Genomic DNA, 57,671 nt, shown 5'->3' with positions numbered 1-57,671 from the left:
GCACGCAGCGGCTTGCGTCCGTTGCGGCGCATGAGTGCAGTCGCCCGTGGGATTTCCGCACAATCGTTGAATGCCCGATTGCCGGAAGCGCAAATGCCGCCAGAACTTGCGGAAATGGCCCACAGCTTCAACGCCATGCTCGCACGCCTCGACGACTCGTTTCAGCGGCTCTCGGCGTTTTCCGCCGACATCGCCCACGAACTGCGTACCCCGCTGTCGAACCTGCTGACCCACACCCAAGTCACCCTCACCCGCCCTCGGCCGATCGAGGATTACCGCGAAGCGCTGCACAGCAACCTCGAAGAGCTGCAATGGATGGCGCAACTGGTCAACGACATGTTGTATCTGGCCAAGGCTGACCACGGCTTGCTGATGCCCAAGCGCGAACCCTTGGAATTGGCGGATGAGACCGATCTGCTGCTGGAGTTTTTTGCGCCGCTGGCGGAGGACGCCGGGGTCAAGCTGACGCGCGAGGGTTATGCGCGGATCGATGGTGATCGCAGCATGTTGCGCCGGGCCTTGTCGAATTTGCTCGACAACGCGCTGCGATTTACCCCGGCTGAGGGCTATGTGAGTTTGCGGATCGTTGATCAACAGAGCGCTGTGCGCGTTTCAGTCGAGAACAGTGGCGAGGGGATTTCTGCGGAGTTGTTGCCACGGCTGTTTGACCGTTTTTACCGAGCGGATCCGGCGCGGCAGGAAGGTAGCAGTGAGCATGCGGGGTTGGGATTGGCGATTACTCAATCCATCATCCGCGCCCATGGTGGGCAGATTCGTTGCGAATCTGAAGCGGGATGGACGCGGTTTGTGATTGAGCTGCCCAAGGGAGATTGAGGCCAGCAGTTCCGGCCCCTTCGCAAGCAGGCTCGCTCCCACATTGGATCTGCGTCGTTCACAAATCCCCTGTGGGAGCGAGCCTGCTCGCGAAAGCGGTCTAAAGGTTTACGAATATCTCAGGGCGTGAGCCGGCTCGATCTTCGCCGCTCGCCAGGCCGGATACACCGTCGCCAGGAAGCTCAGAATAAAGCCTGCCGAGCAAATCAACAGCACATCCCCACCCTGCAATTCCGACGGCAGATTGCTGACGAAATACACATCAGAACTGAAGATATGCTGCCCGCTGACTCGCTCGATCCAGCCGACGATCTGACTGACATTCAGCGCGGCGATCACGCCCAACACGCCGCCAATGATCGTACCGACAATGCCGATCACCGTGCCCTGGACCATGAAGATCGCCATGATTTGCCGTGGCGTGGCGCCGATGGTGCGCAGGATCGCGATGTCCGCGCCCTTGTCGTTCACCACCATGATCAGGGTCGCGATGATGTTGAATGCCGCCACCGCGACGATCATCAACAACAGCAGGCCGATCATGGTTTTTTCCATTTTCATCGCGCTGAACAGGCTGCCCTGAGTGTGGGTCCAGTCGTCAGCCTTGAACTCGGCGCCCAAACCGGCGGCGATGTCCGAGGAGACTTTCGGCGCGGCGTACAGGTCTTTCACCGCCAGACGCACGCTCTGCACCTGATTCGGCTGCCAATGCTGCATGGTCGCGGCGTCAGCCACGTGGATCAGGCCCATCGAGCCGTCCAGTTCGGCGCCAACCTTGAACACGCCGACCACGTTCAGACGCTGCATACGCGGGGTGATCCCGCCCGGTGCGGTGCTGACTTCCGGGACGATCAGGGTGATCTTGTCGCCGACGTTGAGGCGAAAACGTCGCGCGGTGATTTCGCCAATCACCACGCCGAACTCGCCGGGTTTCAAGGCATCCAGACGGCCCTGAACAATGTGCTGGGCAACGATGGAGACCTTGCCTTCCTGCGCCGGATCGACGCCGCTGATCTGGATCGGCTGCATCAAGCCCTTGTAGGACAGCATGCCTTCCATCTCAGTGAACGGCACGGCGGCAGTCACTTCAGGATTTTTCATCGCGGCGGCAGCAACCGGCTGCCAGTCATCGATCGGCTTGACGCCCACGATGGTCGCGTGCGGTACCATGCCGAGGATGCGCGAGCTCATTTCGCGCTGGAAGCCGTTCATCACCGACAACACCACGATCATCGCCAGCACGCCGAGGGCGAGGCCGATCATCGAGGTCATCGAAATGAACGAAACGAAGCGATTGCGGCGCTTGGCGCGGGTATAGCGCGTGCCGATAAAGATCGATAACGGTCTGAACATTCGCTGGGGCACCGTATAAAAATAAAAGACCCGACACCTTTGCAGGCGCCGGGTTTCAGCCAATCAGATAGGCGTGAGGCAACCTTCTTGCAGGTGCAATACGCGATCCATCTGGCGGGCCAGGTTCATGTCGTGAGTCACCACCAGGAACGCGGTGCGCATGGAGGTGCTGAGTTCCAGCATCAAATCCTGAATGCCTTGCGCGGTGTGCGAGTCGAGGTTGCCGGTCGGCTCGTCGAGCATCACCAGACCTGGCTTGTTCACCAGAGCGCGAGCAATGGCGACACGTTGACGCTCGCCACCGGACAATTCCGCCGGTTTGTGTTCCAGGCGATGACCGAGGCCGACGCGTTCCAGCAATGCCGTGGCACGCTGACGGGCTTCGGGGATCGGCGTCTTGCCGATCAACAGCGGCATGCAGACGTTTTCCAGCGCGGTGAATTCCGGCAGCAAGTGGTGGAACTGGTAAACGAAACCGAGCGCACGGTTACGCAGCAGGCCACGCTTCTTCTCGCTCAGTGCCGACAGTTCTTCACCGTCGAGCCAGACGCTGCCCTTGGTCGGCGTATCGAGACCGCCCAACAGGTTGAGCAAGGTACTTTTGCCCGAACCCGAGGTGCCGACGATCGCCACACGCTCGCCCGGGTGCAACTCCAGTTGCAGGCCGGCCAGTACTTCTACCGATTCCGGGCCTTCCTCGTAGGATTTGCCCAGGTTGCGGCAGCTCAGGATTGCTTGTTCACTCATGCCCGACTCACTCATAACGTAGCGCCTCCGCCGGCTGGGTGCGCGCGGCACGCCAGGCGGGATACAGGGTGGCGAGGAAACTCAGAACCAACGCCGCGGCGCAGACCATGACCACGTCCTGGCTCTGCACCTGCGACGGAAGATAATCAATGAAATACACGTCAGCATTAAGGAATTTGTGGCCGATCAGGCCTTCCAGTGCCGAAATCGCGGCGCTGACGTTGAGCGCGGCGAGAATCCCGAGCACCGCGCCAATCGCCGTGCCGACCACGCCGATCACCGTGCCTTGCACCATGAACGTGCGCATGATCGTACCCGGCGTCGCGCCCAAGGTGCGCAGGATGGCGATGTCGCCCTTCTTGTCGTTCACCACCATCACCAACGTGGAAATGATGTTGAACGCTGCGACGGCGACGATCAGCAGCAACAGCAGGCCGATCATGGCTTTTTCCATACGGATTGCCTGATACAGATTGCCGTGGGTGCGCGTCCAGTCGCGGGCGTAATAATGGTCTTCGCCAAGTTGCTGCGCGATGTTCCACGCCACACGCGGTGCCTGGAACAGGTCGTCGAACTTCAGGCGGATGCCCTGCACCTGATCTGGCTTCCAGCGGTGCATCTTCGCCAGATCCTGCAGGTTGGTCACGCCCAGATAACCGTCAAGCTCACCGGCGCCGACATGGAAAATGCCGACCACAGTGAAGCGCTTCATGCGCGGGAACATCCCGGCCGGGGTCACGCTGACCTCCGGCGCGACGAAGGTGACTTTGTCACCGATGCCCACGCCCAGCTTGGTCGCGGCCTTGTCGCCGATGACGATGCCGAAGCTGCCCGGCGTCAGATCGTCGAGTTTGCCCTGCTTCATGAAGTTGTCGATGATCGACACGTTGCGCTCGAGCGCCGGGTCGATGGCATTGAGCAACACCTTGGACACCTGACCGTTATTGGTCAGCAGGCCCTGCATCTGGGTGAACGGCGCAACCGCCATCACCTGCGGGTTCTGCTTGACCTGGGTCGCGAGGCTTTGCCAATCGTTGATCGGTTCAGTGGATTCGATGGTCGCGTGGGGCACCATGCCCAGCACGCGGGTGCGCATCTCATGATCGAAACCATTCATCACCGATAGCACGACGATCATCACGACCACGCCAAGGGCGAGCCCGATCATCGAAGTCAGGGAAATGAATGACACAAAATGATTGCGACGCTTTGCACGGGTATAACGCGTGCCGATAAATACGAAGAGAGGTCTGAACATGTCGGGGCTTGTTCGGAGGGAAAAGGAACGTCCTTGTGGCGGGGGTCGATAACCAGCTTTACACTCAGACCACCGCCGCTACCATGGGTTCGCCATGTCGACATTAGATGAAGAAGATCGCCGCGAATACTACCGTATCGAGGACACGATCGCACTGGAAATTCGGCCCCTGTCCGCTCCCGAAGCCGCAGGCCAGGAAGTGTTGCAGGATGCTTCCCCACTGTTCAACCTGCTCAGCGAACTGCACCTGAGCGAATTCGAGTCGCAGCACCTGTTGCGCCAGATCAGCGAGCGCGACCGGGCCATCGCCGCGTTCCTGAAATCGCAGAACAAACGCATTGACCTGCTCAGTCAGGTGGTCGCCCTGACCGTGCTCGGCCAGATCGGCGAGCCGCAACCGGTGATCATCTCCGAAGGCGGGATCGACTTTCAGTACCCGACGCCGATCGCCACCGGCGCACACCTGTCGGTGAAACTGGTGCTGATGCCGCAAGCGCTGGGCCTGTTGCTGCGCGCCCGTGTCACCCATTGTGACCGCAAGGGCGAGGGGTACGACGTTGGCACCGAGTTCGAACACTTGACCGACGCCCAGCGCCAGTTGCTCGCCCGCTATATCTTGCAGAAGCAGGCCCAGGAACGACGTCTGGCCCGCGAACAGAACGAATCAGGCATTTAATTTAAGGAAGAACCGTGACCCTCATCTACGGCCATCGCGGCGCCAAGGGCGAAGCACCGGAAAACACCCTGAGCAGTTTTCAGGAATGTCTCAAGCACGGCGTGCGCCGCTGCGAACTGGATCTGCACCTGTCCAAGGACGGCGAGTTGATGGTCATCCACGACCCGACCCTCAAGCGCACCACGGAACGGCGCGGCAAGGTTGTCGAGCACACCGCCGCCGAACTGGTGACCTACGACGCGCGCAAGGGTGGCCCCGGCTGGATCAAGCCGTGCCCGATTCCGACGCTGGAAGAGTTGTTCGAGAAATGTGATTTCGATCACTGGCAGCTGGAAGTCAAAAGCGCTTCGCGTACTCGCGCGGCAACCACCGTGCTGGCGATTCGTGAAATGGCTCAGCGCCATGGCCTGCTCGACAAGGTGACGATCACCTCGAGTTCGCGGGAAGTGCTGAAAGCGGCGCTGGATCTGGTGCCGGATGTGTCACGCGGACTGGTCGCCGAATACGCCTGGCTCGACCCGTTGAAGGTCGCAGCCAGCTATGGCTGTGAGATTCTCGCGTTGAACTGGACGCTGTGTACGCCGGAACGCCTGCAGAAGGCGCAGCGTCAAGGGCTGCATGTGTCGGTGTGGACCGTCAACGAGCCTGCGCTGATGCGCAGACTCGCCGACTTCGGCGTTGACAGCCTGATTACAGACTTTCCCGGTTTGGCCACTGCCACCCTCGAGAATTGCTGAAATCGGTCTCCCCGGCCGGCTCAGGCCACCGGCCGGAGCCCGTCAAAAAAGCCGGTTGAGGCCGTCGTACGCCGCTACCCGATAGGCTTCAGCCATGGTCGGGTAGTTGAACGTCGTGTTGACGAAGTACTTCAGGGTGTTCAGTTCGCCCGGCTGGCTCATGATCGCCTGACCGATGTGGACGATCTCCGAAGCCTGATAACCGAAGCAGTGAACGCCCAGCACTTCCAGGGTTTCACGGTGGAACAGGATCTTCAGCATGCCTTGCGGCTCGCCGGCGATCTGCGCACGCGCCATGCTCTTGAAGAACGCCTTGCCGACTTCGTACGGTACTTTGGCCTGGGTCAGTTCCTGCTCGTTCTTGCCGATCGAGCTGATCTCCGGAATGGTGTAGATGCCGGTCGGCACGTCATTCACAAAGCGCCAGCTACCGTTATCAACGATGCTGCCAGCGGCCGAACGGCCCTGGTCGTGGGCAGCACTGGCCAGGCTCGGCCAGCCGATCACATCACCGGCGCCGTAGATGTTCGGCACGCAGGTGCGGTAAGCCTCGTCGACTTCGATCTGGCCACGGCTGTTGACCTTGACGCCGATGTTTTCCAGACCCAGCGTGTCGGTGTTGCCGGTACGACCGTTGCACCAGAGCAAGGCGTCTGCCTTGATTTTCTTGCCGGACTTGAGGTGCAGGATCACGCCGTTGTCGACGCCTTCAACGCGATCGTAATCTTCGTTGTGGCGCACGGTGATGTTGTTGTTGCTGAAGTGGTAGCTCAGCGCCTGGGAGATTTCCGAGTCGAGGAAGCTCAGCAACTGACCACGGTTATCGACCAGCTCGACCAGCACACCCAGACCGCTGAAGATCGATGCGTATTCGCAACCGATCACGCCGGCGCCGTAAACGATCAGTTTGCGCGGGGTGTGGTTGAGGCTGAGGATGGTGTCGCTATCGTAGATGCGCGGGTGGTGGAAATCGATGTCCGCCGGGCGATACGGGCGCGAACCGGTAGCGATGATGATGTGCTTGGCCACCAGTTTCTCGACCACGCCGTTGGCGCAGACCACTTCGATGGTTTGCTCGTCGGCGAAGCTGCCGGTGCCGAAGAACACGTCGACGCGGTTACGGGCGTAGTAGCCGGTACGCGAAGCGACTTGTTTGGAAATGACCTTTTCGGCGCTTTTCAACACGTCCGGGAAGGAGAACCAGCGTGGCTCGCCGATCGCCCGGAACATAGGATTGGTGTTGAACTGCATGATCTGCCGCACCGAGTGACGCAGTGCCTTGGACGGGATGGTGCCGAGGTGGGTGCAGTTGCCGCCGACCTGGCGACGGCTGTCGACCATCGCGACCTTGCGCCCTGCTTTGGCGGCGTTCATTGCCGCGCCTTCTCCCGCCGGGCCGGAACCCAGCACCACCACGTCGTAGTTGTAGACAGCCATGCGTACTCCTCAGAACAGGCCGCGGTGCCAGCAGCACCGGCGGCTAAATCACGCCGAACGGCGGCGCGAAGGAACAATTGGGGGTCAATCAAGAACCCGGACACAGTCTATAGAAGCGTCAACGCCGCGCACATTAACCCTTGGTCGCGTCGTAGGCTACTTTTGCCTGCACTACAACGCCAGCTTTCGTATTGTTCTCAGTCATTTTTTGCGCCACTGAGGCGCTCGAACGCTTGACTGGTGCGGATGACAAAACCTGTATCGGCACGAATCACAAAGAATGCACCAATGTCATGTTTTTCGGCATAGTCCCACGCCCTTTCGGGGCCAAGAATCAGCAACAGCGTCGATAGTCCATCGGCCATCAACGCTGAAGGATGAATCACCGTGACTGACGCCAGATCGTGTAGGACAGGTGCACCGGTGCGGGCATCAAAGGTGTGGGAATAGCGCCGGCCGTCCTGCAGGAAATAGTTGCGGTAATCGCCGGAGGTAGAGACGCCGTAGCCGTCAACATTGATGATGCGCTCGGCGATTTGTTGATCGTCGCGAGGCTCTTCCAGGGCAATTCGCCAAGATGAGCCGTCGAGTTTTTTACCTTTGGCCTTTAGTTCGCCAGTGGCTTCAGCGAGGTAATCGTGAATGCCCAACGCGTCGAGCCTGGCCGCGATGGTGTCGACGGCATAACCGGCGGCAATGCTGTTGAAGTCGACTTCGACGGCGGCGCCCTTGCACAACTGGTCGCCGTTGATGTGCAGATGCTGGTGACCAACGCGCTGCAGTACATCGGCCAGCACTTTAGCGTCAGGGACTTTCTCTTCACGACCTTGCGGGCCGAAGCCCCAGAGATTCATCAGGGGTTCGACGGTCAGGTCGTAGGAACCTTCGCTTTGTGCTGACAGTTGTTCGCCAACCCGGATCAATTCGAGCACCGACGCGGGCATTTTCTGACAGCTGTGCGCGGGCAAGGCATTGAAGCGCTCGATGTCCGAGTCATTGCGATAGGTGGACAGTTCCCGATCGACTTCGGCGAGGATCCCTTCCACCTCCCTGCGAACCTCAGCGGCATCCGCGAGGCCTGCGTGACGCACGTATTTGATCGAATACGTGCTGCCCATGGTCGGCCCACCGACACTCTCCAGGGAATCGCCATTGCCGCAGCCGGACAAAACCCCCGCGAGCACCACAACCGCTACCCCTCGTCCAGTTAACAATTCTTCATCTCTCCGCAAAACCGCGCCGGCCATTATGGGATACGAGCGAAACGCTTTCTTACAAGATTTAAAGTGAGTATCCAGAAATGTCTTCCACGACCGGTACAGGCAAGGCGATTTTTCGCGTTGTCAGCGGCAATTTCCTCGAAATGTTCGACTTCATGGTTTATGGCTTCTACGCCACAGCCATCGCCAAGACCTTCTTCCCGACCGACAGCGCCTTCGCTTCCCTGATGCTTTCCCTGGCCACTTTCGGTGCAGGTTTCCTGATGCGTCCACTGGGGGCGATCTTTCTCGGCGCCTACATCGACCGTCATGGACGCCGCAAAGGCTTGATCATCACTTTGGCCATGATGGCTGCCGGTACTGTGCTGATTGCCTGCGTGCCAAGCTACGCGACGCTCGGCGTGGCGGCTCCCCTGCTGGTGCTGTTCGGTCGCCTGTTGCAAGGCTTCTCGGCTGGTGTCGAACTGGGCGGGGTGTCAGTGTATCTGGCGGAAATTTCCACACCCGGACGCAAAGGCTTCTTCGTCAGCTGGCAGTCTGCGAGTCAGCAAGCGGCGGTGGTCTTCGCCGGGTTGCTCGGCGTCGGTCTCAACCACTGGCTGAGCCCGGAACAGATGGGTGACTGGGGCTGGCGTGTACCGTTCCTGATCGGCTGCATGATTGTGCCGGTGATCTTCGTCATTCGCCGTTCACTGGAGGAAACGCCGGAGTTCCAGGCCAGGAAACATCGCCCTACCCTGCGGGAAATCGTCCGCTCGATCGGTCAGAACTTTGGCATCGTCATCGCTGGCATGGCGCTGGTGGTGATGACCACGGTGTCTTTCTACCTGATCACCGCGTACACCCCGACGTTCGGCAAGGCTGAATTGCACTTGTCAGACTTCGATGCGTTGCTGGTGACGGTGTGCATCGGCCTGTCGAACTTCTTCTGGTTGCCGGTGATGGGTTCAGTGTCTGACAGGATCGGACGTAAACCCCTACTGCTGGCGGCGACGATTCTGGCAATTCTGACGGCCTACCCTGCCCTGTCGTGGCTGGTGGCAAATCCGAGCTTCAGCCATTTGCTGATTGTCGAGCTGTGGCTGTCGTTCCTGTACGGCTCGTACAACGGCGCGATGGTGGTGGCACTGACCGAGATCATGCCGGTGGAAGTGCGTACGACCGGATTCTCGCTGGCTTACAGCCTGGCGACGGCAACCTTCGGCGGGTTTACCCCGGCGGCGTGCACGTATCTGATTCATGTGCTGGATAACAAGGCTGCGCCGGGGATCTGGCTCAGTGGCGCGGCGGTGTTGGGGCTGATTGCGACGCTGGTGTTGTTCCACGGTAACAAGCATGAGCTGCGCACCGCGCAAGCAGCCGTGCCCGGCGGCGCCCGATAGGACGCTTTCGCGAGCAAGCTCGCTCCCACAGGGGATTTCTGAGCGACATAGATCCAGTGTGGGAGCGAGCTTGCTCGCGATGAGGCCACAACGCAAAGATCGCAGCCTTCGGCAGCTCCTACAGAATCAAATGCGATCTCCTGTAGGAGCTGCCGAAGGCTGCGATCTTTTGATCTTCCCCAAACAAAAACGCCCCGACCAAAGCCGGGGCGTTTTCATGTGCAGCTATCGCTTAGCGCGGGAACGCCGGCGGATTCACATCAGCCATGTCTTCCATCACGCGGATAACCTGGCAGCTGTAACCGAACTCGTTGTCGTACCAGACGTACAGAACAACGCGGTTGTCCTGAACGATGGTCGCTTCAGCGTCGACCACACCGGCGTGACGCGAGCCCACGAAGTCGGTCGAAACCACTTCCTGCGAATTGACGAAGTCGATTTGCTTGTGCAGATCGGAGTGCAGCGCCATGTAGCGCAGGTACTCGTTCATCTCTTCGCGGGTAGCGGCTTTCTCAAGGTTGAGGTTGAGAATGGCCATCGACACGTTTGGCGTCGGAACACGGATCGCGTTACCGGTCAGCTTGCCGGCCAGTTCAGGCAGGGCCTTGGCAGCAGCGGTGGCAGCACCGGTCTCGGTGATTACCATGTTCAGCGCGGCGCTACGACCACGGCGATCGCCCTTGTGGAAGTTGTCGATCAGGTTCTGGTCGTTGGTGTACGAGTGAACGGTTTCGACGTGACCGTTGATGATGCCGAACTTGTCGTTGACTGCTTTCAGCACCGGCACGATGGCGTTGGTGGTGCAGGAAGCGGCGGACACGATCTTGTCATCAGCGGTGATTTCACCGTGGTTGATGCCGTGGACGATGTTCTTCAGCTTGCCTTTGCCAGGTGCGGTCAGAACAACGCGATCGATACCCGGGCACTGCAAGTGCTGGCCCAGGCCATCAGCGTCACGCCATACACCGGTGTTGTCCACCAGCAGCGCGTCTTTGATGCCGTACTGGGTGTAATCCACTTCAGTCGGGTTCTTCGCGTAGATCACCTGGATCAGGTTACCGTTGGCGGTGATGGTGTTGTTTTCTTCATCGATGGTAATGGTGCCGTTGAACGAACCGTGTACCGAATCGCGACGCAGCAGACTGGCGCGTTTGGTCAGGTCGTTTTCGGCGCCTTTACGCACGACGATGGCGCGCAGACGCAGGCCGTCGCCACCACCGGTTTTTTCGATCAGGATGCGCGCCAGCAGACGGCCGATACGACCGAAGCCGTACAGCACAACGTCGGTGCCTTTACGTGCGGAAGCGTTTTGCTGGCCAACCACGTCAGCCATTTCTTCACGAACGAATTGCTCGGCGCTGCGGCCATTGCCTTCGTTGCGGAATTTGAACGCCAACTTGCCCAGATCTACCGAAGCCGCGCCGAGCTTGAGCTCGCTCATGGCTTTGAGCAGTGGGAATGTTTCGTGGACGGAGAGTTCGCTGTCGTCGGAAGAACGGTGGCGCGCAAAGCGGTGAGCTTTGAGAATCGCGATGACAGACTGGTTGATCAGGCTGCGGCCATAGATCGAGCTCACCACGTTGTTATTGCGGTAGAGCTGACCGATAAGCGGAATCATCGCTTCTGCGAGTGCTTCACGGTCGATCCATTCACCAAGACACTGGTCGGGCTTCTGAGTCACGGTAACCTTCCACATGTAGGGGCAGAAAAAAGGGGCTACATTATGCCGCCGACAACCTTCTGTAGCAATGCGCGCTTGTCGCGAAATCGGTAACAAAATTCCGTTCAAAAAAATTACGCCCCCCTCAAGCCCAGTAAAACCGGGGCTTTCAGCGCAGTCAATTTTTCGACGACTGTTAGACGATGTCTGTAACCCTCCGTAACACCACCCCGTTTCGGCACTACATAACCACAAAAAAACGGCTGGTTTTTATGGTTACCACTACATTTCGTCCAAACAACGAAGATAGACGTAGTCTGCAACTGACAGGCGGCACCGGACGCCGCTACAATTACCGACTTTGTCGCAAAGCCTGGAGCTCAACCTTCCGTGCCCGTTCTGCGTCTACCGCTACTCCCTGCCGAGGCAGGTAAACAGCATTGGGGCAATCTGCCCGGTGCTGCCCTCAGCCTGGCGATTGCCGAGGCTGCCAGCGCTGCCAAGCGCTTCACCCTGCTACTGACCGCCGACAGCCAGAGCGCTGAACGACTGGAACAGGAGCTGAGTTTCTTCGCCCCGGATTTGCCCGTGCTGCATTTCCCTGACTGGGAAACCCTGCCGTACGACCTGTTCTCGCCGCACCAGGACATCATTTCCCAGCGCATCGCCAGCTTATACAGGCTGCCGGAGCTGGCGCACGGCGTGCTGGTGGTGCCGATTACCACGGCATTGCACCGCTTGGCGCCGACCAAGTTCCTGCTCGGCAGCAGTCTGGTGCTGGATGTCGGCCAGAAGCTCGATGTCGAACAGATGCGTTCGCGGCTTGAAGCCAGTGGCTATCGCTACGTCGACACCGTTTATGAGCACGGCGAGTTCACCGTACGCGGCGCACTGATCGACCTGTTCCCGATGGGCAGCAAACTGCCCTACCGCATCGACCTGTTCGATGACGAAATCGAGACTCTGCGCACCTTCGACCCGGAAAACCAGCGTTCCATCGACAAGGTCGATTCGGTCAAGCTGCTGCCGGCTCGTGAGTTTCCGTTACAGAAAGACGCGGTCACCCGTTTCAAGGCGCGCTTCCGTGAACGCTTTGACGTCGACTTCCGTCGCTGCCCGATCTTTCAGGATCTGAGCAGCGGCATCACACCGGCAGGCATCGAGTACTACCTGCCGCTTTTCTTCGACGAAACCTCGACGCTGTTCGATTATTTGCCGCAGGACACCCAGGTGTTCTCGCTGCCGGGCATTGAGCAAGCGGCGGAAAACTTCTGGAACGATGTGCGCAATCGTTATGAAGAGCGCCGCGTCGATCCATCGCGTCCTTTATTGCCACCGGCGGAATTGTTCCTGCCGGTGGAAGACTGTTTCGCCCGCCTGAAGAGTTGGCCGCGTGTGGTCGCCAGCCAACAAGACGTCGAAAGCGGTGTCAGCCGCGAACGCTTCCCGGCGCAGGCACTGCCGAACCTGGCGATTGAAGCCAAAGCCACGCAACCGCTGGCCGCGCTATCAACATTCCTTGATGAATTCCCCGGCCGCGTGCTGTTCACCGCCGAATCCGCCGGCCGTCGCGAAGTGCTGCTGGAGTTGCTCGAACGCCTGAAGCTGCGGCCGAAAACCGTCGACAGCTGGCCGGACTTCGTTGCGAGCAAGGATCGCCTGGCGATCACCATTGCCCCGCTCGACGAAGGCCTGATGCTCGACGACCCGGCGTTGGCACTGGTTGCGGAAAGTCCGCTGTTCGGCCAGCGCGTGATGCAACGTCGCCGCCGCGAGAAACGCAGCGACGTCAGCAATGACGCGGTAATCAAGAATCTCACCGAGCTGCGCGAAGGTGCGCCGGTGGTGCACATCGACCACGGCGTCGGCCGCTATCTGGGCCTGACGATTCTGGAAATCGACAACCAGGCCGCCGAATTCCTCACCCTCGAATACGCCGAGAACGCCAAGCTTTATGTGCCGGTGGCCAACCTGCACTTGATCGCGCGCTACACCGGTAGCGACGACTCGCTGGCCCCGCTGCACCGCCTCGGCTCGGAAACCTGGCAGAAAGCCAAGCGCAAAGCCGCCGAACAGGTGCGCGACGTCGCCGCTGAATTGCTCGACATCTATGCGCGTCGCGCCGCTCGCGAAGGCTACGCATTTGCCGACCCTAAAGCCGATTACGCAACGTTCAGCGCCGGTTTCCCGTTCGAAGAAACCCCGGATCAGCAGTCGACCATCGAAGCCGTGCGCGAAGACATGCTCGCGCCGAAACCGATGGATCGACTGGTCTGCGGTGACGTCGGTTTCGGCAAGACCGAAGTGGCCATGCGCGCCGCCTTCATCGCCGTGCACGGCGGTCGTCAGGTGGCGATTCTGGTACCGACCACCCTCCTCGCCCAACAGCACTACAACAGCTTCCGCGACCGCTTCGCCGACTGGCCGGTGACCGTGGAAGTGATGAGCCGCTTCAAGTCGGCCAAGGAAGTGAACGCGGCGATCGCCGATCTGGCGGAAGGCAAGATCGATATCGTCATCGGCACGCATAAACTGCTATCCGACGACGTAAAAATCAAAAACCTCGGGCTGGTGATCATCGACGAAGAACACCGTTTCGGTGTGCGTCAGAAAGAACAGCTCAAGGCCCTGCGCAGCGAAGTCGACATCCTCACGCTGACCGCGACGCCGATTCCGCGCACGCTGAACATGGCGGTGTCGGGCATGCGCGACCTGTCGATCATCGCCACGCCGCCGGCGCGACGCCTGTCGGTGCGCACCTTCGTCATGGAGCAGAACAAGAGCACGGTCAAAGAAGCCCTGCTCCGCGAACTGCTGCGCGGCGGTCAGGTTTACTACTTGCACAACGATGTGAAAACCATCGAGAAGTGCGCCGCCGATCTCGCCGAACTGGTACCGGAAGCACGCATCGGCATCGGCCACGGGCAGATGCGCGAGCGCGAACTCGAACAGGTGATGAGCGACTTTTACCACAAGCGTTTCAACGTGCTGATTGCCTCGACCATCATCGAGACCGGCATCGACGTGCCGAGCGCCAACACCATCATCATCGAGCGCGCCGACAAATTCGGTCTGGCGCAACTGCACCAGTTGCGCGGTCGCGTTGGCCGTAGTCACCACCAGGCTTACGCGTACCTGCTGACACCACCACGCCAGCAAATCACCTCGGACGCGGAAAAGCGTCTGGAAGCGATCGCCAATACTCAGGATCTCGGTGCCGGTTTCGTCCTGGCAACCAACGACCTGGAAATCCGTGGTGCCGGCGAACTGCTCGGCGATGGCCAGAGCGGGCAGATTCAGGCCGTCGGTTTCACGCTGTATATGGAAATGCTCGAGCGCGCAGTGAAGTCGATCCGCAAGGGCGAGCAACCGAACCTCGATCAACCGCTGGGCGGTGGCCCGGAAGTCAACCTGCGGGTGCCGGCGCTGATTCCGGAAGACTATCTGCCGGACGTTCACGCTCGCCTGATCCTGTACAAGCGCATTGCCTCGGCCACCGACGAGGAAGGTCTGAAGGATCTGCAAGTCGAGATGATCGACCGTTTTGGTCTGCTGCCGGAGCCAACGAAGAATCTGGTGCGCATCACGGCGTTGAAATTGCAGGCCGAGCAATTGGGCATCAAGAAAGTCGATGGCGGCCCGCAAGGTGGACGTATCGAGTTCGAAGCGCAGACACCGGTCGATCCGATGACGTTGATCAAACTGATTCAGAGCCAACCAAAACGCTACAAATTCGAAGGTGCCACGATGTTCAAGTTCCAGGTACCGATGGAACGTCCGGAAGAGCGCTTTAATACTGTAGAGGCGCTGTTTGAGCGCCTCCTCCCGAAATCTGTTTGAAGGACGCCCAATGCGCCTGTTTCGTTCGCTGACTTTGCTGCTGACCTTGGCAGCACCCTCGGTTTTCGCCGATGACCTGTATCAGGTCGAAATGATTCTGGTGCGCCAGAACGCCGTGCCGGCGATCGTCAGCCGTGCCGCGCCGGAAGATTGGGCCGCTGGCGCCCAACGCTTGCCCGATGACAGCAAGCGCACGCCTGCACTGAATGACGTTGTCACCAAGCTAACGGCCAGCGGCGACTACAGCGTGCTGATGCACAAGGCCTGGCAGCAAACCCTCGGTGAAACACCAGCCAAAGTCGCCGTCAGCGACGGCCAGGAGCAATTCGGTCAGTTCCCGATCGAGGGCACGCTGGAGATGAAGCTCGGGCGCTTCACCGATGTGAACGCCGACTTCTGGGTCAATCAGATCGACGCCAATGGTTTGGTCACCGCCAGTGAGCGCCTGAAGCAGGACAGCCACACCAAGAATGGCCAGCTCAACTATCTCGACAACGGCCATCTGGCCCTGCTGATAAAGATCACTTCCCTGACCGCGCCTGCGCCACGGGAAGCGCCTGAAGCGATTCCGGACTGATCGAAGTCCTTATGAACCCGCCGCTGAGCAAACCGTTGGCGCCCTCCTGGGTCAGCCGATTCAAGGAACAGAGCCTGGAGCGTGGCCGCCGCTACGCCCTGGAAAACCGGGTACGTATCGCCCAGGTCGGCGATGCAACGATTACCGCCAGTTGCGAAGGCTCGGGCGGTAACGTTTACCGTCAGACCATTCATTTGCGCGAGTCAGCCAAAGGCACTTTGTTGCTGGTGGACGCTGGCTGCACCTGCCCGGTGCGCACCAACTGCAAACACTGCGCCGCTGTTTTGCTGAAAGTCCAGGAAACCCTCGACTACCCCGCCGCCGCCAAAGACGCCGAACTGCTGGAAAAACTCCAGGCCGTGCTGGAAAACCGTGGCCCGAAAGCGCCGCCGCAAGTGCTAGTCGACAATGTGCAGCCAATGCCGCGCCTGTGGCTGGCCAGCGTCGAGTTCAGCGCTTTCGAACCACGTAACGGCAAGATGCAGCGCTATATCCAGCATCGCGCGGCGCTATCGTTCAGTTATCTCGACGAATACGTCAGCGGACAGAAGAACAGCGACATCCTGATTCGTCAGGAAACCCAGACGCTGCGGATAAAACGCCACCCGGAAGTCGAACAGTCCTACCGTGAACAGTTAAGAATCCTCGGCTTTCGCATCGCCACACGCCAGAGCAAAGCCCTGCCGGAAAGCGCCGGCGAGCTGTACGAGATGGTCAATGACAGCGCCTGGCTGACCTTCACCCTCAACGATTTGCCGAAGCTGCGCAGCCAAGGCTGGGAACTGCAGATCGATGAGGAATTCGGCTTCGACCTGACCGCCGTGGATGACTGGTACGCCACCGTAGAGCAGGTGCCGGAGCGCGACTGGTTTGATCTGGAACTGGGGATCATCGTCAACGGTGAGCGTCTGAGCCTGCTGCCAATCCTGCTCAACCTGATGCGCTCGCACGCGGAAATCCTCAATCCGGAACGCCTTGCACGGCGCCGCGATGACGAGTTGATTCTGGTGAATATTCCGCAGCGCAACAGCGAACACGGGCCGTTGCAGGTAGCGCTGCCGCTGGGTCGATTGAAGCCAGTGCTGATGACGCTCGGCGAGTTTTATTTGCAGGAGCCGGGCGAAACCACCCTGCGCCTGAGCAAGGCAGATGCCACCCGCCTCAATTCGCTGGAAGGCCTTCCGCTGCTGTGGGAGGGTGGCGAGCAAATCCGCACGTTTGCTCAACGCCTGCGCGATATTCGTGATTTCAGCGCTGAAGCGCCGCAAGGCCTGAACGCGACGCTGCGCCCGTATCAGCTTGAAGGCTTGAGCTGGATGCAATCACTACGGCAACTGGAGGTTGGCGGGATTCTCGCGGATGACATGGGCCTGGGTAAAACCCTACAGACCTTGGCGCATATTCTCAGCGAGAAAAACGCCGGACGCCTGGATCGGCCGTGCATGGTGGTGATGCCGACCAGCCTGATTCCGAACTGGCTGGATGAGGCGGCGCACTTCACCCCGCAGTTGAAAGTGGTCGCGCTGTACGGCGCCACTCGCAAAAAGCATTTCGACAATCTGGCCGACTTCGACCTGATCCTCACTACCTACGCGCTGCTGCCCAAGGACGTTGAACGCCTGGCCAAGCAGCCGTTGCATGTGTTGGTGCTGGATGAGGCGCAGTACATCAAGAACCCCAACAGCAAAGCCGCTCAGGCGGCGCGCGAGCTGAATGCCCGCCAGCGCCTGTGCCTCAGCGGTACACCGCTGGAAAACCACTTGGGCGAGTTGTGGTCACTGTTCCATTTCCTGCTGCCGGGCTGGCTCGGCGACGTGAAAAGCTTCAATGCCGATTACCGCGTGCCGATTGAAAAGCGCGGCAGTGAAGTCAGACTTCAGCACCTGAACGGTCGGATAAAACCGTTTCTGCTACGCCGCACCAAGGAACAGGTGGCCACCGAGTTGCCGCCGAAAACCGAGATCATCCATTGGGTCGATCTCAACGAAGCGCAGCGCGATGTGTACGAAACCATGCGTCTGGCGATGGACAAGAAAGTCCGCGACGAGATCACCCGCAAAGGCGTGGCGCGCAGTCAGATCATCATTCTTGAGGCGCTGCTCAAGCTGCGCCAGGTCTGCTGCGATCTGCGCCTGGTCAACGACGCCACCCTACCCGCTCGCGGCAGCACGTCCGGCAAGCTCGACAGCCTGATGGAAATGCTCGAGGAATTGTTTGAGGAAGGTCGGCGAATTCTGCTGTTTTCGCAGTTCACCTCGATGCTGTCCTTGATCGAAGACGAGCTGAAAAAACGTAACGTGTCCTACGCGCTACTGACCGGCCAGACCCGTGATCGACGCACGCCGGTGAAGGAATTCCAGAGCGGCAAGCGTCAGATCTTTCTCATCAGCCTGAAGGCTGGTGGCGTCGGCTTGAACCTGACTGAGGCGGATACGGTGATTCACTACGATCCGTGGTGGAACCCGGCGACGGAAAATCAGGCAACCGATCGCGCGTACCGGATCGGTCAGGAAAAACCGGTGTTCGTCTACAAGATGATTGCCCGGGGCACGGTGGAAGAGAAAATCCAGCACCTGCAAAAGGAAAAATCCGACTTGGCGGCAGGCGTGCTGGATGGGCGCAAGGCCGGGGACTGGAAGTTGCAGAGTGATGATATTGAAGCGTTGTTTGCGCCGCTGCCGGACAAGCTCGACAAGCGTTGAGATCTTTTTCGTCTGTTAAATAGCTTTCGCGAGCAGGCTCGCTCCCACAGCTGGAATGCATTTCCATGTGGGAGCGAGCCGGCTCGCGAATAGGGCACCTCGGTCTAACGGTTAAAACCCAAGCTCAATCCTTGGAAACCGGCAATGGCGCAAACAGCGCCTCAATGTCACTCTGCTCCAGCTTCCAGCCACCTGTCGTCCCGCCTTCAAGCACCGCCCCGGCCAGCGCGGCTTTCTCCTGCTGCAACACCTGTATTTTTTCCTCTACCGTGCCGCGAGCGATCAGCTTGTAAACGAACACCGGGTTGTTTTGCCCGATTCGATACGCACGATCGGTTGCCTGATTCTCCACTGCCGGGTTCCACCAAGGGTCGAAGTGGATCACTGTGTCCGCAGCGGTCAGATTCAAACCGGTACCCCCGGCCTTCAGACTGATCAGAAACAGCGGCACCTTGCCGCCCTGAAAATCCTTCACCGGCGTGCGTCGATCCGTGGTGTCACCGGTCAGCAGCGAATAGGCAATGTCACGTTGCTGCAACTCTTGCTCGATCAAGGCGAGCATTGAGGTGAACTGCGAGAACAGCAGAATCCTGCGACCTTCGCCGAGCAGCTCTTCGAGCATCTCCATCAAGCTCACCAGCTTGCCACTGCCGGAGCGCAGCGCCTTCGCCGTTAGCGGCATGTTGATCAGGCGCAAGTCGCAACAGACCTGACGCAGCTTGAGCAAGGCATCGAGAATGATGATCTGACTGCGCGCCACGCCACTGCGGGCAATTTCGTCGCGCACTTTTTTGTCCATCGCCACGCGAACGGTTTCATAGACATCGCGCTGGCCGTCGCTGAGATCGACCCAATGGACAATCTCGGTTTTCGGCGGTAGTTCGGTGGCGACCTGATCCTTTTTGCGACGCAGCAAAAACGGCTTGATGCGCGCTGTCAGGTGCTGCATGCGCTGAACATTGCCGTGTTTCTCGATTGGCGTGCGGTAATCGCGATTGAAGGATTTGCTGTCGCCGAGCCAACCGGGCATGAGGAAATGAAACTGCGACCAAAGCTCGCCCAAGTGGTTTTCCAATGGCGTGCCGCTCAGGCACAAGCGCTGACGGGCCTGCAAATCACGTGCGGCTTGAGCAGCCTTGCTGAGCGGATTCTTGATGTTCTGCGCTTCATCGAGAATCAGCACGCTCCACGTCTGCGGCTGCAAGGTCTCCAAATCCCTTGGCAGCAACGCGTAAGTGGTCAGCACCAGATCGTACTCAGCCAGATTAGCGAAATCCTTTTGCCGCCCCGTGCCGTGCAGCGCCAATACTTTCAGTTGAGGGGTGAAACGTTCGGCCTCGTCGAGCCAGTTGGGAATCAGGCTGGTCGGCATCACCGCCAGAGCCGGACAATCAAGGCGACCGGCGTGTTTTTCCGTGAGCAGATGCGCCAAGGTTTGCAGTGTTTTGCCCAGCCCCATGTCATCGCCCAGAATGCCGCCGACCTCAAGCTCGCGCAGGGTCTGCATCCAGTTCAGGCCTTCGAGCTGATAGGGGCGCAGTTGCGCGTTAAGGCCGGCCGGCGCAGCGACCTGGGTGTGACTGGAATTCTGCAAGCGCTTGGCAAAGGTGCGCAGCCGCTCGCCACCTTGCCAATCCAGCGGTACGCCATCGAGCATACTCAAGCGCGCGGCATCCGGGACACTCAAACGCAGTGCATCGCCCTGATGACCACCCAGGTACAACTCGCCCAGCGTGGCCATCAGCGGCTTGACCCGACTCAGCGGCAGCGCGACCTTGGCGCCCGAAGAGTCACCAAAGCCGCTGGGCTTCAGTTCGATCAAGAGCTTTTCGTCATCGCTGCGCTGTGCCAGATTGACCGGGTCAAGCAAGCGCGGCTGGGTGCGCAACAAGTGCAGAAGGATTGGTAGCAAACTATAGCGCTGACCATTGACGACGATACCCAACTGCAAATCAAACCACTGATGCCCGGCCTCTTCTTCGACCTCGGCGTACCAATGCTCAACCGGTTGCACATTGAAATGAAAGCCGGGACTCATTTCCACTTCCCAGTTCGAGGCGCGCAACGTGGCAAGCCCTTCGTGCATAAACCCGAGCCAGGCGGAATCATCCGCCAACGTGAACATCTCACCGGGACGATCCAGCGAGCTCTTGCGCGTGGCTTTCTTGAAGCCGAGCTTTTGCAGGATCTGGCGCAGTTTCTTTTCCACCGCAGGCTGGCGTTGAATGCGCTGGGTTTCGGTACCGTTGAGGATCATTACTTCCGGGTTGCGATCCACCGTCGGCTGGCCGTTGTAGGTAAACACCAGGGCGGCGCGGTGCTCCAGAACGTATTCCCAGCGCGAGCGCTCCCGACCGCTGACGAGGGTGAGTTGCGGCTGTGGAAGTACGTCATCGATGATTCGTTCGGTCAGTTGGTGGGGCGGCGGGATTCTCGTCGCGGCGCTCATGCGATGGCTGAACTGCATGGCCTGACGCGCCGGAATGTCCGGCGCCAGTGTCAAATGGCTGGCCAGTTTTTCTTCCAGTTCATTGAACAGAGGGCCAATCTGCCGCTGTTCACGATCCAGGTAATAAAGCGGCTCCAGCGCCAGCACAGTTTCCTGCGCAGCTTCGGCACTGCTCCACTGCGCGCGGAACCCGCCGTCGGCCTGCTCGGCCCAGGCGAACTGGCCGATACGCTTCGCGCCCGGCACCAACGGCCGCAGATCCTCGAAATCGAGGAACAGCCGCGAGGTGCGCAGGAGCATTTCCAACAGTTCGGCGCCGCTGCTGCCTTCCAGCGGATAGCCGCTGTAATAGGCGTGGTGGGAGTGCATGGCGACCAGCAGCCTGGCAACGCGCAAATCCAGCTCGGTCAGGTAGCCGGGCTGACGCATGAGCATTTCCGCCAGCGAGTACATCGGTTTGACTTCGCGCAACTCGCCGCTCTTGAGCTGGGAAACCTTGAAAATATCGAGCAGCCACTTGCCGCTCACAGGCGTTGGCTTGAGCTTGTAAAACAGGCGCGTGCCTGCGGTTTGCGCGCCTTCTTCGGCGGGCTTGGCCGGCACGGGAATTGTCGAAAGCCAATGCTCCAGCGCCCGCCCCAAAGGGATCTGTGCGTCATTTTCAGACGCATCATCAGCACCGCCCTGCAAGTGATAGAGCACCGCAGCGCAGTGCTTGCAGTCGATTACGACAGGACAGCTGCACAGGCAACGCAAGTTGACGGAACCCTGCCGATCTTCGGACAGGTAAATGCTTTGTTCATACGCCTGACATTCCGAACCGACGCAGAACGCCTCGATCTTTTTGTCATTGATCTCGATGATCTCTACCCGGTCCTCGGCGGCATAAGCGCGAGCCTTGGCCAGCGCCTTGCTACTGAATGCCTGAGCCCAGGCCAACGACCTGAGCCGTTCGATGAGAATGCTCATGGGCAGTCCTTAGCCGGCCAGCACCCGCGCCAATGCCGACTTCACCTTGCCCATGCCGTCATGCAACGCTTGTTCGATCTCGGCCATGGTGATCACTTCCGTGGTTTTTCCCGCTGCCGGGTTCACCACCAGCGCCACACAGGCGTAATCCAGATCCAGTTCACGTGCCAGCGCGGCTTCCGGCATACCGGTCATGCCGACGATGTCACAGCCATCACGCTCCAGACGCACGATCTCGGCAACCGTTTCCAGACGCGGGCCCTGGGTGCAGGCATACACACCCTGATCACTGTATTCGCAACCTTCGGCAGCCACTGCAGCAATCAATTGCTTACGCAATGGTTCGCTGTAAGGAAAGCTGAAGTCGATGTGGGTGACGTGCTCCAGATCATCGGCGAAAAAGGTGTGCTCGCGGCCGCTGGTGTAGTCGACGATCTGGTGCGGCACGCAGAAGTGCCCGGTGCCCATGGCCGAATGAATCCCGCCCACGGCGTTCACCGCGATGATTGCCTCGGCACCCGCCTGCTTCAGCGCCCACAGGTTGGCGCGATAGTTGACCTTGTGCGGCGGAAAACGATGTGGGTGGCCATGACGGGCGAGGAACAGCACTTCCTTGCCGGCGTATTCGCCAATTTGTACGTCGGCCGATGGCGCGCCGTAGGGCGTGTCCACCGCCAGCGATTGGCGAATGGTCAGGCCTTCTAGTTGGGTCAGGCCAGTGCCACCGATGATTGCGTAAACCGTCATAGCAAAATCCTTAATCGATCAGTTGAGCGTCTTTGAGCGCGCCGATAGCGGTGAGCCAGCGCGGATCCTGACGGTAGTCGGTGCTGGCGAATGCCTGGCCGCGCATGCGGGCGATACGGGCGGACGGCTTGACCTTCATCCGTTGCGCGGCGCACAGGGCCAGCTCGGCAGCGGCGCGGTCGTTGCACACCAGGCCCATGTCGCAACCGGCAGTCAGTGCGGCTTCGATGCGGCTGGCGGCGTCGCCGACCACATGGGCGCCGGCCATCGACAGATCGTCGCTGAAGATCACGCCGTCAAACTGCAATTCGCCGCGCAGGATGTCCTGCAACCAGCGGCGGGAGAAGCCGGCAGGCTGCGAATCCACCTGTGGATAGATGACGTGCGCTGGCATGATCGCGGCCAGTTGCTTGCTGAGTCTGGCGAACGGCACGAGGTCGTTGGCGCGGATTTCGTCGAGACTGCGCTCGTCGTTGGGGATCGCGACATGGGAATCCGCTTCTGCCCAGCCGTGGCCAGGGAAGTGTTTGCCGGTGGCCGCCATGCCGGCGCTGTTCATGCCGCGAATGAACGCTCCGGCGAGCAGTGCCGCGCGCTCGGGATCACCTTCGAACGAACGGGTGCCAACGACGGCGCTGCGCTGGTAATCCAGATCGAGTACAGGGGCAAAACTCAAGTCGAGCCCGACCGCCAGCACTTCAGTCGCCATAATCCAGCCGCATTGCTCGGCGAGGTATTCGGCGTTCGGGTTGTCGGCGATGGCACGCATGGCCGGCAGACGCACAAAACCTTGGCGCAGGCGCTGTACGCGACCGCCCTCCTGATCCACCGCCAGCAGCAGATCCGGACGAATCGCACGAATCGCGGCGCTGAGCTCACGCACCTGGCGCGGATGCTCAATGTTACGCGCGAAAATAATCAGGCCGCCCACTTCGGGCTGGCGCAACAATTGGCGATCTTCGGCCGTCAGCCATGTACCGGCGACGTCCACCATCAACGAGCCTTGCAGGCCAGCAGTCATAGAGATTCCTTGAAAACGAAAAACCCGATCCGCAGCAAATCGCTACCGTGAGCCATGCTCGGCAGGTTGGCGATTTCTATAGAGATCGGGTTCAGAACGAGAGTCGGCATGGGCGGCTAGCTTAGCGGATACAAGCTGCCGCGCCCACCCGTGCGCGGTTAAACCTTGGCGGCGACCGGCGTTGATTTGCTGCGCGGACGCAGTTGCGCGGTAGCCATGGCGGCATCAGTGACGCCGGTTTCGGCACGCATGCCCGCAGCAAGGAACGGCACCATCAGGCGCATCACTTGCTCGATGGAGGTGTTGACGCCGAAATCGGTTTCGGCAATTGCGCGCAAAGCCTTGATCCCGGACATGCTGAACGCGGCAGCACCGAGCATGAAGTGCACGCGCCAGAACAACTCGATCGGCGGAATGCGTGGCGCGGCTTCGTTGACCAGCAGCATGTAGCGACGGAACACTTTGCCGTACATGTCTTCCAGATAACGACGCAAATGGCCCTGGCTCTGGCTGAACGCGAGGCCGAGCAGGCGCATGAAGATCGACAGGTCATTGCCGCTGCGTGGCTGCACCACGAGGGCTTGTTCGACAAGGATTTCCAGCAGTTCTTCGAGCGTCGGCTTGTTTTCAGGCTTGGCCTGACGGCGCTCCAGCTCTTTGTCGAGGCTGATGCAGAACGGCCCGAGGAAGCGCGAAAACACCGCCTGGATCAGGGCTTTCTTCGAACCGAAATGATAGTTCACTGCTGCCAGGTTGACGCCAGCCTTGCTGGTGATCAAACGCAATGAGGTTTCAGCGAAACCTTTCTCCGCGAACAACTGCTCGGCAGCATCAAGAATGCGTTCAACGGTTTCCGACTGGGCCATGGCTACTCCGCCTGACAAACACTTGTTTGAAACATACGTTTCAGCCTGTGCCTTGTCAAGCCTGCCGGTTCGTTTTGGGAATGGTCGGTCAGCTATTTAACCACACAAGGCCGACGCTTTAATAAACGCTTCTTCCGACCGTCCGGCGGCAGGCAAAAAAACGGGCATTGCCAAGGGCGCTTCACTGTATATAATCCCAGTCACTGTATAAAAAGACAGAGCGATCAATATGCTAAAGCTGACGCCACGCCAAGCCGAGATTCTGGCCTTTATCAAACGCTGCCTCGAAGACAACGGCTACCCGCCAACCCGTGCGGAAATCGCTCAGGAACTGGGTTTCAAGTCGCCGAACGCGGCTGAAGAGCATCTCAAGGCACTGGCCCGAAAAGGCGCCATCGAGATGACACCTGGCGCTTCGCGCGGTATTCGCATCCCTGGCTTCGAAGCCAAGGCAGACGACTCTACCCTGCCGATCATTGGCCGGGTCGCTGCCGGCGCGCCAATCCTCGCCCAGCAACACATAGAAGAATCCTGCAACATCAATCCGACCTTCTTTCATCCGCGCGCTGACTATCTGTTGCGCGTACACGGCATGAGCATGAAGGACATCGGCATCTTCGACGGTGACCTGCTGGCGGTCCACACCACACGTGAAGCGCGCAATGGCCAGGTTGTCGTTGCCCGCATCGGCGACGAAGTGACGGTCAAACGCTTCAAGCGTGAAGGCAGCAAAGTCTGGCTGATTGCCGAAAACCCCGAGTTCGCACCTATCGAAGTCGACCTGAAAGATCAGGAACTGGTGATCGAAGGCTTGAGTGTCGGCGTAATCCGCCGCTAAAAGGAGGCTTTATGCAGTTCCCACACACACCTCAGCAAACACAACTGCCATTATTCGAAGCGTTTCTGGCGCAACCGATGGCGCCGGCTCTGAAAGATGTGGTCGAGCGCCCGTGGAATGCCGAACCCGAAGTATTCAGTGAGCTGTCACTGCGGGGTGCTGCCGGGAACTGCCTGAACCTGCTAGCCCCGATCCTGCGCGAACTCAGTGAAGATCAGGATGCGCGCTGGCTGACGCTGATCGCTCCGCCTGCCAGCCTGACCCAAACCTGGTTGCGGGATGCCGGCCTGAACCGCGAACGCATTCTGCTGCTGCAACCACGGGGCACTCAAAGCGCTCAGCAACTGGCATGCGAAGCTCTACGATTGGGTCGCAGTCACACCGTCGTCACCTGGCTCAACCCGCTGAACGCGAATTCGCGGCAACAACTGATCAGCGCTGCACGCACGGGCGATGCTCAGAGCCTGAACATTCGTTTGGGTTGATTTTTAGTATCACGCGCTGTGTGAAGCGCAGGGCTTCTCCAAGGACAGAGAAGCCGATCTGAAGCGGTAACGTCAAAAAGTAAAAAGACGGGGATCAATGAAGAACCCGCGGCCCCTCTTCCTTATCAAACTCGCCCTCGACCATACGGCCGGCCATCTGCACGCCGACGCTCAACATCGCCTTGGCGATTTCCACATGCTGACCTTGCAGGAACGCCTTGGCATCCTCGGAGAAATCCAGCGTCACCAGAGAACCTTCGTCCTCGGCCCTGCGCAGCTCGATTCGGCCGTCTGGTAACTCGACAATTTCTAGAAAGGACGTTGGCATATAGGTCTGTTCTCCACGAAAGGCAGGGATTATATAGACATCATTCAGGCTTCGCTCGGGATCTTGACCAGCAGCATGTTTCAGATTGCCACCGTGTCAATTGCCCTCAGCACTCGTTCAAGCCTTCGCGAAAGCGAATCGCCAAGCCTTTCAGATTCTGCCGCCAGCTCTCCAACTCCTCTCGGCTCAACTCTTCGGGCGCTTCTTCTTCATCCAGATTAATCGCCTGAATCAACGGTTGCGTCACATCACCCTTCGGCTTGTGTGGCACGCGTGGCAGCTGAAACAGCGCCGAATGCGCTGCCAGCAGTTTTGCCAACCAGGTTTCAGAATTGCCCGCCAACTCAACCATTTCGGCCAGTTCGGGAATCGCAATCGACTCCAGTACTTCACGCGTCAGCAGCATCTCGGCCCGCGGCGCATTGGCCTGTGGCAGACGATAGAAACCCGCGATCTCATGGCAAAGCCCCAGCAAGGCGCCGTACAGGTGAAACAGCGCCGATTCACGCCCAGCCTGAATCAACGCCAGAGAATTCATCGCCCGCCCCTCTTCAGCGCGAGCCAAGGCTTCCAGCGACAGGCCGGCGAAATAGATCTTCTGGTTGGTGCGGGTATAGAGTTCGTGAGCCATGACGGCGCTCTCCACAACGAAATAATTGCTTCACACAGGCCGAACAGTGTCGTGGATCAGCCGATCCCACCGCAAGCACAAAACAAAAAGGCCGCATGAAAACCCGAGGGTTGTCATGCGGCCTTTCAGTATCGGGCTAACGCTTACTCGGCTTTGGCCTTCGTACGCTTGTCTTCAACCGTCCACTTACCACCGTCGAAGTACGCCTTCCAACCGGTAGGCTTGCCATCGACTTCGGTCTGAACGTACTGCTCCTTGGTCTTGCGGCTGTAGCGGATAACCGCTGGCAGACCATCAGGATCCTTCTTCGGTGCATCGCAGAGGAAGTGGTACTTCGGATCAATCTCGTCCTTGTGCGGCAGAATCTCGATCACCAGCGGAGCACGGGTCTCGCGGTTTTTCGGGAACTGACTGGCCGCCAGGAACAGACCGGACGCACCGTCACGCAGGATATAGGTGTCGTTGACCTTTTCGCATTTCAGCTCGGGCATCTTCACCGGATCCATCTTCGGCGGCGCTGCATCACCGCTTTTCAGCAGTTTGCGGGTGTTCTTGCACTCAGGGTTGGTGCAACCGAAGAACTTGCCGAAACGGCCAGTCTTGAGCTGCATCTCGCTGCCACACTTGTCGCATTCCAGGCTCGGACCTTCGTAGCCCTTGATGCGATAGCTGCCCTCTTCGATTTCGTAGCCAGCACAATCCGGGTTGTTACCGCAGATGTGCAGCTTGCGCTTCTCGTCGAGCAGATAAGCGTCCATCGCCGTGCTGCAGATCGGGCAACGATGCTTGCCGCGCAGAACCAGCGATTCCGACTCACCTTCGTCGTCCGCGGCGATTTCATCGCCCGGCACCAGATTGACGGTAGCCTTGCAGCGTTCTTTCGGCGGCAGGCTGTAACCGGAGCAACCGAGGAATACACCGGTCGACGCAGTACGAATCTGCATCGGACGACCACAAGTGGTGCACGGAATATCGGTCATCACCGGCTGGTTGGCACGCATGCCGCTGTCCGGATTTTCGGCCACTTCGAGTTTCTTTTTGAAGTCGCCGTAGAACTCGTCCAGCACGCTTTTCCAGTCGCGCTCGCCCTGCGCCACGTCATCGAGATTCTCTTCCATGCCGGCGGTGAAGCCGTAATCCATGAGGTTGGAGAAGCTTTCCGACAGACGTTCGGTGACGATATCGCCCATCTTTTCCGAATAGAAACGACGGTTGTGCAGGGTCACGTAGCCGCGATCCTGAATGGTCGAAATGATCGCAGCGTAAGTCGAAGGACGACCGATGCCGCGTTTTTCCATTTCCTTCACCAGACTGGCTTCCGAGTAACGCGCAGGTGGCTTGGTAAAGTGCTGCGACGGATCGAGCTTGATCAGCTTCATCACGTCGCCTTGCGCCATATCTGGCAGAACGTCGTCATCGCCCGGCTTGGCAATCTGCGGCATAACGCGGGTGTAACCGTCGAACTTGAGGATACGGCCCTTGGCACGCAGCTCGAAGTCGCCAGCACCTACACTGACGGTGGTCGACAAGTATTGCGCCGGCAGCATCTGGCAAGCGAGGAACTGACGCCAGATCAACTCGTAGAGACGCTCAGCGTCACGCTCCATGCCTGCCAGCTTGCTCGGAATGGTGTTGGCGTCAGACGGACGAATCGCTTCGTGAGCCTCTTGTGCGCCTTCCTTGCTGCTATAGACGTTCGGCGTTTCCGGCAGGTACTTCTTGCCGAACTCGTCTTCGATGTAAGTGCGCGCCATCGCCACGGCATCAGCCGAAAGATTGGTCGAGTCGGTACGCATGTAAGTGATGTAGCCAGCTTCGTACAGACGCTGGGCCATCATCATGGTTTTCTTCACGCCGAAGCCCAGACGGTTACTCGCAGCCTGTTGCAGGGTCGATGTGATGAACGGTGCCGAAGGCTTGCTGCTGGTCGGCTTGTCTTCGCGTTTGACGATGCTGTAGCTGGAAGACTTGAGCTTCTCCAGCGCAGCCATGGCCTGTGCTTCGTTGAGCGGCTTGAAGGCCTCGCCTTTCTCGCGAGCCACTTCGAAACGCACGGTCGAGCCTTTGGTGGTGCCGAGGTCGGCGTGCACTTCCCAGTACTCTTCCGGGTTGAACGCACGGATTTCGCGCTCGCGCTCAACGACTAGCTTCACGGCAACCGATTGCACGCGACCAGCGGACAGGCCACGAGCGATCTTCGCCCATAGCAGCGGCGAAACCATGTAGCCCACAACGCGGTCGAGGAAACGACGCGCCTGTTGAGCGTTGACACGGTCGATGTCCAGCTCGCCCGGTTCCGAGAAGGCTTCCTGAATCGCCTTTTTGGTGATTTCGTTGAACACCACGCGCTTGTAGCGGCTGTCGTCACCACCGATGGCTTCGCGCAGGTGCCAGGCAATGGCTTCCCCCTCGCGATCCAAGTCGGTTGCGAGATAGATGGTGTCAGCATCTTTGGCGAGCCGGCGCAGCTCTTCGATGACCTTCTCTTTACCGGGAAGGATCTCGTATTGGGCTTTCCAGCCATGATCGGGATCGACACCCATACGCGAGACCAGCTGCTTGCGCGCTTTCTCTTTCGGCGAGAGCACCGGACCTTCACCCGCAGCAGCCTTGCCGCGCTTGGCGGCTGGCTCTTTGCTGGCGCTAGCCGAACCGCTGGTGGGCAGGTCTCGGATATGGCCGATACTCGACTTCACCACGTATTGGTTACCCAGATACTTGTTGATGGTCTTGGCCTTAGCCGGGGATTCCACAATGACCAGCGATTTGCCCATGGATCAGAAAATTCCTGAATTCTAGAAGTGAAAGGCGGTTGGCGCCTGACGCGGCACCGCTATATATAGTTGATACAAGGTGAGGTCAAGCACAGGGTTCTGTGCGCACTCGCCTTATACCTTGGAAAAAAGGCTTGGTTCGGCTTGCACCAAAGCAAAGCGTGGCACCTGCTCGCCGTCAACCTCGACTGACTCGAGAAACATGCTCAGAGGGCGCACCCAAAAGCCGTAATCGCCATACAGGGCTTGGTAAAAGACCACTTCTTCTTCGGTCTCGGAATGCCGCGCAACACTGAATACGCGGTACTGCGGACCTTTGTAATGTTGGTAGAGCCCAGGTTGTATCGGCATGTGTTGGCCCTCACTCAAATTTTTTCAAAATAAAAACAAAATAAATCCACAAAAACAAAAACCGGGGCACTTGGCCCCGGCTTCCATCAACGAGACGCTTAGACGCGTTCGAAGACGGTGGAGATGCCTTGGCCGAGACCAATGCACATAGTGGCCACCCCGAAGGTGCCGCTATTCTGCTTCATCACGTTCAGCAAGGTGCCGGAAATTCGGGCACCAGAGCAACCGAACGGGTGACCCAGGGCGATCGCGCCGCCGTGCAGGTTAACCTTCTCGTTCATCTTGTCGAGCACTTTCAGATCTTTCAGCACTGGCAGAGCCTGTGCGGCGAAGGCTTCGTTAAGCTCGAAGAAGTCGATATCGTTGATACCAAGACCTGCGCGCTTCAGCGCTTTCTGTGTCGCCGGGACTGGACCATAGCCCATGATCGCCGGATCCACACCTGCCACTGCCATCGAACGGATAACCGCCATTGGCTGGATACCCAGATCCTGTGCGCGCTGCGCCGACATCACGATCATGCACGAAGCACCATCGGTGATCTGCGACGAAGTACCGGCAGTCACGGTGCCGCCCTTTGGATTGAAGGCAGGCTTGAGGGCCGCCAGACTTTCCAGGGTGGTTTCCGGACGAATGGTTTCGTCATAGTCGAACAGCTTCAGGAAACCGTTCTCGTCATAGCCCTGCATCGGGATGATTTCATCTTTGAACTTGCCTTCCACGGTTGCCTTGTGGGCCAACTGGTGGGAACGCACGCCAAAAGCGTCTTGCTGTTCGCGAGTGATGCCGTGCATTTTGCCCAGCATTTCAGCGGTCAGGCCCATCATGCCCGAGGCTTTTGCCGCGTACAGCGACATGTGCGGGTTTGGATCGACACCGTGCATCATGCTCACGTGGCCCATATGCTCGACGCCGCCAACCACGAACACGTCACCGTTGCCGGTCATGATCGCTTGTGCAGCGGTGTGCAGCGCGCTCATCGACGAGCCACACAGGCGGCTGACTGTCTGGCCGGCCGAGGTGTGCGGGATCTGGGTCATCAGCGACGCCATGCGCGCGATGTTCCAGCCCTGCTCCAGGGTCTGGTTGACGCAGCCCCAGATCACGTCCTCGACTTCAGCAGGATCGACCTTGGCGTTGCGTTCCAGCAATTTGCTGATCAGGTGCGCCGACATGTCTTCGGCGCGGGTGTTGCGGTGCATGCCGCCCTTGGAGCGGCCCATCGGAGTACGACCGAAGTCGACAATCACGACGTCTCTAGGATTCAAGCTCATAAGTTCACTCTCACTCTAGTTGGGGGCGCTTAACCGAAGAAGCTCTGGCCGTTTTTGGCCATTTCGCGCAGCTTCGCGGTCGGGTGGTACAGCGCGCCCAAATCAGCGTACTGGTCAGCCAGGGCAACGAACTCGGCAACACCGATCGAATCGATGTAGCGCAGCGCACCACCACGGAATGGAGGGAAACCGATACCGTAAACCAGACCCATGTCGGCTTCGGCGGCAGTTTCAACGATGCCGTCTTCCAGGCAACGCACGGTTTCCAGGCACAGCGGGATCATCATCCAGTTGATGATGTCTTCGTCAGTGACTTCGCGCTGCTCGTAAACGATCGGCTTGAGCACTTCCAGTACCGATGGATCGGCGACTTTCTTCTGCTTGCCTTTCTTGTCGGCCTCGTAGGCGTAGAAGCCCTTGCCGTTCTTCTGACCCAGGCGCTTGGCTTCGTACAGCACGTCGATGGCCGAACGACGGTCATCCTTCATGCGATCCGGGAAGCCTTCAGCCATTACGTCACGACCGTGGTGACCGGTGTCGATGCCGACCACGTCCATCAGGTATGCCGGGCCCATCGGCCAGCCGAATTTTTCCATGACCTTGTCGATACGGACGAAGTCCACACCGGCGCTGACAAGCTTGGCGAAACCGCCGAAGTACGGGAACAGTACGCGGTTGACCAGGAAGCCCGGGCAGTCGTTGACGACGATCGGGTTCTTGCCCATTTTCTTGGCGTAGGCAACGGTGGTGGCAACAGCCAGCTCACTCGACTTCTCGCCACGGATCACTTCCACCAGCGGCATCATGTGCACTGGGTTGAAGAAGTGCATGCCGACGAAGTTTTCCGGACGCTTGAGGGCCTTGGCCAGCAGGCTGATGGATATGGTCGAGGTGTTGGACGCGAGGATGGTGTCCTCTTTGACCTGAGCTTCGACTTCAGCCAGTACGGCTTGCTTGACCTTCGGGTTCTCGACCACAGCTTCGACAACCAGGTCGACGTGACCGAAGTCGCCGTAGGACAGGGTCGGACGAATGCCGTTGAGTACTTCAGCCATTTTCGCAGCGGTCATGCGACCTTTATCAACGCGGCCAACCAGCAGTTTGGCGGCTTCGGCCAGACCTTGCTCGATACCGTGCTCGTTGATGTCCTTCATCAGGATCGGCGTACCTTTGGAGGCCGACTGATAGGCGATACCGCCACCCATGATGCCGGCGCCGAGTACAGCGGCCTGCTTCACGTCTTTGGCGATTTCGTCGTAAGCCTTGGCCTTTTTCTTCAGTTCCTGATCGTTCAGGAACAGACCGATCAAGCTCTGCGCGGCAGAGGTCTTGGCCAGTTTGACGAAACCGGCGGCTTCGACTTCCAGCGCCTTGTCACGACCGAAGTTCGCGGCTTTCTGGATGGTTTTGATCGCTTCAACCGGCGCCGGATAGTTCGGGCCAGCCTGACCGGCGACGAAACCTTTGGCGGTTTCGAAAGCCATCATTTGTTCAATGGCGTTCAGCTTGAGTTTTTCAAGTTTCGGCTGACGCTTGGCCTTGAAGTCGAACTCGCCGGAGATGGCGCGCTTGATCAGCTCAATGGCAGCTTCCTGCAGCTTCTCAGGAGCAACCACAGCGTCGACGGCGCTGACTTTCAGGGCGTCTTCAGGGCGGTTTTCCTTACCGGATGCAATCCATTCGATGGCGTTGTCGACACCGATCAGACGCGGCAGACGCACGGTGCCGCCGAAGCCTGGGTAGATGCCCAGCTTGACTTCCGGCAGACCGATCTTGGCCTTGGTCGACATGACGCGATAGTCAGCCGCCAGGCACATTTCCAGACCGCCGCCCAGGGCGATGCCATTGATGGCCACTACGGTCGGAACGTTGAGGTCTTCGAAATCGCTGAAGATCTTGTTGGCTTCGAGATTGCCAGCAACCAGCTCGGCATCCGGCAGCTTGAAGTTGTCGACAAATTCGGTGATGTCGGCGCCGACGATGAACACGTCCTTGCCACTGCTGACGATCACGCCCTTGATCGAAGCATCTGCCTTGATGGTGTCTACGGCCTGACGCAGTTCGTTCAGGGTTAGACGGTTGAACTTGTTGACGGACTCACCCTTGAGGTCGAATTTCAATTCGACGATGCCACTTTCAAGAGCTTTAACCGTGATGGCTTTACCTTCGTAAATCATCAACTGATCTCCACGATATGGAAGCTGAACAGTACACGTCGGACGCAGGCGAATGGCTCGGCAGGACGTTTTTTCGTCGATGCTGACGCCAATCCACCCGGCACACCCGCCAACGCGATAGTCGGGATTCTGTAGGAGCAGTCTGTAAGACAAACGCTCAATTCATACGCCCGTTTGATTTGGGTACGTCACCTTCACGGAATTTCCAACAATTGTCAATCGCCCAAAATACGGGTTGAAATGCGACTTTGCGGTCATTTCCGTAAGACGAAGACCAGCAACACGCGTCTGCATGTGAAGCCATTCATAGAATCAATAGTTAGAAAAGTCGCCCTAATTCGCGGCAGCCCTTGTTTAAAGGGCTACGCTGGAGTGACTACACGGAGATGCGCTGACCGAGTCGACATCAAAAGATTTTCCGGCCTGCCTGGCCAACCCCGCCCGATGAATCATGTCGGGCTTTTTATTGCGCGTCTGCCAGACCTTCCCCACCATTGCAGTGGGAAAAGTCCGCGCCTCACGCCAGCGCTTTCAGAGTGGCGTCGATATCCTGCAAAACGCTGGCTTCGCCCTTCTCGCCCCAATACAACGCGATCATCTGCTTGTCTGCCTCGACCTTGAAAACGTTGCTCGGCAACTTTTCGAAATGATTGAGCAGCGCTTGATCCTCGCAGACTTCCTGCCACTGATTGACCCACACACCCGGCGATTTCTGCCAGTAGGTCCAGCAGACAGGCTGCTTGCTGCGACGTGGCCGATGATACTGCGCACACGGGTTAGGCGGCTCTTGCGCCAGCCAGTGTGGCCATTCCTGAGGCGCCAGCTGCATGGCCAGACCGATGCGTCGCGCCTCCATGCGCAGGGCGATGCGACCGCTTTGCGCGCGCGATGGCCGCAGCCACGCCAGCGGACTTAAAACCACCAGCAGGATTGACACCACTAACCAGACCGTCATATCTCTATTCCCAATTCTTGGTGAGCGCATTGTGTCACTTTGGAACCAATGCGCTTGAAACCAGCCATACTTAACAATATTGAACCGTCACGAGGAGCACCTCATGCCCTACACCCATATCCTGGTCGCCGTAGATCTGACCGAAGAGTGCGACCCTGTGATTCACCGCGCGCGCGAGCTGTCGGTGAGCAATAACGCCAAGCTGTCGCTGGTGCATATTGTCGAACCGATGGCCATGGCGTTCGGCGGCGACGTACCCATGGATCTGTCACAACTGCAACAACAGCAGTTCGATCAGGCCAAGGAACGTCTTGAGCGCTTGAAAGCCAAATATGCAGAACTTGAAGGTGCAAACTGCCACCTGACCTATGGCCAGCCTCGCCAGGAAATCCATCATTTCGCCAAGGAAAACACGTGCGATCTGATCGTGGTCGGCAGCCATGGCCGCCATGGTCTGGCGCTGTTGCTGGGTTCGACCGCCAATGACGTACTGCACGGCGCGCCTTGCGATGTACTGGCGGTACACCTGATCAAACGCTGAAGCACTGACCATTGTGGGAGCGAGCCTGCTCGCGAAGGCGTCGGCACATTCAGCATTAATGCCGCCTGACACACCGCATTCGCGAGCAGGCTCGCTCCCACATTGGGTCTCCACCCGCATATGAAAAGCCCGGCGCTCATCACTGAACGCCGGGCTTTTTCACATCAGGATCAATCAGGCATCCAGCTCGGCCCAACGCTCCATCAACGCATCCAGCTCAGCCTGCAACTGCTCCAGCGAAGCAATCACCTTGGCCGTTTCTGCCGCAGGGCGCTGATAGAAGCCAGCTTCAGCCATTTCGGCTTCTACCGCAGCAATCTGCTGTTCCTTGGTGTCGATATCGCCCGGCAACGCTTCCAGCTCGCGCTGCAGCTTGTAGCTCAGCTTCTTCTTGGCCGCCGGGGCAGCAGCGGCAGGTGCTGCAACTACAGCAGGCTCGGCAGTGACCACCGCCGAATTCAGGTCAGCCTTACCCGACTTGCTTTCAGTCACGCCCAACAGACGCGGCGAGCCGCCCTGACGAATCCAGTCCTGATAACCACCGACGTATTCACGCACCTTGCCTTCACCTTCGAAGACCAGGGTGCTGGTGACCACGTTGTCGAGGAATGCCCGGTCGTGGCTGACCATCAGCACGGTGCCGTTGAAGGTCAGCAGCACTTCTTCGAGCAGCTCAAGGGTTTCCACGTCGAGGTCGTTGGTCGGTTCGTCGAGGACCAGCAGGTTCGCCGGCTTGCTGAACAACTTGGCCAGCAACAGACGCGCACGCTCACCACCCGACAGCGCCTTGACCGGCGTGCGGGCACGCTGCGGGCTGAACAGGAAGTCACCGAGGTAGCTCAGCACGTGACGGCTCTGCCCGTCGATATCGATGAAATCGCGACCTTCGGCGACGTTATCGATCACGGTTTTTTCCAGATCCAGCTGATGACGCAGTTGGTCGAAGTACGCCACGTCGATCCGCGTGCCCTCTTCCACTTTGCCGCTGGTCGGTTGCAGACCGCTGAGCATCAGCTTCAGCAACGTGGTCTTGCCGGTACCGTTGGCGCCGAGCAGGCCGATACGGTCGCCGCGCGTCAGGACCATCGAGAAATCCTTGATCAGGAACGGGCCGCCCGGGTGAGCGAAACTCACGTTCTCGAGGACCATCACCTGCTTGCCGGACTTGTCGGCAGTGTCCAACTGAATGTTGGCCTTGCCGGTGCGCTCACGACGTTCGCTACGCTCGACGCGCAACGCTTTCAGGGCGCGGACGCGGCCTTCGTTGCGGGTGCGACGAGCCTTGATGCCTTGGCGGATCCAGACTTCTTCCTGGGCCAGTTTCTTGTCGAACAGCGCGTTGGCGGTTTCTTCAGCGGCCAGCGCGGCTTCTTTGTGCACGAGGAAACTGGCGTAGTCGCCGTTCCAGTCGATCAGGCCGCCGCGATCCAGTTCAAGAATGCGCGTGGCAAGGTTTTGCAGGAAGGAACGGTCGTGCGTGATGAACAGCACGGCGCCCTGGAAATCTTTCAGCGCTTCTTCGAGCCAGGCAATCGCACCGATGTCCAGGTGGTTGGTCGGTTCGTCGAGCAGCAGCAGATCCGGCTCGGACACCAGCGCCTGCGCCAGCAGCACGCGACGACGCCAGCCGCCGGACAACTGGGCGAGGGTCTTGTCGGCCGGCAGTTGCAGACGGCTCAAGGTGCTTTCGACCAGAGTCTGCAAACGCCAGCCATCACGGGCTTCGAGGTCTTGCTGAACGTGCATCAGCTTGTTCAGGTCTTCTTCAGTGACGCAGTTCTGCGCGAGGTGATGGTACTCGGCGAGCAACGCACCCACGCCATCAAGGCCTTCCGCGACCACGTCGAACACCGTCCGATCGTCGGCCACCGGCAATTCCTGCGGCAATTCGCCGATTTTCAGACCGGGGGCACGCCACACCGAGCCTTCATCGGGCTTCTGGTCGCCCTTGACCAGTTTCATCATGCTGGACTTGCCAGTGCCGTTGCGGCCGATGATGCACACCCGCTCACCACGGGCGATCTGCCAGGACACCTTGTCCAACAACGGCATAGCGCCGAACGCAAGGGACACATCGCTGAATTTGAGCAGGGTCATGAGCTTCTCCAAAAACCGGGCGCGCATTCTACCTGAGTTAGGGCTTCAGCAGGCCGGCAATTTGTCTGTCGAAGCACTCTGCACAACATTTGTTGCGAACTTGTGCTGCGAGGCCAGCAAAGCTTTCGCCGCTTGCTGGCAAAAGGCTAAGCTACAGACAATTCAGTGCTGATTCGTGTCGGCACTTGTCATGATTTCTCTGCCCGGATGTCTCATGCGCAGTCGCCTTTTCAGTGTTTTGTCCTGTTTGCTACTTACCGCCGCTGCCGCTCAATCCGCCCAGGCGGTGGACCTGTCCACCCAACGCCAGTATTACGATGAAGCCAAGCGCGCGCTGGCCAAGGGCGATACCGGCCCGTACTTCCGCTACAGCCAGGCATTGGCCGATTACCCGCTGGAACCGTACCTGGCCTACGACGAACTGACCGCGCGCCTGAAAACCGCGAGCAACGCCGAGATCGAGAAGTTTCTCGCCGAGCACGGTGACTTGCCCCAGGCCAACTGGATGAAGCTGCGCTGGTTGCGCTGGCTCGCCGACCGTGGCGACTGGGCGACTTTCGTCAAATACTACGACCCGAAACTCAACTTCACTGAACTGGACTGCCTGAATGCGCAGTACCAGATCACCCATGACAAAAAAGCCGAAGGTTACGCCAGCGCGGACAAACTCTGGCTGACCGGCAAATCGCAGCCCGCCGCCTGTGACGCGCTGTTCGGCATCTGGGCCGCCGACGGCCAGCTCACCGAGCAGAAACGCTGGGAGCGCACCAAGCTCGCCGCTCAGACGCGCAACTATCCACTGGCCAACAGTCTGGTCAACGGCTTGACCACCCTCGCCCCGCGTGGTCGTTTGCTGGTCGATGTCGCGCAGAAGCCCGAACTGCTCAACCAGCCTTCGCGCTTCACCCCGGCCGACGAGCCGATGTCCGACGTGGTCAGCCTCGGTCTGCGCCGCCTCGCTCGTCAGGATCCGGACAAGGCCATGGCGCTGCTCGACGGTTATGCCAGCAGCATGCATTTCTCCCGCGATGAAAAAGTTGCGATCGCCCGGGAGATCGGCCTGACTCTCGCCCGGCGTTTCGACAGCCGCGCGCTGGATGTGATGACCAAGTACGACCCGGAACTGCGCGACAACACTGTCTCGGAATGGCGTTTGCGCTTGCTGTTGCGTCTGGCGCGCTGGGACGATGCGTATCAGTTGACCCGCCGCCTGCCGCAGGACCTGGCCACCACCAACCGCTGGCGCTACTGGCAGGCGCGCAGTCTGGAACTGGCCCAGCCGCAGAACCCGGAAGCGCAGACCCTGTACAAAAACCTTGCGCGCGAACGGGATTTCTACGGTTTCCTCGCCGCCGACCGTTCGCAATCGCCCTATTCGCTGAACAACAAGCCATTGATCCTCAGCCAGGCGCTGATCAACAAGGTGCGCAACACCCCGGGCGTACGTCGCGCGCTGGAATTCCACGCCCGCGGGCAGATCGTCGACGGACGCCGCGAGTGGTATCACGTCAGCCGCCATTTCAATCGCGATGAAATGGTTGCCCAGGCGAAACTGGCTTACGACCTGAAATGGTACTTCCCGGCGATCCGCACCATCAGTCAGGCGCAGTATTGGGACGATCTGGATATCCGCTTCCCGATGGCCCACCGCGAAACCCTCGTGCGTGAAGCCAAGGTGCGTGGCCTGCATTCGAGCTGGGTGTTTGCCATCACCCGCCAGGAAAGTGCCTTCATGGACGACGCCCGCTCCGGCGTCGGCGCCAGCGGTCTGATGCAACTGATGCCCGGCACCGCCAAGGAAACCGCGCGCAAGTTCAGCATCCCGCTGGCCTCGCCGCAGCAAGTGCTCGATCCAGACAAGAACATTCAACTCGGCGCCGCTTACCTGAGTCAGGTGCACAGCCAGTTCAACGGCAACCGCGTCCTCGCTTCCGCCGCCTACAACGCCGGCCCCGGCCGTGTGCGCCAATGGCTGCGCGGTGCTGATCACCTGAGCTTTGACGTCTGGGTGGAAAGCATCCCGTTCGATGAAACCCGTCAGTACGTGCAGAACGTGTTGTCGTACTCGGTGATCTACGGCCAGAAGCTCAACTCGCCACAGCCACTAGTGGATTGGCATGAGCGGTATTTTGATGATCAGTGATCACGCGACTGACGCCGAGTAACAAAAAATGCCCGTATCGCGAGATACGGGCATTTTTATTGAGCTGTCGGCTGCAGACTTAACACTTCAACTTTTTAACCATCATTTTGCCAAGTTGAGTAAGCCGATATTTCTGGGTTGGATTCTTGGGTGATTGAGGATCGGTCATTTCGATCATTCCAGCGGTTAAGGCCGGCTTGAGATAGTTGGATCTGAACGTAGCCTTGTGGACCAGGCTCATCTCTGCCATCAGATCACTGATCCTCAGAGAACGGGGCCCCAGCGTTAACAATAATCTCGCTACTAGGTCGGTTACTGAGTCGGTTACTAGGTCGCTTGCTGACTCATTAGCGATGGCTTCACGCAACGAAACATTTAGCGCATGCAGCATGTACTCGACAAAAGGCGTTGATTCTCCCTGCTGATCAGAAGCAGACAAGGCAGAGTAATAGGCATCCTGCTCCTCTCGAATAACCGCTTCGACCGGCAAATACGCCAGGACCGGGCGCCATTGGCTCAATATCAATGTTTGCCACAGCCGTCCCATTCGCCCGTTTCCATCAGCAAACGGATGGATGAACTCAAACTCATAATGGAATACGCAACTGATGATCAGCGGATGCCATTCAGAGCGCACAAGCCATGCCAGCAAGTCATCCATCAGCGGTGATATGCGGCTCGGAGGCGGCGCCATATGAACCAGTTGTTCTCCGCGATAAATTCCCACACCCGCTCGACGAAAGTGCCCGCACTCGTCAATTAGCCCATGCATCAACAACTCATGCGCTTGAAGCAGGTCAGCCCTGTTGTCAGGCTGCCATTGCGGCATGGTTTCATACGCTGCAAATGCATTGCGCACTTCTTGAATTTCCTTGGGCAAACCTAAAACCCGTTGCCCGGCGAGCACTGCGGTTACCTGCTCGACGCTCAATGTATTGTTTTCGATTGCCAAAGAGGCCTGAATCGTACGGATACGATTGCCTCGGCGCAGATGAGGCGTCTGCCGACTGTCGCCCCCAGCCGAAAGCTGACCGATTTGCTCGCTGATTTCGGCGATCAACGCAATCATTCGTGTGGTTAGGGTCAACGGCGGTTGGTAACGGCTCATGTCCTCATCCAGGCATTCCAAACAGGCCGCCATAATGCCCGATACGAGCAGTGTCCATCAGACTTGATCAACCGTTACTTTTCCATCATTGAACTGCAACGCTGCCAACCGCGCATACAGCGGATTGCTGGCAATCAGCTCCTGATGGGTACCAATGGCCACAAGTTTGCCCTGATCCATCACCGCAATCCGGTCAGCGTTTTTCACCGTGGCCAGTCGATGCGCGATCACCAGCGTAGTGCGGTTCTGCATCAGACTCGGCAAAGCTTCCTGAATCAGATGCTCACTCTGCGCATCGAGGGCGCTGGTGGCTTCGTCCAGCAGCAGGATCGGTGCGTCGACCAGTAACGCCCGGGCAATCGCCAGACGCTGACGCTGACCACCGGAAAGACCGAGGCCACCATCGCCGAGATGGGTCTGGTAACCGTTGGGCATTTTTTCGATGAAGTCATGGGCGTGTGCGATTTTCGCCGCTTCCTTGACCTGCTCCAGCGTCGCCCCCGGATTGCCGTAACGAATATTCTCTTCAACGCTGCCGAAAAACAGCGCCGGTGACTGTGAGACCAAAGCAAAGTGACGGCGCAGGTCCAGCGGATCGAGGCTGGTCAGCGGCACACCATCGATCAGGATCCGCCCCTCCAGCGGGTCATAGAAGCGCAACAGCAAGTCATACACCGTGGACTTGCCGGCGCCGGACGGCCCCACCAGCGCCAGTGTCTCACCGGCCCGAATGGTCAGATTCAAGCCATTGACCGCGTAGCTTTCAGGACGCGAGGGGTAGGAAAAGCGCACGTCCTGCAATTGCAGTTCGCCTCGCACGCGCTGCGGCAAGGTCACCAGCCCGGTGGTGGGTGGCTGGATGATATTTTCCGAACCCAGCAGCTCAGCGATGCGTTCGGCGGCACCTGCCGCACGTTGCAGCTCACCGATCACCTCACTCAACGTGCCAATGGCGCTGCCAACAATCAGGCTGTAAAACACAAACGCGGCCAGTTCGCCACCGGTGATACGCCCTGCAATCACGTCCATGCCGCCGACCCACAACATCACCGCCACTGCGCCGAGCACCAGCACGATCACCATGGTGATCATCCACGAGCGCTGAAAGATGCGTTTGCGCGCCGTGTCGAAAGCGTCTTCAACCGTTGTCGCAAAACGGCGCTCATCCTGAACCTGATGGTTGTAGGCCTGCACGGTTTTGATCTGGCCGAGGGTTTCCGACACATAGCTGCCAATATCGGCGACGCGGTCCTGGCTCAGCCGCGACAGATTGCGTACGCGTCGGCCGAAAATCAGGATCGGTGCGACCACGAACGGCAGCGCAATCACCACGATGCTGGTGAGTTTCGCATTGGTCACGAACAGCAGGATGACGCCGCCGATAACCATCAGCAGGTTACGCAGGAACATCGACAGCGACGAGCCGATCACCGATTGCAGCAGCGTTGTATCGGCGGTCAGCCGCGACTGGATCTCCGAACTGCGGTTATTTTCGTAGAAGCCGGGATGCAGATAGACCAGATGGTTGAACACCTCGCGGCGGATATCGGCCACGCAACGCTCACCGATCCACGACACCCAGTAGAACCGGGCAAACGTGCCCACCGCCAAACCCAGCACCATCAGCATGAAGATGCCGATGCTCTGATTGAGCTGGTGCGGCGACTGAGTCATGAAGCCGCGGTCGACCAACAGTTTGATCCCCTGCCCCATCGACAGTGTGACGGCAGCGGTGACGATCAGCGCCAGCAGCGCACCGATGACCTGCCAGCGGTAAGGGGCCAGAAATCGACTGGTCAGACGCAGGGCGCGCCGGTGCCTGGAAGAAAGCTTCGGGGTCATTCAGGTACACATCCGTGTTGATGAAAGGGCTAGCGTAAACCTTCTTGCGGCGGAACTCTGTAAATCACAATGAGTCAGGTTAAATATGCCCCCAAAGACTAGGCCATAGTTACTATTGGTCTAAAGTCCCGGTTGAGACGAGCGGTCGTTTCTGTTTGAGTGGAGATGCCTCCACTGACAGACCGCAGGGAGTTGTCACAGCCCGGTCACGTGGCGGTTTTACCCTAGGCGCACAACCTGATGAGGAGACAGGCCATGTCCTTGCAACACAGCAGCGAAGACAAAATTGAAGTGATCCGCACCAAGCCCGGCCAATCTCTGGGTTGCTCGATACTGGATAAGGATGGGCGCGAAGTACCGATCACTGAAGAAATGATCCAGCAAGCGTGCAGCGAACTGGAAAAGCGATTGGTCAAGCCTGCCGAACAAGAGTGATATAGCCAACGTCTTCCTGACCCGGCCCCTTTGGCCGGGTTTTTTCTGTCTGCAGATCAGGTATTTGTGGCGCGGCCTTCGCGAGCAAGCTCGCTCCCACAGGGATCCCCCATTCACTGAAGATCTCCTGTGGGAGCGAGCCTGCTCGCGAATGGGCCGACTCGGGTTCTAAACAGCCACAGCCCCCAGCGCCGCCACAATCCTCGCCAACGCCGGCGAATCCCCTTCAATCCGCACCTTCAGTCCTTCAGTCTCACGCCGCACCGGATACTGCTTGCGCAACACATCGAACGCCGCACGCTGCTCACCGACATTACCTACGAGGCTGCGGCGAAAATCCGCATCATCGCGGCGCGGGTCGTAGACGCCTCGGCACAACATCGCCAGCGCCCAGGCCGGATCGCTGTCAGCATGCAGGGTCACTTCAGACAACCACGGTGCGGGCAAAAGATCACTGAGTTGAATGCTCGCCGGTCGACCGCTGAATTCGCAGTACGCCTGATAAATCTGCGCCGTACCGCGCTGTTTGCCATCAAGGCTGTAACCGGCAATGTGCGGTGTGGCCAATACGCAAAGCTCAGCCAACGCCACATCAACTTCAGGCTCGGCTTCCCAGACATCGAGAACGGCTTGCAGGTCTTCACGATCCAGCAGCACTTTGCGCAGAGCAGCGTTATCCACCACCGGACCACGTGCTGCATTGATCAGCCACGCACCCGGCTTGAGCTGCTGCAAACGCTGCTGATCAAACAGATGCCAGGTCGCGCCTTCGCCGCTGCGAGTCAGCGGCGTGTGCAGACTGATCACGTCGCACTGCTCGATGATCTGCTCCAGGCTGACATAATCGCCCCCTTCGGCAGCCTGACGCGGCGGATCGCAGACTTTGACGTTCCAGCCCAGGCCCTTCAGGACCTTGATCAGGCGCCCGCCTACCTCGCCGGCACCAACGACACCGTAGGTTCGTTGAGTGAGATCGACACCTTCGATTTCGGCAAGCGTCATCAGACTGCCCAGCACGTAATCGACCACGCCTCGGGCATTGCAGCCGGGCGCACTCGACCAGGTAATGCCAGCCTCATTGAAGTAATCAAGATCCAGATGATCAGTACCAATGGTGCAGGTGCCGACAAAGCGCACCTTGCTGCCCTCAAGCAATGCGCGGTTGACGTTGGTCACCGAGCGCACAAGCAATACGTCAGCCTGCTCGACCGTCGCTCGGTCGATGGAACGGCCCGGCACCCGGCGGATCTCGCCGAAACCGGCAAAAAAGGCATCGAGCAGCGGGATATTTTCGTCGGCAACAATCAGCATGGCGGGCTCCTTTGGCGGATCGGCAGTTTAGGTGCAGATCGGTCGCCGGGCCAGCAGGCTTTGCGCTTACAAATCCGCAACAGAGGATTTTTCCTGACCAAGGCGTCAGCGGCGTAGAATGCGGCGCCTTGCGCATCAACACCTGTGGACGCTTTGCCCGTGAATTCTGTAACTGATCAACCCGTCGCCGTCTCCCTCACCCGCCCCGCGCGTATTCGCCTGGAGTTCAAGAATCTGCTTGCCCTGGCGTTGCCGATCATCATCGCGCAACTGGCGACTACGGCCATGGGCTTCGTCGACGCCGTCATGGCCGGGCGCGTCGGGCCAAAGGATCTGGCGGCCGTTGCCTTGGGCAACTCGATCTGGGTGCCGGTGTTTCTGCTGATGACCGGCACGCTGCTGGCAACCACGCCGAAAGTCGCCCAGCGTTTTGGCGCTGGCACTCCCAGCGAAATCGGCCCGCTCGTCCGTCAGGCGTTGTGGCTGGCGCTGGTAGTCGGGCTGATCGCGACGGCGATGCTGGTCGCCGCCGAGCCTGTGCTGCACCTGATGAAGGTCGATCCCGAGCTGATCGGCCCGTGCATGCAATACCTGCATGGCATCGCCAGCGGTCTGCCAGCAGTGGCGTTCTATCATGTGTTGCGCTGCACCAGCGACGGCATCGGCCGTACCCGCCCGGCCATGGTGCTGGGCCTGTGCGGTCTGGCGCTGAACATTCCGCTGAACTACGTCTTCATCTATGGCCACTTCGGTGTGCCGGCGATGGGCGGCGTCGGTTGCGGCTGGGCCACGGCGATTGTGATGTGGGTGATGGCACTGGGTCTGGCCGGTTATGAGCGCTGGGCGCCGGCCTATCGTTCGAGCGAAATCTTCAGCCGCTTCGACTGGCCGCAATGGACGGTGATCAAGCGACTGCTGGCGATCGGTCTGCCGATCGGCATCGCGGTGTTTGCCGAGTCGAGCATTTTTGCCGTGATCGCCCTGCTGATCGGCAGCCTCGGCGCCACTGTAGTGGCCGGGCACCAGATTGCGCTCAACGTCAGCTCGCTGGTGTTCATGATTCCGTACTCGCTGGGCATGGCCGTTACCGTGCGCGTCGGTCAGGCGCTGGGCCGCGAAGAACCGCGCGAGGCACGCTTTGCCGCGGGCGTCGGCATGGGCACCGCGCTGGCTTACGCTTGCCTGTCGGCGAGCATGATGCTGTTGCTGCGCGAGCCGATTGCGGCGATCTACACCGCTGACCCAACGGTGATTCACATTGCGGCGATGCTGATCGTGTACTCGGCGCTGTTCCAGTTTTCCGATGCGATTCAAGTCACCGCCGCCGGCGCACTGCGTGGCTATCAGGACACGCGGGTGACGATGATCCTGACCCTGTTCGCCTATTGGGGCATTGGTTTGCCGGTGGGCTATGCCCTCGGTCTGACTGACTGGCTCGGCGAGCCACGTGGCCCGAGCGGCTTGTGGCAGGGTTTGATCGTTGGCCTGAGCTGTGCGGCGTTGATGCTGTCGATACGCCTGACGCGCAGCGCGCGCAAGCGGATTCGGATCAGTCGTAGCGCAGGCTAGGCCATTAACACAGGACAAAAAAGTGGGAGCGAGCTTGCTCGCGAATGCGGTGATTCAGTCGACATTTACACTGACTGACACTCCGCTTTCGCGAGCAAGCTCGCTCCCACAGTTGTTTTATGTATAGCCGCGATTACGCGTGTTTCTTGCGAATCCAGTACAGGTAGGTACCGGCCTCTTCGTGCTGGCTCACCAACTCATGGTCGAGAAACACGCAGAATTTGGGGATATCGCGTTTGGTTGACGGGTCGGTGGCGATCACCTTGAGCAGGCCGCCGGGCACCAGGTCACGGATGTGCTGGTGCAGCATCATCACCGGCTCCGGGCAATTGAGACCGGTGGCATCGAGGGTGCCGTCGACCGGGGTATCGATCATTTCACTCATGATTCACTCCTGAAACTGGCCGGCATTGTCGCGCATTGCCGGGTATTCGGTCATCTGTGGCGTTACGCCACACCCCTGTGGGAGCGAGCCTGCTCGCGAAGGCGTCGTGTCAGCCGACATCATTGCTGGATCGGAATGCGCTTTCGCGAGCAGGCTCGCTCCCACAGGTTATGTGTTGTTTCAGCGGGATTTGGCTTTCTTGGTGTCGTGGCGACGCAAGTGGCAGGTCACTTCCTCACGATCGTGATACAGCTGTTTGCAGCCGATATCGACCTTGATCCCGCGCGCCTTGAAACCATCGGCGATACGTTCGAGCAAACGCTTCACCTCGGCGTAACGCTGCTTCATCGGCAGTTTCAGATTGACCACTGCCTCGCGGCAATGCCCCTCGCCGATCCACTCTTCGAGCATCGCGGCATTACGCGCCGGTTTCTCGACGATGTCGCAGACCATCCAGTCCACCGGCTGCTTGGGCTTGAAGGTAAAACCATCAGCCATCAAGTGCTGCACCAGACCGGTGTCCATCAGGCTTTCGGCCATCGGGCCGTTGTCGATGGCGGTCACCAGCATGCCGCGATTGACCAGTTGCCAGGTCCAGCCGCCCGGTGCGGCGCCGAGGTCAACGCCGGTCATGTCGCTGTGCAGGCGATCTTCCCACTGATCACGCGGAATGAAGTGGTGCCACGCCTCTTCCAGCTTCAGCGTCGAACGGCTTGGTGCTTCACGCGGGAACTTCAGGCGCGGAATGCCCATCGGCCACATCGCCGAGTTACCGGCGTCCGCCATTCCTAGAAACACTTCACGACCACTTTTAAACGTCAGCAGCAAACGCGGTTTGCTGGCGTCCTCCACCAGTTTGCCGGCGCCGGTCAGCGCCTTGCGCAGCGGGCCTTCGAATTTCTTGCAGAAGTTCGACAGTTCCTTGCCGTCGTTGGTGTCGACGACTTCCAGCCACAGGCTGCCGCACACCGGAAAATCGGCCATGTGCGCGAGGATCACGCTGATGCGATCGTTTTCCGGCAGATCGATAAATACGCCGCGCGCCCATTGGCGCGGGAAGATCAACTCGGCGAAACGCTGGCCGCGCATCAGGCGCTCGGCGCCGTCTTCTTCGGTGCAGACAAACTCGGCGCACGCAGTGGCGGCTTTGGCCTTGGCGTAGCCAGCCACGTTGAGTTGCGCAGCGAGATCGGAAATTTCCGAACAGACTTCGCCTTCGAAGCCGGGTCGGCAATGCATGAATAGGGTGTTCATTCTTACTCCTGGGCAGCGGGCGGTGATTCGGCCACTGCGCGATGCTCAGGCCTTGCGTTGCAGCAAAGCCTGTCACGAAAACCGGCGCATGATAGCCGATGTCGGAACCTTGGTTCCGCTCATAGAGTCCAGTTATTAGCCAGCTAATGAAAACAGGGCTACGTTGATAGCTCTGCCCGTCCCCTCAATCCGTAGCCGTGCGGATTCAAAGGAGTGATTGTAATGCCGTCCCTCGATAGCCTGAAAACGCTCAAAACCCTGCAAATCGACGACAAGACCTACCACTATTTCAGCCTGCCGGATGCCGCCAAAAGCCTGGGCGACCTCGACAAGCTGCCAATGTCGCTGAAAGTTCTGCTGGAAAACCTGCTGCGCTGGGAAGATGAAAAAACTGTCACCGGCGCCGATCTCAAGGCGCTTGCCGCGTGGCTCAAGGAGCGCCGCTCCGATCGTGAAATACAGTACCGCCCTGCCCGCGTCTTGATGCAGGATTTTACCGGCGTACCCGCTGTGGTTGACCTCGCCGCGATGCGTGCAGCGATGGCCAAGGCCGGCGGCGATCCGCAGCGAATCAATCCGTTGTCACCGGTGGACCTGGTGATCGACCACTCGGTGATGGTCGACAAGTTCGCCACGCCTAGCGCGTTCGAGCAGAACGTCGACATCGAAATGCAGCGCAACGGCGAACGTTATGCCTTTCTGCGTTGGGGCCAGAGCGCCTTCGACAACTTTAGCGTGGTGCCGCCGGGCACCGGTATCTGCCACCAGGTCAACCTCGAATACCTCGGCCGCACCGTGTGGACCAAGGATGAGGACGGCCGCACTTATGCGTTCCCCGACACCCTGGTCGGTACCGATTCGCACACAACGATGATCAACGGCCTCGGCGTACTCGGCTGGGGCGTCGGCGGGATCGAAGCCGAAGCGGCGATGCTCGGGCAACCGGTGTCGATGCTGATTCCGGAAGTGGTCGGCTTCAAACTGACCGGCAAACTGAAGGAAGGCATCACCGCTACCGACTTGGTACTGACCGTCACGCAGATGCTGCGCAAGAAAGGCGTGGTCGGCAAATTCGTCGAGTTCTACGGCGACGGTCTCGCTGATCTGCCGCTCGCCGACCGCGCAACCATCGCCAACATGGCCCCGGAATACGGCGCGACGTGCGGCTTCTTCCCGGTTGACGACGTGACTTTGGAGTATCTGCGCCTGTCCGGGCGGCCGCCGGAGGTGGTCAAACTGGTCGAGGCCTACACCAAGACTCAGGGCTTGTGGCGTCTGCCCGGTCAGGAACCGGTCTTCACCGACAGCCTGGCGCTGGACATGGGCAGCGTCGAAGCGAGTCTGGCCGGACCGAAACGTCCACAGGATCGCGTCTCGCTGCCGAATGTACCGCAAGCCTTCAGCGACTTCATCGACCTGCAATTCAAACCCACCAGTAAAGAAGAAGGACGCCTGGAAAGTGAGGGCGGTGGCGGTGTCGCGGTGGGCAATGCCGATCTGGTCGGCGAAACCGAGTACGAATACGAAGGCCACACCTATCGCCTGAAAAACGGTGCGGTGGTTATCGCTGCGATCACTTCGTGCACCAACACCTCTAACCCGAGCGTAATGATGGCCGCCGGGTTGCTGGCGAAGAAAGCCGTGGAGAAAGGCCTGACACGTAAACCGTGGGTGAAGAGCTCGCTGGCGCCCGGTTCAAAAGTGGTTACCGACTACTACAAGGCAGCGGGATTGACGCAATACCTCGACCAGCTCGGTTTTTCACTGGTCGGCTATGGCTGCACCACCTGCATCGGCAACTCCGGGCCGCTGCCCGAGCCGATCGAGAAAGCCATCCAGAAAGCCGACCTGACCGTGGCGTCGGTGCTGTCCGGCAACCGCAACTTCGAAGGGCGCGTGCATCCACTGGTGAAAACCAACTGGCTGGCCTCGCCACCGCTGGTCGTCGCCTATGCCTTGGCCGGCAGCGTGCGCAGCGATATCAGCAGCGAACCGCTGGGCGAGGATCAGCACGGCAATCCGGTATACCTGCGCGATATCTGGCCATCGAGTAAAGAGATCGCCGACGCGGTGAATCAGGTCAGCACGGCAATGTTCCATAAGGAATACGCCGAGGTGTTCGCTGGCGATGAACAGTGGCAAGCCATTGAGGTGCCGCAAGCGGCGACGTATGTGTGGCAGGATGATTCGACTTACATTCAACATCCGCCGTTTTTCGATGATATTTCCGGCCCGCTACCGGAAATCAAGGACGTCAAAGGTGCGCGGGTATTGGCCCTGCTGGGTGATTCGGTCACAACCGACCACATCTCTCCTGCCGGCAACATCAAGTCTGACAGCCCGGCCGGGCGTTATCTGCGCGAAAAAGGCGTGGAACCACGGGACTTCAACTCTTACGGCTCACGGCGTGGCAATCATGAAGTGATGATGCGCGGCACCTTCGCCAATATTCGTATTCGTAACGAAATGCTTGGCGGCGAAGAAGGTGGCAACACGATCTACATTCCGACCGGCGAGAAACTGGCGATCTACGATGCGGCGATGAAGTACCAGGCTTCGGGCACGCCGCTGGTGGTGGTCGCCGGGCAAGAATACGGCACCGGTTCCAGTCGCGACTGGGCGGCCAAAGGCACCAACTTACTGGGCGTGAAAGCGGTGATCGCTGAAAGCTTCGAGCGGATCCACCGTTCCAACCTGGTGGGCATGGGCGTGTTGCCGCTGCAGTTCAAGCTTGATCAGAACCGCAAGAGTCTCAACCTGACGGGCAAGGAAACCTTTGAAATTCAAGGTTTGACCGGCGTCGAGCTGACACCGCGGATGAATTTGCCGTTGGTGATAACCCGTGAGGACGGGCGTCAGGAGAAAATCGAGGTGTTGTGCCGCATCGATACGTTGAATGAGGTGGAGTACTTCAAGTCGGGCGGGATTTTGCATTACGTCCTGCGCCAGTTGATCGCCTCGTAACCCACCAACCAATGTAGGGGCTGCCGCAGGCTGCGATCTTTTGACTTTGGCTTTTTAAAGCAAGATCAAAAGATCGCAGCCTGCGGCAGCTCCTACAAAGGGAAACACTTTTCCATGGACGAAAAAAAACCCGCCGAAGCGGGTTTTTCCCAAGACCATTATCGACTCCCTGTCGGCAGCGATCCTTGCAAATGGTCGATCATCCGTGATCCTGAAACACTCCCTGTGTCTCAGTTGATGTGTGTAGATTACGCAGTGGATCCAATCGGCAATAGTCGTAAAAGCTACCAGCGCGTGTAAGACATTCGCCATAGTAACCCTTCCGAAAACCCCTAGCCCTGTCAGGCATCAAGCATGGAAGCCGCGATCTGCGCGACTTTCAGCTGGCCCGAGGCCTGTTCCAGCGCGTCATCCTCCAAAAACCAGGCTGCAGACAAACCGGCGAACGCCAGTACCCATTGCAGCAGCCTGCGGCGATCAAGCCTGGCAGCTTGGACAATCACATCCAGTTGCCGGCGAAAACGTGCGGGATCGGTGGCCGTTGGCAAATCCGGGTTGCAAATCAGGTTGGCGTAGTCAAAACCGCGCTCGCCCTGGTGATGCGCCAGTACATGCGCAGCACCGTCACCGTCCCACCAGGTCATCAGCCGATTGCCATACTTTTCTTCGACATCCAGCGCCACCTTGAGCATGGCCGGCCTGTCGTTCAGGCGTACCGGCAACAAACGGCTGCCGGGCGTGATGATCGGCGCGCCATCCGCCACCAGTGCCCAGCGCTTCAGCCAAGGATCGAAAACGTCAGCCACCATCACGCTCACGGGCCTTGGCGCTATCGGCAAGAAACTGTTCGAGTCGGCTCAACTGCTCTTCCCAGCCACGGCTGTCCATGAAATAAGCCTCTTTCTGGCGAACATCGGGAATATGCGCGAAACCTGATTCAGACACCTTCAGCAATGTGCCCTCCTCGTAATCCTGAAGCTCGAACCTGACCAGGGTGGTCGGCTCCTGGGAATAGTCGATCTTCGGATTGACCGCATACGGATGCCAGCGAAACGAAAACAGCTGCTGCGGCTCGACCCGCTCGATCAGCACGTTCCACAACACATGTTCATAACCCGGATACGTGACCTGCCCTTGCGTCCATTCACCGGCAATAAACCGCCTGCCCTCCAGCGCCACACCAAACCACTGGCCAAACGCCTCGGCATCGACCAATGCACGCCAGACATGCGAACGCGGCGCCTTGAGCGAGATCTTGCGTTCGAAACTATTGGGTACTGGTTTCATACGTCACCTCCTGTTCTGAACACTAGGTCTGTATGACCACATGTCCAATGTGAAGTTGTATCAGAGCGGTGCAGTCATTCATCAGCGAGGACACATCAAGCTGCACTTTTTGACCAGTGCTGTGATGGATCCAGGCCCCCTCCGTCCAACGAAACTGATACCTTTTCCAGCGAATTTGAATCTACATGGACGAATCATGCCGCCATCCCTCGCTGAACGTTACCGCGGTGCCCTGCTTGGTCTGGCGTGCGGTGACGCTGTCGGTACTACGGTTGAGTTCAAACCAAGGGGATCATTCCAACCGTTGACCGATATGGTCGGCGGTGGCCCGTTCCACCTCAAGCCAGGGCAGTGGACAGATGACACCTCAATGGCCCTGTGTCTGGCCGAAAGCCTGCTGAACAAGAATGAGTTCAATGCTGCCGATCAGATGGGCCGCTACCTCAACTGGTGGCAATGGGGTTATCTCAGCTCGACCGGCGAATGTTTCGATATCGGTATGACCGTCAGTCAGGCGCTCGCGCAATATCAGCAAACCGCAAACCCCTTCGCTGGCTCTGCCGATCCTTATAGCGCCGGCAACGGTTCACTGATGCGCCTGGCTCCGGTGGTGCTGTTCTACTTTCCCGACGCTCGGCAAATCCAGAACTTTGCCGCCGACAGTTCGCGAACCACCCACGCAGCACCGGAAGCCATCGAATGTTGCCAATTGTTGGCCGGGTTGATTGGCAGAGCGCTTGAAGGCGCGGGCAAAGCAGAACTGCGTCAGCTGCCTTTCGCCAGCTTCTCGCAACCCAAGGTCGCCGCCATTGCGCGTGGCGATTTCCTCGGTCTGTCCGAGACGGACATCAAAGGCAACGGCTACAGCGTGCAGTCACTGGAAGCGGCGTTGTGGTGCTTTCATCACACGGATAGCTTCGAAGCGGCCATTTTGCGGGCGGCCAACCTGGGCGATGACGCCGACACCACTGCAGCGATCACTGGCCAGTTGGCCGGCGCCTATTACGGCGTGCGGGGGATTCCTGAACACTGGCTGGAAAAGCTGCACGACGTTGAAGAGATTGCGGCGACCGCCGACCGTTTGCTCGCGGCTTCCCGATTGCGCGCGCCTGAATAAGCGCGACGCAGCCGCTACACTGCTCTGCACTTACTTTGATACAGCGAGATTTGACTATGTCCCCACGCCTGCTTCTGGCACTGACACCCTTCCTGTTCACTCCCCTCGCCCACGCTGCCGTCGACTGCGCCAATGCCAGCGCTCAGGCGACGATGAATCAGTGCGCCGGGCAGGAGTTCAAAGCGGCGGACAAGGAATTGAACACGCTGTATCAGCAGATCACCGGACGTTTGAAGGACAACCCGGATGGCAAGAAGCTGTTGGTCAGTGCGCAGCGGGCGTGGCTCGGGTTTCGGGATGCCGAGTGCAAGTTTTCATCGTCCGGGGTAACTGGCGGAAGCGTTTATCCGTGGGTTTACAGCAGTTGCCTGACCGGCGTGACCAAGGTCCGGGTTGAGGCGCTGAAACAGTATTTGAAGTGTGAAGAAGGTGACATGAGCTGCCCAGTGCCTGGGGCCTGATTTTTTGCCGCGGTTTTGAGAAACACTTCGCGAGCAAGCTCGCTCCCACATCGGCATGCATTTCAAATGTGGGGGCGAAGGCAGCCGCCGTAACGCGCTTGGGGTTTCGCCAAACCTCAGAAACGCTCAACGCCCGTGCTATGCGTTGCGCGTGATCATGTTCTGCTCAGGCCGATACGACTCGGCCCTGTGCACACTCGCGCACACGACAGGAGCACCACTGCGCAAACTTTCCTCAAGCACCTGCCGTAGCCGCAACAATCCCTCACGTTGCATCGCCAGGTTGGTCTCGATCTGGCGTATCTCATCCATACGGATATCGATTTGCTCGATGGTCAGCGATTTCGAACAACTGCCGTCCTGCAAGAACAGAACTGCTTGACCTTCAAGTTGGCTTTAATCGTTAGCATAAGCCCAGGTTCAGCACGACAGCCAGTCGTTATTGACCCACCTGAACATCTTTCACCTTTACGGAATTTGATGATGAGCACACTGACAGACCTGCTGAAATGGCGCTACGCAACGAAAAAGTACGACCCTTCCCGGACGGTGTCCGATGAAAAAATCGAGCGCATTCTGGAAGCGGTGCGGTTAACGCCGACATCAAGTGGACTGCAGCCTTTTGAATTGCTCGTAGTGACCAACGCAGAGATTCGCGAAAAGATCAAAGCCGTCAGCTGGAATCAGCAGCAGGTTACCGACTGCTCTCATTTGCTGGTGTTTGCCGCGTGGGACGACATCACTGCGGAGCGGGTCAACATGATGTTTGACCTGACCAATGAAGTGCGCGGGACGGTTAACGAAGGATGGGAAAATTACCGTCAGATGCTCTTGGGCATTGTCGCTGGACGTGGCAAGGAAGCCAATTATCAGGCGGCTGCGCGACAGGCTTACATCGGTTTGGGCTCGGCTTTGATCGCCGCGGCGTTTGAAGAAGTCGATGCCACACCAATGGAAGGTTTCGACCCGGCAGCCATCGATGAGATCCTCGGACTCGCGGCCCGCAACCTGCGCAGCGTAGTGATTCTGCCGCTGGGGCATAGAGCCTCTGAGGGAGACTGGTTGGTCAACCTGAAAAAGGTGCGCCGCTCGCGGGAAAACTTCATTACCGAGATCAAGTAAACCCGGTTAGAGCGGGCGACCTAAGCATGCCTGTAGCGTGTGTCCCCCGCTCTAATCAATTCCTGACCCCCTCGGCGATACCAGCGGCCACCAGTGGATCGCTTCCCTCCTCTGCGCTCGACTTGTTTTTGAATTCGAGAGCAAATCGACATTGAAATCCCCCCAGCTCGATGGAGCAGAGGTGCACTCTGTGGCCCCCGCATTGGAATGCTGTCTGTGCCCTTAACAAAACAAGAACAATTTATTATTGCAATTCGATAATTTAACATCGAGAATTAGTCATTCCCAATGGCACCGCAAGGATTTTTCATGAGTACTCGTCACAACGGATTGGCACTGCAGCGCATGCATTGGGTCGGATTACTGGCAGCGATTCTGGTCTGGGTTTTAGGGGTGACCGAGGTCGGTGGCAACGCTTCGATCTGGTTCTTCAAAACGGATGAAATGCTGGCGGCTCTGCTTTACGCCTTTGCTGAAAACTCACCGCAATTGCTTGACCCGTTTGTCGAAGGCGCACTGCTTGCGCCCGACACATGGCTCTCACCAGTGGTCACCGCGCTGCTCATCGCTTTGGATTTCCTGCCCATTCTGCTCTCGACCTACGTGCTCTGGCTGACAGGCCTGTTTTTCCTGCGCTTGTCCCGCGGTGAAACCTGGACCGAGCGCAATATCAGGGTTCTTTGGCGAGTGGGGATTCTGTGCATCATTTCCCCTGCAACCTACCCGCTGGTAGAGACCTTGCAAGGTTTGACGCTGTCTATCGATCTGCCCCCTGGGGAGCGCATTTTTCAGTTCTCGATTGGCCTGTCCTCCTCATCGGCTTACGAGATCATCAAAGGGGTTTTGCTCTGTTTGTTTTCAATTATCATGCGTGACGCAAAAGTACTCAGCGATGAGCAAAGTCAATACATATAGAACAAGACAATGACCATTATCGTCCGCCTTGACGTTGTCATGGCCACGCAAAAAATTCGCTCGAAAGAGTTAGCTGCGCTGCTGGGCATTACCGAGGCCAACCTGTCATTACTGAAAAATGGCAAGGTCAAGGGCGTGAAGATGGCCACTCTGGACAAACTCTGCACCGCACTCGATTGCCAGCCTGGTGATCTGCTGGAATACCAGAAAGACTGAGCCTTGCGCATAAACGCGAGTTAATTACCGCCAGTCCCCACCGTTTAACTTTTATTCAATCCTTGGCTGTAAGGCGACTTTGTCATGACCCGGTTTTTACTTTGCGCGCTGTTGTTGCTGACAGCGTTGATCAGCGGCTGCGCGACACAACTGGACGTCGCGTTAAATGCGACACCTGATCCGGACTATCAATTTGATCGAAAGGCAACTGTGCTTGTGACACCAGCAGGCGGCAGCGACGAAAACTCTCTGAATGCCCGCTACTATCTTCGCGACATGGTTAATGCGCTGAAAGACCGGGGCTACCGGGAAGTCTATACCGATGTCAGCCTGCCAAAGAACCATGCGCCGATAAACATGACGGTCAGCCTCGACATTGGCAGTCGACAAGTGACTTATCGTTACACCGCCACCGAGTATGGGCAAGTGCCGAGCAGCACCTCTACCGTGTGCAAGAACAGCAAGAAAAAGGACGACCGACTGACCTGCACCAGTACACCCAACACGACCTACGGCCCGATAGGCACCTCGGAGCGAACCGGTTACACCACGCTCAGTACATTCAATGCCACTGCCCGGGATGAAGCCAGCAAACGCACGGTCTACCTGCTTCGGGCCTCGTCCTATAACGATGACTGCCAGTCCGCCAAGGTCGAAGCGTTTCTGGTGGAGCAAGGTTTGCAGAACCTGAGCTTTGAGGAGCGCGTACAGCGTAACTACAGCGTCACGATGCCCGAGGGTTACAGCTGCAAATAGACTTTGCAGGACAACTCACAGCCTCGGCTCAAGCAGCATGAGCCGAGGCTGTGAACCGTTAAACGTGCGGGTCACCCGGCGCCTTGGTCGGCGCCGCATATTGCGGCTTGAGATGGCCGTCCTGATCAAGCAGCCAGGCGTCCATGATCTGCCGCACCACGGGACCAGCGACACGACCACCGGCCTCACCGTTTTCAATCATCACCGAAATTGCGATCTTCGGATGTTCGGCCGGGGCGAAACCGACAAACAAGGCGTTATCGCGGTGCCGTTCGAGGGTTTTCTCACGGTTGTAGCGTTCGCCCTGCTTGATCGCCACCACTTGCGCTGTACCACTCTTGCCAGCGATGCGATATTGCGCACCGGCCGCTGCCGCGCGGGCGATGCCTCGGGCATCGTGCATCACCATCTGCATGCCGTGGTTGACCTGCTCCCAGTCACGCGGATCCTTGAGCAGAATGTTCGGCATCGGATGCTCGTCAACCGGAGCGACACCGTCGACGGTCTTGGCCAGGTGCGGACGATTCCATACGCCTTTGTTGGCAATCAACGCAGTGGCTTGAGCCAGTTGCAACGGCGTGACCTGCATATAGCCCTGGCCGATGCCGAGGATGACCGTTTCGCCCGGGAACCAGGCCTGGCGGCGCGTTGCGCGCTTCCACGCTTGCGATGGCATCAGACCGGGCGACTCTTCAAACATGTCCAGCGAGACTTTCTCGCCAAGGCCAAACATCGCCATGTAATCGTGCAGGCGATCTATACCGAGCTTGTGTGCGAGGTCGTAGAAATAAGTGTCATTGGAACGCATGATCGCCGCGTCCATGTCCACCCAGCCGTCACCACTGTGGTTCCAGTTGCGGTACTTGTGATCGAAGTCCGGGAGTTGGTAATAACCGGGGTCGAAAACGCGGGTCTGCGGCGTCACAACACCTGCATCGAGACCGGCAATTGCCACTTCTGGCTTGATCGTCGAACCTGGCGCGTAGAGCCCGCGCAGTACGCGGTTGAACAGCGGCCGGTCGATCGAGTCTCGCAGTGCCGAGTATTCCTTGGAGCTGATGCCAGTGACGAACAGATTCGGGTCGAAGCTCGGATTGCTGACCATGGCCAACACTTCACCGGTCGAAGGATCGAGCGCTACCACTGAACCACGACGATCACCCAGAGCGGCTTCAGCAGCCTCTTGCAGCTTGATGTCGAGGCTCAGGACGATGTTCTGGCCAGGGACCGGGTCGGTGTGTTTCAAAACACGGAGTACTCGACCTTGAGCGTTGGTTTCCACCTCTTCGTAACCGACGTGGCCGTGTAACTGTGCTTCGTAGAAACGCTCGATACCGGTTTTGCCAATGGATTGGGTACCGCGATATTCGACCGAGTCGAGGCTCTTGGATTCTTTCTCATTGATCCGACCGACGTAACCGATCGAGTGGGCGAAGTGCGCGCCAAGTGGGTAATGGCGGACGAACTGCGGCTCGACATCGAGGCCCGGGAGACGGAACTCGTTGACGGCCAGTACGGCGATTTGCTCTTCGGTCAGCTCATAGAACAGCGTCACCGGTGTAAATGGATGACGGGACTGCTTCATGGCTTTATCGAAGACTGTGCGATCTTCCGCAGGCAGGTGCAGAAGGTTGATGACCTCGTCCAGTTCTTGATTGACGTCGGTGGCGCGTTCGCGGGTGATGGTCAGGTTGAAGCTGGGACGGTTATCGGCGAGCAACACGCCATTGCGATCGTAGATCAAGCCGCGTGTCGGCGGGATCGGCAAGACGTGGACGCGGTTGTTTTCGGAGATGGTCGAGTGGTAGTCGAACTCCACCACTTGCAGGATGTACAGGCGCACGACCAGAGCACAGCTGA

At 58.8% G+C, this 57,671-nt stretch carries 47 protein-coding genes (1 of these 47 running past the window's edge); 21 read left to right on the top strand and 26 right to left on the bottom strand.

Features of this window, described 5'->3' with window-relative positions:
* Nucleotides 1-834, top strand: the 3' portion of a protein-coding gene (locus F8N44_RS20130; RefSeq protein ID WP_150651524.1) for a heavy metal sensor histidine kinase. The gene continues 516 nt to the left of window position 1, outside the view; the window shows 834 of its 1,350 coding nt (coding positions 517-1,350); its start codon lies beyond the left edge, outside the window; its stop codon occupies nt 832-834.
* Nucleotides 835-942: 108 nt separating this feature from the next.
* Here the strand turns inward: F8N44_RS20130 and F8N44_RS20125 are convergent, their stop codons facing one another.
* The 3 genes from F8N44_RS20125 to F8N44_RS20115 all read right to left on the bottom strand — a co-directional run bounded on the left by F8N44_RS20125 (nt 943) and on the right by F8N44_RS20115 (nt 4,192).
* The gene (locus F8N44_RS20125; RefSeq protein ID WP_093433700.1) at nt 943-2,187 is read right to left on the bottom strand and encodes a lipoprotein-releasing ABC transporter permease subunit; all 1,245 of its coding nucleotides are present in this window, start codon (nt 2,185-2,187) and stop codon (nt 943-945) included.
* Nucleotides 2,188-2,250: 63 nt separating this feature from the next.
* On the bottom strand, nt 2,251-2,949 hold the full coding sequence (lolD, locus tag F8N44_RS20120; RefSeq protein ID WP_007910506.1) for a lipoprotein-releasing ABC transporter ATP-binding protein LolD: 699 nt from the start codon (nt 2,947-2,949) through the stop codon (nt 2,251-2,253).
* Nucleotides 2,942-4,192, bottom strand: a complete 1,251-nt coding sequence (locus F8N44_RS20115) for a lipoprotein-releasing ABC transporter permease subunit (protein WP_150651523.1) — start codon at nt 4,190-4,192, stop codon at nt 2,942-2,944. The genes lolD and F8N44_RS20115 overlap by 8 nt, the downstream gene beginning before the upstream one ends.
* A 94-nt stretch (nt 4,193-4,286) precedes the next feature.
* On the opposite strand from F8N44_RS20115, the gene F8N44_RS20110 reads away from it, so the two are divergent.
* Together F8N44_RS20110 and F8N44_RS20105 are read left to right on the top strand one after the other, a co-directional pair.
* Nucleotides 4,287-4,868, top strand: coding sequence for a PilZ domain-containing protein (locus F8N44_RS20110; RefSeq protein WP_150651522.1), 582 nt, complete (start codon nt 4,287-4,289; stop codon nt 4,866-4,868).
* A gap of 14 nt (nt 4,869-4,882) precedes the next feature.
* Nucleotides 4,883-5,605, top strand: coding sequence for a glycerophosphodiester phosphodiesterase (locus tag F8N44_RS20105; RefSeq protein WP_095121056.1), 723 nt, complete (start codon nt 4,883-4,885; stop codon nt 5,603-5,605).
* Between the two features lie 42 nt (nt 5,606-5,647).
* Here F8N44_RS20105 and sthA read toward each other — a convergent pair whose 3' ends face one another.
* Nucleotides 5,648-7,042, bottom strand: a complete 1,395-nt coding sequence (gene sthA, locus F8N44_RS20100; protein WP_038362239.1) for a Si-specific NAD(P)(+) transhydrogenase — start codon at nt 7,040-7,042, stop codon at nt 5,648-5,650.
* Between the two features lie 197 nt (nt 7,043-7,239).
* The gene (locus F8N44_RS20095) at nt 7,240-8,289 is read right to left on the bottom strand and encodes an FAD:protein FMN transferase (protein WP_150651521.1); all 1,050 of its coding nucleotides are present in this window, start codon (nt 8,287-8,289) and stop codon (nt 7,240-7,242) included.
* Nucleotides 8,290-8,342: 53 nt separating this feature from the next.
* Between F8N44_RS20095 and F8N44_RS20090 the strand changes: the two genes are divergently transcribed.
* The gene (locus F8N44_RS20090; protein WP_150651520.1) at nt 8,343-9,644 is read left to right on the top strand and encodes an MFS transporter; all 1,302 of its coding nucleotides are present in this window, start codon (nt 8,343-8,345) and stop codon (nt 9,642-9,644) included.
* Between the two features lie 232 nt (nt 9,645-9,876).
* Here F8N44_RS20090 and F8N44_RS20085 read toward each other — a convergent pair whose 3' ends face one another.
* Nucleotides 9,877-11,340 carry a glyceraldehyde-3-phosphate dehydrogenase gene (locus F8N44_RS20085; RefSeq protein WP_016986741.1) on the bottom strand — a complete coding sequence of 488 codons (1,464 nt, stop codon included), beginning with the start codon at nt 11,338-11,340 and terminating at the stop codon, nt 9,877-9,879.
* A gap of 354 nt (nt 11,341-11,694) precedes the next feature.
* Here F8N44_RS20085 and mfd point away from each other — a divergent pair, with 354 nt between their 5' ends.
* From mfd to F8N44_RS20070, 3 genes are read left to right on the top strand one after another with little or no spacing between them, the layout of a single operon-like run.
* Nucleotides 11,695-15,144 carry a transcription-repair coupling factor gene (gene mfd / locus F8N44_RS20080; RefSeq protein WP_150651519.1) on the top strand — a complete coding sequence of 1,150 codons (3,450 nt, stop codon included), beginning with the start codon at nt 11,695-11,697 and terminating at the stop codon, nt 15,142-15,144.
* 10 nt (nt 15,145-15,154) lie between these two features.
* Nucleotides 15,155-15,721, top strand: coding sequence for a CsiV family protein (locus tag F8N44_RS20075; protein WP_150651518.1), 567 nt, complete (start codon nt 15,155-15,157; stop codon nt 15,719-15,721).
* An 11-nt stretch (nt 15,722-15,732) separates the two neighbouring features.
* Complete coding sequence (locus F8N44_RS20070) at nt 15,733-18,423, top strand: DEAD/DEAH box helicase (protein ID WP_150651517.1); 2,691 nt, start codon at nt 15,733-15,735, stop codon at nt 18,421-18,423.
* Between the two features lie 124 nt (nt 18,424-18,547).
* Here the strand turns inward: F8N44_RS20070 and F8N44_RS20065 are convergent, their stop codons facing one another.
* The 4 genes from F8N44_RS20065 to F8N44_RS20050 all read right to left on the bottom strand — a co-directional run bounded on the left by F8N44_RS20065 (nt 18,548) and on the right by F8N44_RS20050 (nt 24,475).
* The gene (locus tag F8N44_RS20065; protein WP_150651516.1) at nt 18,548-21,841 is read right to left on the bottom strand and encodes a DEAD/DEAH box helicase; all 3,294 of its coding nucleotides are present in this window, start codon (nt 21,839-21,841) and stop codon (nt 18,548-18,550) included.
* A 9-nt stretch (nt 21,842-21,850) separates the two neighbouring features.
* Nucleotides 21,851-22,588 carry an S-methyl-5'-thioinosine phosphorylase gene (locus F8N44_RS20060; protein WP_150651515.1) on the bottom strand — a complete coding sequence of 246 codons (738 nt, stop codon included), beginning with the start codon at nt 22,586-22,588 and terminating at the stop codon, nt 21,851-21,853.
* A 10-nt stretch (nt 22,589-22,598) separates the two neighbouring features.
* Nucleotides 22,599-23,597, bottom strand: a complete 999-nt coding sequence (nagZ, locus tag F8N44_RS20055) for a beta-N-acetylhexosaminidase (RefSeq protein ID WP_191630931.1) — start codon at nt 23,595-23,597, stop codon at nt 22,599-22,601.
* A gap of 170 nt (nt 23,598-23,767) precedes the next feature.
* Entirely contained in the window at nt 23,768-24,475 is a 708-nt protein-coding gene (locus F8N44_RS20050) for a TetR/AcrR family transcriptional regulator (RefSeq protein ID WP_007910473.1), read from the bottom strand.
* A gap of 229 nt (nt 24,476-24,704) precedes the next feature.
* On the opposite strand from F8N44_RS20050, the gene lexA reads away from it, so the two are divergent.
* Nucleotides 24,705-25,313, top strand: a complete 609-nt coding sequence (lexA, locus tag F8N44_RS20045) for a transcriptional repressor LexA (protein WP_016775490.1) — start codon at nt 24,705-24,707, stop codon at nt 25,311-25,313.
* A gap of 11 nt (nt 25,314-25,324) precedes the next feature.
* Nucleotides 25,325-25,798, top strand: a complete 474-nt coding sequence (gene sulA / locus F8N44_RS20040; protein WP_150651513.1) for an SOS-induced cell division inhibitor SulA — start codon at nt 25,325-25,327, stop codon at nt 25,796-25,798.
* Nucleotides 25,799-25,892: 94 nt separating this feature from the next.
* Here sulA and F8N44_RS20035 read toward each other — a convergent pair whose 3' ends face one another.
* The 7 genes from F8N44_RS20035 to F8N44_RS20000 all read right to left on the bottom strand — a co-directional run bounded on the left by F8N44_RS20035 (nt 25,893) and on the right by F8N44_RS20000 (nt 34,288).
* Nucleotides 25,893-26,126, bottom strand: a complete 234-nt coding sequence (locus F8N44_RS20035; RefSeq protein ID WP_003226592.1) for a hypothetical protein — start codon at nt 26,124-26,126, stop codon at nt 25,893-25,895.
* A gap of 106 nt (nt 26,127-26,232) precedes the next feature.
* A complete protein-coding gene (locus F8N44_RS20030) occupies nt 26,233-26,757 on the bottom strand; it encodes a DUF6586 family protein (protein WP_150651512.1) in 525 nt (174 codons plus the stop codon).
* 143 nt (nt 26,758-26,900) lie between these two features.
* Nucleotides 26,901-29,531: a type I DNA topoisomerase gene (topA, locus tag F8N44_RS20025; protein ID WP_150651511.1), complete on the bottom strand. Its 2,631-nt coding sequence runs from the start codon at nt 29,529-29,531 to the stop codon at nt 26,901-26,903.
* A gap of 114 nt (nt 29,532-29,645) precedes the next feature.
* Nucleotides 29,646-29,882, bottom strand: a complete 237-nt coding sequence (locus tag F8N44_RS20020) for a DUF1653 domain-containing protein (protein ID WP_150651510.1) — start codon at nt 29,880-29,882, stop codon at nt 29,646-29,648.
* Nucleotides 29,883-29,980: 98 nt separating this feature from the next.
* Nucleotides 29,981-31,156: an acetyl-CoA C-acyltransferase FadA gene (gene fadA, locus F8N44_RS20015; RefSeq protein WP_007910465.1), complete on the bottom strand. Its 1,176-nt coding sequence runs from the start codon at nt 31,154-31,156 to the stop codon at nt 29,981-29,983.
* Between the two features lie 29 nt (nt 31,157-31,185).
* A complete protein-coding gene (gene fadB / locus F8N44_RS20010) occupies nt 31,186-33,333 on the bottom strand; it encodes a fatty acid oxidation complex subunit alpha FadB (protein WP_150651509.1) in 2,148 nt (715 codons plus the stop codon).
* A 517-nt stretch (nt 33,334-33,850) separates the two neighbouring features.
* Nucleotides 33,851-34,288, bottom strand: coding sequence for a hypothetical protein (locus tag F8N44_RS20000; RefSeq protein ID WP_150651508.1), 438 nt, complete (start codon nt 34,286-34,288; stop codon nt 33,851-33,853).
* Nucleotides 34,289-34,391: 103 nt separating this feature from the next.
* Between F8N44_RS20000 and F8N44_RS19995 the strand changes: the two genes are divergently transcribed.
* Nucleotides 34,392-34,829, top strand: coding sequence for a universal stress protein (locus F8N44_RS19995; RefSeq protein ID WP_150651507.1), 438 nt, complete (start codon nt 34,392-34,394; stop codon nt 34,827-34,829).
* Between the two features lie 174 nt (nt 34,830-35,003).
* Here the strand turns inward: F8N44_RS19995 and F8N44_RS19990 are convergent, their stop codons facing one another.
* The gene (locus F8N44_RS19990; RefSeq protein WP_150651506.1) at nt 35,004-36,926 is read right to left on the bottom strand and encodes an ATP-binding cassette domain-containing protein; all 1,923 of its coding nucleotides are present in this window, start codon (nt 36,924-36,926) and stop codon (nt 35,004-35,006) included.
* Nucleotides 36,927-37,140: 214 nt separating this feature from the next.
* Between F8N44_RS19990 and F8N44_RS19985 the strand changes: the two genes are divergently transcribed.
* Nucleotides 37,141-39,069 (top strand): transglycosylase SLT domain-containing protein, encoded by a 1,929-nt coding sequence (locus F8N44_RS19985; RefSeq protein WP_150651505.1) that lies wholly within the window; start codon nt 37,141-37,143, stop codon nt 39,067-39,069.
* A 79-nt stretch (nt 39,070-39,148) separates the two neighbouring features.
* Here the strand turns inward: F8N44_RS19985 and F8N44_RS19980 are convergent, their stop codons facing one another.
* Nucleotides 39,149-40,177 carry a Fic family protein gene (locus F8N44_RS19980; protein WP_150651504.1) on the bottom strand — a complete coding sequence of 343 codons (1,029 nt, stop codon included), beginning with the start codon at nt 40,175-40,177 and terminating at the stop codon, nt 39,149-39,151.
* Nucleotides 40,178-40,234: 57 nt separating this feature from the next.
* Nucleotides 40,235-42,019, bottom strand: coding sequence for an ABC transporter transmembrane domain-containing protein (locus F8N44_RS19975; RefSeq protein WP_150651503.1), 1,785 nt, complete (start codon nt 42,017-42,019; stop codon nt 40,235-40,237).
* A gap of 255 nt (nt 42,020-42,274) precedes the next feature.
* On the opposite strand from F8N44_RS19975, the gene F8N44_RS19970 reads away from it, so the two are divergent.
* Entirely contained in the window at nt 42,275-42,454 is a 180-nt protein-coding gene (locus F8N44_RS19970; protein ID WP_038369402.1) for a PA1571 family protein, read from the top strand.
* Nucleotides 42,455-42,622: 168 nt separating this feature from the next.
* Here the strand turns inward: F8N44_RS19970 and pdxB are convergent, their stop codons facing one another.
* Nucleotides 42,623-43,765, bottom strand: coding sequence for a 4-phosphoerythronate dehydrogenase PdxB (pdxB, locus tag F8N44_RS19965; RefSeq protein ID WP_150651502.1), 1,143 nt, complete (start codon nt 43,763-43,765; stop codon nt 42,623-42,625).
* A 159-nt stretch (nt 43,766-43,924) separates the two neighbouring features.
* Here pdxB and F8N44_RS19960 point away from each other — a divergent pair, with 159 nt between their 5' ends.
* Complete coding sequence (locus F8N44_RS19960; protein WP_150651501.1) at nt 43,925-45,334, top strand: MATE family efflux transporter; 1,410 nt, start codon at nt 43,925-43,927, stop codon at nt 45,332-45,334.
* 133 nt (nt 45,335-45,467) lie between these two features.
* On the opposite strand, the gene tusA is transcribed toward F8N44_RS19960, so the two are convergent.
* Nucleotides 45,468-45,719: a sulfurtransferase TusA gene (gene tusA, locus F8N44_RS19955; RefSeq protein ID WP_007910424.1), complete on the bottom strand. Its 252-nt coding sequence runs from the start codon at nt 45,717-45,719 to the stop codon at nt 45,468-45,470.
* A 180-nt stretch (nt 45,720-45,899) separates the two neighbouring features.
* Nucleotides 45,900-46,973, bottom strand: a complete 1,074-nt coding sequence (gene rlmM, locus F8N44_RS19950; protein WP_038369412.1) for a 23S rRNA (cytidine(2498)-2'-O)-methyltransferase RlmM — start codon at nt 46,971-46,973, stop codon at nt 45,900-45,902.
* Between the two features lie 222 nt (nt 46,974-47,195).
* Between rlmM and acnA the strand changes: the two genes are divergently transcribed.
* Both acnA and F8N44_RS19940 read left to right on the top strand, forming a co-directional pair.
* Entirely contained in the window at nt 47,196-49,937 is a 2,742-nt protein-coding gene (gene acnA, locus F8N44_RS19945) for an aconitate hydratase AcnA (protein ID WP_150651500.1), read from the top strand.
* A gap of 114 nt (nt 49,938-50,051) precedes the next feature.
* Nucleotides 50,052-50,237 (top strand): hypothetical protein, encoded by a 186-nt coding sequence (locus F8N44_RS19940; protein ID WP_150651499.1) that lies wholly within the window; start codon nt 50,052-50,054, stop codon nt 50,235-50,237.
* 41 nt (nt 50,238-50,278) lie between these two features.
* On the opposite strand, the gene F8N44_RS19935 is transcribed toward F8N44_RS19940, so the two are convergent.
* Together F8N44_RS19935 and F8N44_RS19930 are read right to left on the bottom strand one after the other, a co-directional pair.
* Complete coding sequence (locus F8N44_RS19935; protein WP_191630926.1) at nt 50,279-50,746, bottom strand: aminoglycoside phosphotransferase family protein; 468 nt, start codon at nt 50,744-50,746, stop codon at nt 50,279-50,281.
* The gene (locus tag F8N44_RS19930; protein ID WP_150651498.1) at nt 50,736-51,224 is read right to left on the bottom strand and encodes an SRPBCC family protein; all 489 of its coding nucleotides are present in this window, start codon (nt 51,222-51,224) and stop codon (nt 50,736-50,738) included. Before F8N44_RS19930 ends, F8N44_RS19935 begins: the two co-directional genes overlap by 11 nt.
* Nucleotides 51,225-51,420: 196 nt before the next feature.
* Here F8N44_RS19930 and F8N44_RS19925 point away from each other — a divergent pair, with 196 nt between their 5' ends.
* The 6 genes from F8N44_RS19925 (at nt 51,421) to F8N44_RS19895 (ending at nt 55,811) form a co-directional block, all read left to right on the top strand.
* Entirely contained in the window at nt 51,421-52,341 is a 921-nt protein-coding gene (locus F8N44_RS19925; protein ID WP_150651497.1) for an ADP-ribosylglycohydrolase family protein, read from the top strand.
* A 56-nt stretch (nt 52,342-52,397) separates the two neighbouring features.
* Entirely contained in the window at nt 52,398-52,802 is a 405-nt protein-coding gene (locus F8N44_RS19920) for a lysozyme inhibitor LprI family protein (RefSeq protein WP_150651496.1), read from the top strand.
* A gap of 480 nt (nt 52,803-53,282) precedes the next feature.
* Nucleotides 53,283-53,924: an NAD(P)H-dependent oxidoreductase gene (locus F8N44_RS19910; RefSeq protein WP_224794795.1), complete on the top strand. Its 642-nt coding sequence runs from the start codon at nt 53,283-53,285 to the stop codon at nt 53,922-53,924.
* A 309-nt stretch (nt 53,925-54,233) separates the two neighbouring features.
* Nucleotides 54,234-54,839 carry a hypothetical protein gene (locus F8N44_RS19905; RefSeq protein WP_150651495.1) on the top strand — a complete coding sequence of 202 codons (606 nt, stop codon included), beginning with the start codon at nt 54,234-54,236 and terminating at the stop codon, nt 54,837-54,839.
* Between the two features lie 9 nt (nt 54,840-54,848).
* On the top strand, nt 54,849-55,055 hold the full coding sequence (locus tag F8N44_RS19900) for a helix-turn-helix domain-containing protein (RefSeq protein WP_150651494.1): 207 nt from the start codon (nt 54,849-54,851) through the stop codon (nt 55,053-55,055).
* An 84-nt stretch (nt 55,056-55,139) separates the two neighbouring features.
* Complete coding sequence (locus F8N44_RS19895; protein WP_150651493.1) at nt 55,140-55,811, top strand: hypothetical protein; 672 nt, start codon at nt 55,140-55,142, stop codon at nt 55,809-55,811.
* Between the two features lie 58 nt (nt 55,812-55,869).
* Here F8N44_RS19895 and mrdA read toward each other — a convergent pair.
* Nucleotides 55,870-57,671, bottom strand: a 1,802-nt coding sequence (mrdA, locus tag F8N44_RS19890; RefSeq protein WP_224794794.1) for a penicillin-binding protein 2, incomplete at its 5' end; no start/stop codon positions are given.

It is taken from the genome of Pseudomonas fluorescens (assembly GCF_902497745.1).
GTDB lineage: Bacteria > Pseudomonadota > Gammaproteobacteria > Pseudomonadales > Pseudomonadaceae > Aquipseudomonas > Aquipseudomonas fluorescens_BM.
Note: the sequence above shows the minus strand (reverse complement) of the source record. Positions and strands in the feature narration are given on the sequence as shown.

What these genes read in the sequence shown, in the direction of transcription:
- F8N44_RS20095 (WP_150651521.1), bottom strand. Translation starts at nt 8,289, where the DNA reads ATGGCCGGCGCGGTTTTGCGGAGAGATGAAGAATTGTTAACTGGACGA.
- F8N44_RS20035 (WP_003226592.1), bottom strand. Translation starts at nt 26,126, where the DNA reads ATGCCAACGTCCTTTCTAGAAATTGTCGAGTTACCAGACGGCCGAATC.
- F8N44_RS20090 (WP_150651520.1), top strand. Translation starts at nt 8,343, where the DNA reads ATGTCTTCCACGACCGGTACAGGCAAGGCGATTTTTCGCGTTGTCAGC.
- F8N44_RS20115 (WP_150651523.1), bottom strand. Translation starts at nt 4,192, where the DNA reads ATGTTCAGACCTCTCTTCGTATTTATCGGCACGCGTTATACCCGTGCA.
- F8N44_RS19920 (WP_150651496.1), top strand. Translation starts at nt 52,398, where the DNA reads ATGTCCCCACGCCTGCTTCTGGCACTGACACCCTTCCTGTTCACTCCC.
- F8N44_RS20070 (WP_150651517.1), top strand. Translation starts at nt 15,733, where the DNA reads ATGAACCCGCCGCTGAGCAAACCGTTGGCGCCCTCCTGGGTCAGCCGA.
- pdxB (WP_150651502.1), bottom strand. Translation starts at nt 43,765, where the DNA reads ATGCTGATTGTTGCCGACGAAAATATCCCGCTGCTCGATGCCTTTTTT.
- F8N44_RS19985 (WP_150651505.1), top strand. Translation starts at nt 37,141, where the DNA reads ATGCGCAGTCGCCTTTTCAGTGTTTTGTCCTGTTTGCTACTTACCGCC.
- F8N44_RS19940 (WP_150651499.1), top strand. Translation starts at nt 50,052, where the DNA reads ATGGACGAAAAAAAACCCGCCGAAGCGGGTTTTTCCCAAGACCATTAT.
- lexA (WP_016775490.1), top strand. Translation starts at nt 24,705, where the DNA reads ATGCTAAAGCTGACGCCACGCCAAGCCGAGATTCTGGCCTTTATCAAA.
- fadB (WP_150651509.1), bottom strand. Translation starts at nt 33,333, where the DNA reads ATGATTTACGAAGGTAAAGCCATCACGGTTAAAGCTCTTGAAAGTGGC.
- F8N44_RS19980 (WP_150651504.1), bottom strand. Translation starts at nt 40,177, where the DNA reads ATGAGCCGTTACCAACCGCCGTTGACCCTAACCACACGAATGATTGCG.
- F8N44_RS19970 (WP_038369402.1), top strand. Translation starts at nt 42,275, where the DNA reads ATGTCCTTGCAACACAGCAGCGAAGACAAAATTGAAGTGATCCGCACC.
- acnA (WP_150651500.1), top strand. Translation starts at nt 47,196, where the DNA reads ATGCCGTCCCTCGATAGCCTGAAAACGCTCAAAACCCTGCAAATCGAC.
- F8N44_RS20030 (WP_150651512.1), bottom strand. Translation starts at nt 26,757, where the DNA reads ATGGCTCACGAACTCTATACCCGCACCAACCAGAAGATCTATTTCGCC.
- F8N44_RS19910 (WP_224794795.1), top strand. Translation starts at nt 53,283, where the DNA reads ATGATGAGCACACTGACAGACCTGCTGAAATGGCGCTACGCAACGAAA.
- F8N44_RS19905 (WP_150651495.1), top strand. Translation starts at nt 54,234, where the DNA reads ATGAGTACTCGTCACAACGGATTGGCACTGCAGCGCATGCATTGGGTC.
- F8N44_RS19895 (WP_150651493.1), top strand. Translation starts at nt 55,140, where the DNA reads ATGACCCGGTTTTTACTTTGCGCGCTGTTGTTGCTGACAGCGTTGATC.
- F8N44_RS19930 (WP_150651498.1), bottom strand. Translation starts at nt 51,224, where the DNA reads ATGAAACCAGTACCCAATAGTTTCGAACGCAAGATCTCGCTCAAGGCG.
- F8N44_RS20050 (WP_007910473.1), bottom strand. Translation starts at nt 24,475, where the DNA reads ATGGCCCAGTCGGAAACCGTTGAACGCATTCTTGATGCTGCCGAGCAG.
- sulA (WP_150651513.1), top strand. Translation starts at nt 25,325, where the DNA reads ATGCAGTTCCCACACACACCTCAGCAAACACAACTGCCATTATTCGAA.
- F8N44_RS19900 (WP_150651494.1), top strand. Translation starts at nt 54,849, where the DNA reads ATGACCATTATCGTCCGCCTTGACGTTGTCATGGCCACGCAAAAAATT.
- F8N44_RS19925 (WP_150651497.1), top strand. Translation starts at nt 51,421, where the DNA reads ATGCCGCCATCCCTCGCTGAACGTTACCGCGGTGCCCTGCTTGGTCTG.
- F8N44_RS20125 (WP_093433700.1), bottom strand. Translation starts at nt 2,187, where the DNA reads ATGTTCAGACCGTTATCGATCTTTATCGGCACGCGCTATACCCGCGCC.
- topA (WP_150651511.1), bottom strand. Translation starts at nt 29,531, where the DNA reads ATGGGCAAATCGCTGGTCATTGTGGAATCCCCGGCTAAGGCCAAGACC.
- sthA (WP_038362239.1), bottom strand. Translation starts at nt 7,042, where the DNA reads ATGGCTGTCTACAACTACGACGTGGTGGTGCTGGGTTCCGGCCCGGCG.
- F8N44_RS20060 (WP_150651515.1), bottom strand. Translation starts at nt 22,588, where the DNA reads ATGACGGTTTACGCAATCATCGGTGGCACTGGCCTGACCCAACTAGAA.
- F8N44_RS20020 (WP_150651510.1), bottom strand. Translation starts at nt 29,882, where the DNA reads ATGCCGATACAACCTGGGCTCTACCAACATTACAAAGGTCCGCAGTAC.
- F8N44_RS20085 (WP_016986741.1), bottom strand. Translation starts at nt 11,340, where the DNA reads ATGTGGAAGGTTACCGTGACTCAGAAGCCCGACCAGTGTCTTGGTGAA.
- F8N44_RS20075 (WP_150651518.1), top strand. Translation starts at nt 15,155, where the DNA reads ATGCGCCTGTTTCGTTCGCTGACTTTGCTGCTGACCTTGGCAGCACCC.
- F8N44_RS19995 (WP_150651507.1), top strand. Translation starts at nt 34,392, where the DNA reads ATGCCCTACACCCATATCCTGGTCGCCGTAGATCTGACCGAAGAGTGC.
- lolD (WP_007910506.1), bottom strand. Translation starts at nt 2,949, where the DNA reads ATGAGTGAGTCGGGCATGAGTGAACAAGCAATCCTGAGCTGCCGCAAC.
- rlmM (WP_038369412.1), bottom strand. Translation starts at nt 46,973, where the DNA reads ATGAACACCCTATTCATGCATTGCCGACCCGGCTTCGAAGGCGAAGTC.
- F8N44_RS20110 (WP_150651522.1), top strand. Translation starts at nt 4,287, where the DNA reads ATGTCGACATTAGATGAAGAAGATCGCCGCGAATACTACCGTATCGAG.
- F8N44_RS20000 (WP_150651508.1), bottom strand. Translation starts at nt 34,288, where the DNA reads ATGACGGTCTGGTTAGTGGTGTCAATCCTGCTGGTGGTTTTAAGTCCG.
- F8N44_RS19975 (WP_150651503.1), bottom strand. Translation starts at nt 42,019, where the DNA reads ATGACCCCGAAGCTTTCTTCCAGGCACCGGCGCGCCCTGCGTCTGACC.
- tusA (WP_007910424.1), bottom strand. Translation starts at nt 45,719, where the DNA reads ATGAGTGAAATGATCGATACCCCGGTCGACGGCACCCTCGATGCCACC.
- F8N44_RS19935 (WP_191630926.1), bottom strand. Translation starts at nt 50,746, where the DNA reads ATGGTGGCTGACGTTTTCGATCCTTGGCTGAAGCGCTGGGCACTGGTG.
- F8N44_RS19990 (WP_150651506.1), bottom strand. Translation starts at nt 36,926, where the DNA reads ATGACCCTGCTCAAATTCAGCGATGTGTCCCTTGCGTTCGGCGCTATG.
- F8N44_RS20065 (WP_150651516.1), bottom strand. Translation starts at nt 21,841, where the DNA reads ATGAGCATTCTCATCGAACGGCTCAGGTCGTTGGCCTGGGCTCAGGCA.
- fadA (WP_007910465.1), bottom strand. Translation starts at nt 31,156, where the DNA reads ATGAGCTTGAATCCTAGAGACGTCGTGATTGTCGACTTCGGTCGTACT.